Origin of the sequence: Rhodopseudomonas sp. (assembly GCF_013377015.1) — a bacterium.
GTDB lineage: Bacteria > Pseudomonadota > Alphaproteobacteria > Rhizobiales > Xanthobacteraceae > JARJEH01.
The window spans coordinates 113,687-157,499 of sequence record NZ_JACABA010000003.1 but is presented as its reverse complement, the minus strand read 5'-3'; the positions used below and the strand labels follow the sequence as shown (position 1 = coordinate 157,499).

Genomic DNA, 43,813 nt, shown 5'->3' with positions numbered 1-43,813 from the left:
GGGCTTGCCTTGCGGCACCGCTTCGCCGCGCTTGCCCTGGGGGCCGGGCTTGCCGGGGAGGCCCGGCTTGCCCTGCGGACCTTCCGGCCCGGGCCGTCCGGGATGACCCTGCGGGCCGGGAAGGCCAGCCAGACCGGCGGGACCGCGCGGGCCGATCGGGCCCTGCCGGGGAATTGCTTGCTTCGCCACGTCTGCCTCCGAATTGATTCTGCTGTTCGGTTGTAGCAGCAGGTCGGTGACGGCTTCAAATCGGTGCGGCTAAGCCGCGTCCCAGATCACCGGCAGATTGAGCAGCCCGCGAAACGCCCAGCCGCCGATCCGCGCCGGCTCGGTCTCGTCGAGCCGCAAGCCCGGCAGCCGCGCGAACACACTCGGCAGCGCCACCTCGGCGACCATCGCCCGCGACGCGAAGGCGCCGGCGCAATAATGCGGGCCGGCGCCGAAGGCGATGCTTTTCGCGGTGTCGCGGCTGACGTCGAACCGATCCGGATCGCTGAAGAACGCCTCGTCGCGATTGGCCGAGCCGAACATGAAGAACACCCGGTCCTCGGGTTCGAAATCTACCCCGCCATAGGACCACGGCTTCGCGACGCGGCGCGGCGACATTCCGATCGGCGCGATCCAGCGGGCATATTCCTCGAACACCTGCAGCCAGGTCGCGGCGCCGGCCTGCACCTTGGCGAGTTCGGCGGGATGGCCGAGCAGCGCCCATACCGTGCCGGAGATCGCGTCGCGCGGCTCGTTCTGGCCGCCGGAAATTGCCAGCTTGATATTGGCGCGGACGCTCTCGAGCGGCATCCCGGAGGCCAGCAGCACGCTGAGGATCGAATGATCCGGATGCTTGGTCACCACCGGGATCATGTCGTCGATCGCGGCGTCGATCCCCGCGGTCGCTGCGTGGCACTTCGCCTCGACCGCCTTGTCACCGGTGTAGTTGGCGATGCCGTCGATCATCGCCTGCGACCACGCGTCCATGTCCTGATAACGGGCATTGGTGAGGCCGGTGATGTGCTTCAGACATTCCGCCGACATCGGCAGCGCAAACGCCTTGGTGAGATCGGCGCGGCCCTGCGGCGCCAGTCCGTCGAGGATGCGATCGGCATGGGCCTGGAACTGAGTGCGCCAGACCTCCTTGACGGTACGCGGCGACACCGCGGGAAACAGCGCGGTGCGCTCGGCCATGTGCGCGTCGCCGTCCTTGCGCATCATGTTGTGGCCCATCAGCGTGTTCATCAGCCCGGCCGGCTGATGCGACGAGAACACGTCGATGCGCTTTTCCGAGACGAAGATGTCGTCGCGCCGGGTGAACACCGTGGAGCCGAGCTGCGGCACGAAGGCGATCGGCGCCTCGGCGCGCATCTTCGCCAGAGCCGGATAGGGATCGGCCCAGAACGAGGCGACATCGATATCGAAATGCGGGGCATTGGACATGGCGTTTCCGTTGTTCTTGCTGGCCCGCCATCTTGGTGAGCGGTTTCAAACTACCAGTCGGAGCAAGGTGGCGAACCGCGGGTGGTCTGTCAAACGACGATCGCGCGCGGTATTTCATTGCCGTGTCGCTAACGATCCACTTGCGCGCTGCTGGCCGCACGCGTCATGATTGCATCTCCTGGGGAGGGGAAGGCACCATGGTCATCGCGACCAGAATTCTAAGATTGCGCGACGACGAGGCGAGCCAGATTCCAGTGCGGATTTTCGCGCCTGCGGAAAGCGACCATTGCTGGCAATGCTATTTCGAGATCGGCTGGCCACAGGGTCTGCAACGGAAATACGCCGGCGGCGCGGATGCCATCGAAGCGCTGGAACATGCGATGCGACTGATCGGCACATTGCTCTACAGCAGCGACCTGCACGAGACCGGCCGGCTGATGTGGGACCAGCCCGGCCGCGGCTACGGCTTTCCGGTGCCGCGCGGCATCCGCGATCTGCTGATCGGCGACGACGCCCGATTCCTCTAGCGGAGCCAGTTCGGGAGATTTCCCGCTGCCCCAGTGCGGTTACATCGTCCGCTGCGGCGCGGTCTGCAACAGCTCCTGCAATTGCTGTTTGTAGAACCGCGCGTCGCCGGTAGTGAGGTGGCCCTTGGTGGCCTTGCTGGCGGGGATCAGCCACAGCTTGGCGTTCTTGATCCGCTTCAGCGCAGCGTCCATCAGCCCGGTCTCCGGCGGATTGCGTTCGTCATCCGCTGAATTGATCGCCAGCACCGCGGCCTCGATTTTTTCCAGCCCCGCCGATGGATTGTAGTCGTGCGAGGATTCCCACTGATAGATGAAGTCGTTGGTGTCGGTGACGAGCGGCGCTTTCAGCCGGTCGTCGATCATCTTATCCGCGGCAGCGGCGGTCGGGGCCAGTGCCTGGTAGTTCAGCGTGCCGCCGGCGGTCGCGATTCCGAACGTGATGCTGGCGTATTTGATCATCCGCGGCTGCGTGGTGTAGTTGCCGTCCTTGTAGTCCGGATCGTTGCGGATGGTCTCCAGCATCATCCGGCGCAGCATCCAGTTGCGCGAGGCCATTTCCGTGGGTTGCGCCGCCATCGGCACCAGCGCGTCCATGCTTTGCGGGTATTTCTGGCCCCAGATCCAGGTGTGCATGCCCCCCATCGAATTGCCGATCACCAACCGAAGATGCTTGATGCCGAGTCCTTCGGTGAGGAGGCGGTACTGTGCCTGCACCATGTCGTCATAGTCGTATTTCGGAAACGCCGTCTTCATGCCCTCGGACGGTTTTGCGGATTTGCCGTGGCCGATGCCATCGGGAATGATGACATAGTATTTTGAAGCATCCAGCGGCTGGCCTGGGCCGAATAGCTCGCCGGCGAATGTCGGCGTCAGCATGCTGGCGGCGGACCCGCCGGTTCCGTGCAACACCAGCACAGCCTGCCCGGTCGGTTCGCCCAGCGTGGTGTAATGTAGTCGCAGTTCCGGCATGGTCTCGCCGGTGTGGAATTTGAAATCTTTCGCGATCCAGTCGGCCTCTTTCGGTGCCGGGTAATCAGCGGCGACGACAGCATGTGAAATCAGCGCGACGGTCGCCGCGACCATGGCTTGAACAAGAGCTCTGACAGCTGTCATGTCGATGCGTCTCCCCGCATGCAGCCTCGTTGTTTGGGCCGCTCAAAAAATGATACCACGATGTGGCCACGACGCGCCATCGGACGTCGTCGCGTACTGCGCTGCAATGCAGGATGGGCAGGTGAGGGCGCGGAAGGTGCGCTACGCCGCGTCGGTTTTCGGCGCGGCTTGCGCGGCGGAGGTGGAGGCCGGCAGCACCACCAGCGCGTCGTCCTTGCGGCAGATTGCGAAGGTGCCGTTGATGTTGGAGGTCAGCACCAATGCCGGCTCGTTGCATTTTTCGCAGATGAAGCCGCCGGCGCTGTCGAACCGGCCGGCGAGCTTGTCCTGCTTGCTGATCAGCGTGCAGGCGTGGCTGACTGGATCGATGCTGACCTTGGCGCCGCAGGAGAAGCAGAACCGCGCCTCGGAATGCTGCTTGGCCTGATCGATATTCGCCGGGATCTTACTGGCGCAGACCGGGCACGACACCGACACCGCGCGGGTGAATTGCGAGGCGCCCGGCAGCCGCAGGAACACGCTGCCATTGGTGCTGCGATGGGCGTGAAAGCGCTGGCCGCAATGCTCGCAGGTCGGCTTGGCGCTGTCGCCCGGCTGGTTGCCGATCTGGAATTGGACGGTCTTCTTGCAACTCGGGCAGGTGTCGGTCTCGGTCACCAGCTTGCGTTCGTCCGGCTTGCCGTCGGTGAGATGCGCCTCGATCTGCAGCGTGTGCCGCGTCGTCAGCATCTCGATCACGTCGTAGGGCATCGGCCGTCCGGTGATCTCGCCGAGCTCATGGCTGACGCCGATCAGATTGTCGACGCATTGTTCGAGCTGCGCCAGATACACCGCAGGGGGCAGTTGCTCGTCGCGGCCGCTCTTCACCGATTTGTGGATCTGGCTGATCGAGGTTTCGAGCTGGCGCGCCAGCACGTCGAGATTGGCCGCCACCCGGGTTTCGGCGGTGCGTTGCCGCACTGTCCAGACGATCGCCAGCGTCGTCAGGCTGGCGCCGAACACCGCCGAGATCTGGCCCCAGAACCACACCCAGCCGCTCTGGGTACCGAGCGCCACGCCGAGCACGATCATGAATAGACCGGTGCAGGCGGCGATAGTCTCGACCGGATGCGCCGAGAATATTCTCAGAAAGGCTTTGCGCAGCACGACGCACCTGTTGCGAGGATTGACGGTGGAACCTAACGCCAAATCCGCGCAGCTCAAAGCCGAACCTGCGTCATCGGGATAGTTTTACCGGAGAACAATTTGTAGTCTGGCAGGGCGATCGCGACGCGGATTTGACGTCGGTCAAGGACAGCGTCGTGGCCGCCTCCAGTGCGACAGAGGCTACCCCGCCAGCGCGGCCACGGCCTCAATCTCGATCAGCATCTTTGGATCGGGCAGCGCCTGCACCACGCAGGTGGTGCGCGCCGGATAGGGGGCCGGCCCGAACGCCTCGGCATAGAGCTTGTTCATGGCGGCGACGTCGGAAGCCCGCGTCAGCAGCACATTGACCTTGACGAGATGGCGCATCGTCGCGCCGGCCTGTTGCAAAATACGCTGCAGCCCCTTCACCACGAAGCCGAACTGAGCGGCGAAATCGTCCGGCAGCTGGCGGTTGTCGTCGAAGCCGGGCGTGCCGGAAATGAACAGCAGATCGCCGACGCGCGCGGCGGACGACAGCGGCGGCGCGCCGGTGCTGGCGGGGAAATGCTGGATCGGCATCGGGAGTTTCCTCTGTGGGTGCGATATCGTGCGGGGAGGCGGTGTTTGTCTGGGCGCGATCGAGGTCCGGCTGCAACCTGCGACCTTTTCGCCCGGTGTGAACGCGGTTGGGTCGGGACGCTACCAATTCGCTATAACAACTCACTCGGAGGATACGATCGTGGCGATATCCAAGTCCCTGTCCGTTTCGATCTGGACGACCGGCCGTTGCGCCATTGTGGCTGGATTGCTGGCGATGTCCACATTGTCTCTCGCGCCACCGGCCCATGCCGCCTCGCTGGGGCACCACGGCGGAATGTCGAACGGCCCGACCGCCGGCCCGGCGATCCAGCTGCCGACCGGCCGCCTGCACGGCCATGAAGGCCCGACCCAGGCCCCGCCCTACGCCTATGGCGGCGGTCCCGCCGATTATCATCGTCCCCACCACTTCGACCACAACTGGCGACCGGACGGCCCGGTTTCGGCGACCACCGGCCTGAAACCGCGTTGAGCGCCGCCACTCGCCCGCGCCGGCTTGCCTCGCTGGCCATTGCTGGCTAGAGCATCCCGCAACCGGGGCAAACCGAGTGCGGGGAAGCGTCTCATGACCAAAGTGATCATCGCCGGCGGCGGCATCGGCGGGCTCGTGACGGCGCTGACGCTGCATCAGATCGGCGTGCCCTGCGTGGTCTATGAGGCGAGCCGCGAGATGCGCCCGCTCGGCGTCGGCATCAACCTGCAGCCCAATGCGGTGCGCGAACTCGGCGATCTCGGCATCGGCGAGGCCGAACTCGATCGCGTCGGTCTGCCGGCACAGGAATGGGCGCTGGTCGGCCTCAACGGCAATGATATTTATTCGGAGCCGCGTGGAAAAGGCGCCGGCTACCGCTGGCCGCAATATGCGGTGCATCGCGGTCAGTTTCACATGCTGCTGCACGACGCGGTGGTGGCGCGGCTCGGCGCCGATGCGATGCGGCTCGGCTGCCGCGTTACGGGTTACAGCAAGACCGCCGATGGCGTCACAGTGCGGATCGAGCACGCGGACGGCGCCATTTCGGAAGACCACGGCGCGCTGCTGATCGGCGCCGACGGCATCCACTCGGCGATCCGCGCCCAGATGCATCCGGACCAGCCGCCGATCCATTGGGGCGGCGCGCTGATGTGGCGCGGCACCACGCAAGCCAAGCCGATCCGCGGCGGCGCCTCGTTCGTCGGGCTGGGCACCCATCGCCAGCGCGTGGTGTTCTATCCGATCTCGCATCCGGATCCCGCGACCGGGCTGTCGACCATCAACTGGATCGCCGAGGTCACGCTCGACAATGCCGAGGGCTGGAAGCAGCAGGGCTGGTTCCGTCAGGTGCCGGTCAGCGACTTCGCGCATCATTTCGACGGCTGGGTGTGGGACTGGCTCGACGTGCCGGCGCTGATCCGCGGCGCCGACGGCGCGTTCGAGAATCCGATGATCGACCGCGATCCGGTGTCGACCTGGCGCGACGGCCCGGTGCTGCTGCTCGGCGACGCCGCGCATGCGATGTACCCGACCGGCTCCAACGGCGCCAGCCAGGCCATCATCGACGCCCGCGAACTCGGCGCCGCGATGGTCGCGCACGGCGCCAGCGAAGCCGCGCTCGCCGCGTTCGACCAGAAACTCTGCGGCCCGATCTCGCAACTGATCCTGCGCAACCGCGGCGCCGGCCCGTTCGGCCTGTTGAACCTGGTCGACGAGCGCTGCGGCGGCACCTTCGACAATATCGACGACGTGATCCCGCCGGCGGAACGCGCGGCGTTCATGGCCGGCTACAAGGCCGCGGCGGGATTCGCAATCGAGACGCTGAACGCGGCGCCGCCGACGATTGCGCCGGGGGCGAGGGTGAAGGAAGCGGCCGAAGCGTAGGAACGGGTTGGCAATAGGAATAAAGTCCGCTATCCAAAGAGCGTTCTTTGGGAGTATGCCGGATGCAGTCACTACTTGAAGAGAGAAGTCACCTGCTACGCTGGAAGCAGGAACTGGCCGATATCAAGGTCAGTTTGAAATACTCGAAATTGCTGAGAGCTACGATCAAGGCCGGGTACAATCCCGCTCAACTCCGCAATGACCTTGGGAAGTGGACGATCGATGGAGCCTCGCCGCGGAGCAGTCGCTCGTCCGACGTCCTGCTCGCCGCGGCAAAGCCGTCGGCGGCCTATTGTTGGAATCAATTCCAGATAGACACCATGCGTTGCAATGCCGTCATCCCTGCCTCACGTCGCGCAGTCTGTCGCGGCCAGGCCATGGAACGCTATGCCAATTGCATTTCTGGAAAGCCGCTTCCTCCGCTCAGTTTTTGAAAGCTGCGACGATGATCATTGCTACGCGAATCCTGAAGATTGCGTCCGACACCGAAAATATCGACGTTCCAGTCACGATCTTTGCGCCCGAGCGGGCGGATCCCGACTGGATCTGCCGTTTCGAAATTGGTTGGACGTCCGAGCCGCAACAGAAATACGCCGTCGGGATCGATCCCATCCAGGCGTTGTTGTTTGCGATGCAAATGATCGGCGCAGAACTTTATGCCAGCGACCAGCATGAATCTGGCAGATTGATCTGGCTCGAGCGTGGCAAGGGCTACGGATTCCCCGTGCCGGCCAGTATTCGCGATCTCTTGCAAGGAGACGATGCGAGGTTTCTGTAACAAGATGTCCGCGCGCGGATAGCCAGCAAGTAGCCCACATGAGCACAGCGACATGCGGGGTGCCGTCAATCCCGCATATAGCTTCGGTCATGCGGACTACGCTTGCTACGTCTCCGGCAACACGTCCCTGATCGCGTCGTCGAGCGGCTCGTCGGTGTCATCCGGAGCTGGCTGTTTGTGCCGCTTGTCGTCGGGCGTCGATCCCTGACAGGCCGCCAGCACGCCGGCGAGGACGGCGTCCTGGGGGTCCCAGCGGAAATGCGCGTCGTGCAGCTCGAAGGGCATGCGCGACACCCGCACCTCCAGCTTGGTCGCTGTGCGCAGATCGGCGAGGAAGGCCGTGGCGGTGGGCTGATAGTCGATCACCACGATGTTGCGGCGCTGGCCGCGCACCAGCACGCGCCCGGCCTGGTCGACGGCTGAATCGTTGAAATGATACGACACCGAAATCGGCCCGCTGCGCAGCCCGACGTCGTAGGCCAGGCGGATGCGCGGCTTGCCGCCAGAGCAGCTTGCTTCCAGCGCGGCGCGGCGTGGGCCGATGATGGCCGTCGTCTCGGCGCGGCCGAGCAGGATCGCGATCGGGCGGGATTCATGGGCCTTGCGCCACTTGCCGTCGAGCGGCGTCTCGAAAGCGGACTGCCGTTGCGAGAGAATAACCGCCTGTTGCTGCTGCGTGACGCAGCCAGCGAGCAGGCCCAAACTGATCCCCGCGACGACGCGATACGCCACACGCATCCCGAAGCCCCCTTGCACGCAAAGGTAGTAGATCGCGCAGTGGGAGGCAACTGATTGCGTGCCGGTATCGGGACGCCGTGCGGGCATGGATGCCGCCGGCCGCCTTTCGCCATCGGCCAAGCGCCAGTGATACGTAGGGTGTAGCGACGGCGTCGCTGACTTCCGGAGGCGGCCAGTCGTTGGCGCCTTTGGTCAGATGGATGCCCGGGTCGAGCCCGGGCATGACGTTGTGGGAGCGGTGAGGCGCGGCCTCACGACAGCGCCTTGTTGCTCGCCTTCACCTTCTCCGCGTCGAGATACAGCTGCTCGCCCATCGATTGGAACTTCTGGCTCATCTGCGCCATGCCCGCCTTCGCCAAGGCTTCGGCGGACAACCCGTCCTCCAATACGCCGCTGATGCTCATGCCGACGCCGGCGAGTTGGCCGTCGCCGAGATTGAGCGCCGCCTTTTCGTTGTCGCCGAGCGTGGCGGCGTAGTCCCGCACGTCCTGGGTGATCTTCATCGAGCAGAACTTCGGGCCGCACATCGAGCAGAAATGCGCGACCTTGTGGGCGTCCTTCGGCAGCGTCTCGTCGTGATAGGCTTTCGCGGTGTCGGGATCGAGGCCGAGGTTGAACTGGTCGGTCCAGCGGAAGTCGAACCTCGCACGGGAGAGCGCGCCGTCGCGCTGTTGTTGGGTGGGTTGGCTTTCGTCAGATCGATCGCGGAGTTGTAAATCATCGCGCCTTGACAATAGGAATAAAAACCTATACAAGGGCGCGTCGGATAGGAGCTTCTGATGTTGTCACTGCTTGAAGAGAGAAAAGAGCTGCTTCGCTGCAAGCACGAAATTGAGTATCTCAAAGTCACGTTGAAATACGTGAAGTTTCTGCGCGCGGCAATCAAGGCAGGGTTCAATCCCGATCAGCCACGCGATGACATTGGTCGGTGGACAAACGAGGGCGCAACCCAAGCCGTGGGGCCGGAAGGAAATACTGACTTCAGCGCATCGCGTCGCATTGCGGCGGTTGATTATTCCGACGCGATGACTGGAATTTCCACAATCGATGAAACGACGATTGCCCTAAGCGCGACGCTCGGCCGAACAATGGAGACGATGGATTTCATTCCGGAGTGGACCCCGCAGGTGTACGGTACTGCCGTTCACGTCGCGTTCGGAACGGCGGTGAGATTCGAGGGGCTCAGGGGCATTGGCTTCGGTGACGTCGAGCACAGCTTCGTCGATGGTCGTGATGCGGATTACGGGGAGTCCGGCAGCATCCGCACCGATGTCGTTCTGCGGAATGAAGTGGGCGACATCATTGCGATCTACGATGTAAAAACTGGACGGGGAGGTCTGTCGCCGGCCCGTGTGAATCAAATTCGCGAGCAAACCAGAGTGCAGCCAAGCGTTCCAATAGTTGAGTTGCATATCCTGCGCGGCGCAAGGTTGAAGTCGCGGGCACTGCTACGAGATATTTTGGGTGCAGTCATCGCGCGACTGTACGATCCACTACATCATCGAGACAACCGTGGTCTTCGGCAAGCCCGATTCGTGTCCGCTGGCGCTGGATGATGTCCAGAATGGCGGACCGAAACGCTTGGGGGCGGTCCAGTAGCGCAGCAAGCGCAGCGCTGGACTCCTTCAGCCTTTGCTCCCAGTCGTACCCGTAAGTCGGCCACTCGGCGATCCGTTGGAAAAGGGCGCGTGATTGATCGACTTCTCCGGCAAGCCACGATGCGATTGCAGCGTCATAGACCGGCCAGCCGTCACGGAGCGGCGAAGCCAGCATGTCACGCAGGATGTCCGAGGGGGTTCTGAATCGTTCGCGCATCGCGATCACCTCGCGCGCCGCGACCCCCGCCATGGTCTGGATCAACGGATTGAATTGTTCGGCGCTTTGAAACGGGATGAAGTCGACAGGGCGGTGGCTAAATCCAAGTCCCCGACTAGCACCCCAAAAATACCGGGCGCCGACATTGAGATAGCTCCCCTTGCTCCATCCGCTGGGCTGGAATTCGATCCAGATCGCCCAAAACCGCTGGTCCGCATACCAGACCCGAGACCGGCCCTTGCGGACACAGCCGAGCGGCGCCAGCGCTGCCTTCGCCGCAGACGCGATCAGTCGGCTATGCTCATTCTGCATCGTTCAGCGTCATAGGAGCTATCATGAGCCACCCGGCGATTGGCCGGGGCGTATCTCCAAGATCAGCTGAACAATGGCATTTGTCGAGACCTAACGAAGTAGAGGCGGAGCGGCTTCGCCGCCTCCGAGCGGCGGCCGGTCGTTGGCGCCTTTGGTCAGATGGATGCCCGGGTCGAACCCGGGCATGACGTTGTTGGAGCGGAGAGGGCGCGACCTTACGACAGCGCCTTGTTGCTCGCCTTGACCTTCTCCGCATCCAGATATAGCTGCTCGCCCATCGATTTGAATTTCTGGCTCATCTGCGCCATGCCCGCCTTCGCCAAGGCTTCGGCGGACAAGCCGTCCTCCAATACGCCGGAGATGCTCATGCCGACGCCGGCGAGTTGGCCGTTGCCGAGGTTGAGCGCGGCCTTCTCGTTGTCGCCGAGCGTGGCGGCGTAGTCGCGCACATCCTGGGTGATCTTCATCGAGCAGAATTTCGGCCCGCACATCGAGCAGAAATGCGCGACCTTGTGGGCGTCCTTCGGCAGGGTTTCGTCGTGATAGGCCTTGGCGGTGTCGGGATCGAGGCCGAGGTTGAACTGGTCGGTCCAGCGGAAGTCGAACCTGGCACGGGAGAGCGCGTCATCGCGCAGTTGCGCGGCGGGGTGGCCCTTGGCGAGGTCGCTGGCGTGGGCGGCGATCTTGTAGGTGATGACGCCGGTCTTGACGTCGTTGCGGTCGGGCAGGCCGAGATGTTCCTTCGGCGTGACGTAGCACAGCATGGCGCAGCCGAACCAGCCGATCATCGCGGCGCCAATGCCCGAGGTGATGTGGTCGTAGCCAGGCGCGATGTCGGTGGTCAGAGGCCCGAGGGTGTAGAACGGCGCCTCGCCGCATTCCTTCAGCTGCTTGTCCATGTTGATCTTGATCTTGTGCAGCGGCACATGGCCGGGGCCTTCGATCATCACCTGGCAGCCCTTGTCCCAGGCGATCTTGGTGAGTTCGCCCAGCGTCTCCAGCTCGGCGAATTGGGCGCGGTCATTGGCGTCGGCGATCGAGCCCGGGCGCAGGCCGTCGCCGAGCGAGAACGAGACGTCGTATTTGCGCATCAGGTCGCAGATCTCGTCGAAATGCGTGTAGAGGAAGCTCTCCTTGTGATGCGCCAGGCACCACTTCGCCATGATCGAGCCGCCGCGCGAGACGATGCCGGTGACGCGGTTGGCGGTGAGGTGGATATAGGCGAGGCGGACGCCGGCGTGAATCGTGAAGTAATCGACGCCCTGTTCGCATTGCTCGACCAGCGTGTCGCGATACAGCTCCCAGGTCAGCTTCACCGGGTCGCCGTCGCATTTCTCCAGCGCCTGATAGATCGGCACGGTGCCGATCGGGATCGGCGCATTGCGCAGAATCCATTCGCGGGTGGTGTGAATGTTGCGGCCGGTGGAGAGGTCCATCACGGTATCGGCGCCCCAGCGGATCGCCCACACCATCTTGTCGACTTCCTCCTCGACCGAGGAGGTCACGGCGGAGTTCCCGATATTGGCGTTGATCTTGGTGAGAAAATTGCGGCCGATGATCATCGGCTCGAGTTCGCCGTGATTGATGTTGCAGGGAATGATGGCGCGGCCGCGCGCGATCTCGCTGCGGACGAATTCCGGGGTGACGAAGGCCGGCACGCTGGCGCCGAAGGATTCGCCATCGGCAAGAGCGGCCTCGGCGCGTTCCAGTTGCACCTTGCGGCCGAGATTTTCGCGGGTGGCGACGTAGATCATCTCCTTGGTGATGATCCCGGCGCGGGCGAATTCCAGCTGGGTGATCGGCGCGGAGCCTGTGCCGCGCAGCGGCTTGTGATAGGCGGTGAAGGATTTCGCCGCGTGGGCGGCGCCGACATTGCCGTTATCCTCGGGCTTGACGTCGCGGCCCTGATATTCCTCGACGCCGCCGCGCTCCTTGACCCAGGCGATGCGTGGCCGCGCAAGGCCGGCGTTGACGTCGATGGTGACGGCGGGATCGGTATAGGGGCCGGAGGTGTCGTAGACCGGCAGGTCGGGCTCGCCGGCGCCTTCGGAGAGGATGATCTCGCGGACCGGCACGCGCAGATCGGGCGCCTCGTCGGGTGCGACATAAACCTTGCGCGAGGAGGGCAGGCCGCCGGTGGTGACCGCGGGCAGCGTGGTGTCGGGGTTCGACCGGATGTTCATGAGATCCTCCTGTGTTCTGTTGTTATCGATCGCATTCGCTTCGGTGTTCGGGCAGCGCGTTCAATCCGTCATTGCGAGCGAAGCGAAGCAATCCAGGGGCTACGCAGAAAGGCTGGATTGCTTCGTCGCAAGGGCTCCTCGCAATGACGTTGAGAGGCATCGCTTTTCATCTTCAGGCCGCCTCCGCGGCTTGTCCAAGCCAGGCGCGCACCCGCGCGTCGGGATCGTCGTTCTGCGTCACGTCGCTGACCACCGCGATCGAGTCGGCGCCGGCGGCGTAGATTTCCGCCGCCTGTTCCAGCTTGATGCCGCCGATCGCGACCAGCGGAATATTGCCGATCCGCTTTTTCCAGTCGGTGATCTTCGCAATGCCCTGCGGCGCGAAGCGCATCGATTTCAGCGTGGTCGGGAAGATCGGCCCGAGCGCGATGTAGTCCGGATTGGCACGTAGCGCTGTCTCCAGCTCCTCGTCGTCGTGGGTCGACAGTCCCAGCGTCAACCCGGCGCGACGGATTTTGTTCACGTCGGCGTCGGCGAGATCTTCCTGGCCGAGATGCAGATGCTTGGCGCCGGCGACGATCGCGGCGCGCCAGTAATCATTGATCACCAGCTTGACGGTCGTGTTCTTGGTCGCCTCCAGCGCGTCGGTGACCAGCTGCAAGGCTGCGCCGTCGTCGAGCTCCTTGGCGCGCAGCTGAATCGTGCCGACGCCGAGCGCGGCGAGGCGTTGCACCCAACTGATGCTGTCGACCACCGGATAGAAGCGATCAGGATACGGCATGCCAGAACGGTGTCCCGATCACTGGAGTGGAAGGAGAGGCGAAATCGCGCGCGCCCATCAGGCCCGCCTGATAGCCGGTGCGGCCGGCCTCGACTGCGAGCCGGAACGCCCGCGCCATCGCCACCGGGTCTTCGGCCTTGGCGATCGCGGTGTTGAGCAGCACGGCGTCGAAGCCGAGCTCCATCGCCTCGGCGGCGTGGCTCGGCGCGCCGAGCCCGGCGTCGACCACCAGGGTGATATCGGGCAGCCGGTCGCGCAGCAGCTTCAGCGCATCGCGATTGACGATGCCGCGCGCGCTGCCGATCGGCGCCGCCCAGGGCATCACCACCTTGCAGCCGGCATCGACCAGCCGCAGCGCGACGGACAAATCCTCGGTGCAATAGGGGAACACCTCGAAGCCGTCCTTGATCAGGAGCGTGGCGGCTTCGACGAGACCAATGACGTCGGGCTGCAGCGTGTCGTTGTCGGCGATCACTTCGAGCTTGATCCAGCTGGTGCCGAACAATTCGCGCGCCAGTTTGGCGGTGGTCACCGCCTCGCGGACGCTGCGGCAGCCCGCGGTGTTCGGCAGCACGGTGACGTCGAGCTCGCGGATCAGCGACCAGAACACATCGCCGGCCTTGCCGCCGGCGGCCTCGCGGCGCAGCGACACCGTGACGATCTGCGCCGCCGAGGCGCGGATCGCGTCCTGCATGATCGCCGGCGAGGGATATAGCGCGCTGCCGATCAGGAGGCGCGAGGCAAATTGCTTGTCGTAGAAGGTCAGCATGAGCGTGGCTCCCGCAAGGTCGCGCCAGACTCCATCGGTGTCGACCCCGCGAAAGCGGGGATCCAGTATCGCAGAGCGCTCGCGGTCGAACGCTGGCGCTCTGGGATACTGGGTCGCCCGGTCAAGCCGGGCGATGACGGAGGGGAGTGGCGCGAGCGCATCCTCATCCTCCCTGCCGCGGCGTGATGATCTCGATCTCGTCGCCGGCTGCGAGCGGCGTCTCGGCCCAGCGCGCGCGCGGCACGACGTCGAAATTCACCGCCACCGCGACGTGGCCGGCGTAGTCGAGCTCCGCCAGCAGCGCGTCGATGCTGGCGGCGGCGATGTCGTGCGGTTCGCCGTTGACGATCACACGCATCGCATCACCTGATTGTCGATCACGCCGCGCTCGACATAGGCCAGCGTCATTTCCGCCAGCGCCGGGGCCAGCAGGAAGCCGTGGCGGTACAGGCCGTTGACGGCGATCCGTTTGTTGCCGAGCGAGATGCGCGGCAGATGGTCGGGAAATGCCGGGCGCAGGCCGGCGCCGATCTCGACGATCTTGGCTTCGCCGAAAGCCGGATGCACCGCATAGGCGGCGCTGAGCAGTTCCAGCGCCGAGCGCACCGTGACGAATTCGTCCTCGCTCTCGATCGAGGTGGCGCCGAGCATGAAGTGATGGTCCTCGCGCGGGATCACGTAGAGCGGCCAGCGCGGATGCATCAAGCGCACCGGGCGCGACAGCGTCACCTCCTCGGTGCGGATCACCACCATCTCGCCCTTGACGCCTCGCAGCTCCGGCGCGGTGTCGCGCGCGGCGAGGCCGCGGCAATCCACCACCAGGCCGTCGAGCTCGGCGGGGTCCTGTTCGGATTCGAAGATGATGGTGCCGCCGGCCTCGATCAGCCGTTGGTGCAGCTTGGCCAGCACCAGCCGCGGCTCGACATGGCCTTCGTCGGGGAAGAACAGGCCTTCGCGAAAGCGGCCTTGCAGCGCCGGCTCCAGTTCGGCGACGCCGTCGGCGTCGAGCCGCTGGTGCCCCGTGGTCATCTTGGCGAAGCGTTCGAAATCGGCGCGGTCGCGCGGATGCGCCACCACCAGCGAGCCGTTGAACAGCGTCTCGGGGAATTCCTTGCGCCAGATCTCCAGCGAGCGCAGCCCGATCTGGCCGATCATCGGTTCGGCGCCCTCAGCCTCGCAATAGGGCGCCAGCATGCCGCCGGCCCAATGGCTGGTGGCCTGGGTCATGATCGCGTCGCCGCGCTCGTGTAGCGTGACCTTGCGGCCGGCGCGGGCCAGCAGCAGCGCCTGCCACGCTCCGGCGATGCCGGCGCCGATCACCGCGACCGGCGCATCCTTGCGCAGATCGACCGGCGCTGTCCCGCGCTGCGCGATGCTGGATTCATATCGTGGCGATGCGGGCGAATGCCCGCCTGAACGCGTATTCTGGTACATCCCTGTCCCTTCGCCGGCATGACCCGGATCAGGTTCAAAGGGTCACCGCGGTCTCGCCTGCTGAACGACAGAAGGCGCGCTTGCGGTATCTCAGCTCCTCGTCGGAGCTCCCCTCGGAACAGCCTGTAATGTAAGCCGATCAACCGGGGTGTCAACGCGCCTTTCGAACGGCGTCAGGGTTTGGCGTCCACTGGCACTGGCTTCGCCGGCGGTGCAGCCGCCGCCGGTGCCACCGCTGCCGGCGCCTGCGTCGCAGAGGCAGCGCCATCGCCGACCGGTTTCACGCCCGCGACCTTGTCGTGGCGCTCGGCACGCTGCCGCTTGGCGGCAAGGTAATAACCGGCGCTGTAATACGAGATGGTGCGGTTGTGGTCGCCCTTGGCGGCCAGAAATGCGCCGGCCAGGTATTTGACGGCGTAGGTCAGATTGGTGGCGGGATCGCGCAACCCCTCCGCGGTTCCGGTGTAGCCGAGCGACCGCGCGGTGCCGAGCTTGATCTGCATCAGGCCGATGGTTCCGCCGCGGCCGACCAAAGCTGCCCGATAGCCGCTTTCGCGCTTGATCAGCCGATGTACCAGCGATTCCGGAACCCCGTTGGCCTTGGCGTGGGTGGCGACCAGCGCGTTGTATTCGGGATGCTGGGCGAGCGCGGGCCGCGACGCGACGAGCACAACAACGGCGCAAAGCAGCGCGGCCGACAGGAATTTCATGACGTATCCTTCAGTCATTGCACCCGATCGATCGCGACGGCCGTGCCGCTGGCGGCGCCATCCGTCCGAATCGAAATCCGCCGCTTCTGTCCGCCCACAATTGGGCTTTACCAAGAATTATCCGCTTCCGTGGTTCGATCGGGAACCTGCCCTCCGCTCGGATTCCGGTCGATGACGCTCGCCACCTCGCATTTCGCCGACGACAGTGCCGCCTCGCGGCGGTTGCTGCCGCTGTGGATCGGGATCGGGGTCTATGCACTCCTGCTGGTGGCCGGGAACGGGCTGCTGAACGATCCCGATACGCTGTGGCAGGTCACGGTCGGGCAGTGGATTATCGATCACCGCGCGGTGCCGCATACCGACGTCTATTCCTTCACCATGCAGGGCCAGCCCTGGATCTCGACGCAATGGCTGGCGCAGGTGGCCTATGCGATCAGCTATGCGCTCGCCGGCTGGGCCGGGCCGGTGGTGCTGGCCGCCGCGGCGCTGGCCGCGACCTTTGCGTTGTATGCCCGGTTCCTCGGCGCGCGACTGACCGAGAGCGCCACCCTGGTGTTCGCCGCTGCGGCGCTGGCGCTGATGGCGCCGCACATGTTGGCGCGGCCGCATGTGCTGGCGATGCCGGTGATGGTCGCGTGGGTCGGCGGTCTGGTCGCGGCGGCGGATCGACGGCAGGCGCCGTCGTTTTGGCTGCTGCCGCTGATCGCGCTGTGGGCCAATCTGCACGGCGGCTTCGTCCTCGGCGTCGCGCTGGTGGCGCCGCTCGCGCTCGACGCGGTGCTGAACGCGCCGGCGCAGGCGCGGCTGGGGTTGCTGGCGCGCTGGGCGGCGTTCGGCCTCGCGGCGCTGGCGATGGCCTGCATCACGCCCTATGGCTGGGAGTCGCTGCTGGCGTCGCGAAAGATCCTGTCGCTCGGCGCGGCGCTGGCGACGATCACGGAATGGCGGCCGGCGGATTTCTCCAGCATCGGTGCGCTGGAGCTGTGTTTGCTGTTCGGCTTTGGGCTGGTGCTGCTGCGCGGCATCACGTTGCCGCCGATCCGGATCCTGCTGTTGCTCGGCCTCACACACATGGCGCTGAACCATGACCGCAACCTTGAGGTCCTTGCCTTGCTGGCGCCGCTGATCCTGGCAGCGCCGCTGTCGCGCCAGATCGGCGCCGCCGCGCCGGCAGGGCAGGCGAAGCTGTCGGGCACGCTGGTCGCGGGGTTGGCGCTGCTGCTGCTCGCCGGCACCGCCGCGTTCGCCTCGCTGCATCCGCTGCAGCCGCGTGCCGGCATTTCGCCGGAAGCGGCGGTCGCCGAACTGAAGCAACTCGGCCTGCAACGGGTGTTCAACGATTATGATTTCGGCGGCTACCTGATCGCCAACGGCGTCGCGCCGTTCATCGACGGCCGCACCGAACTTTATGGCGAGCAATTCGTGGTCGACCAGAACAACGCGATCCGGCTGAAGCCGCCGGAAAAGATGTTTCAGATGCTCGATGACTACAAGATCGAGGCGACGCTGTTGCGAACCGGGGATGCGGTCACCAAATTGCTCGACCATGTCGACGGCTGGCGCAAGGTCTATGCCGACGACATCGCGGTGATTCATCTCCGCGACCCAGCCGCCGTGCACAGCGCGGCACCCCGGATCGTCCCGCAGGCCCGCTAACCCGCCGCGTTGCGCAATGCGATGCGCGCGATCAGGCCGTGCGGCTGGCGGTCGTTCAAGCTGAGTTCGCCGCCATGGGCCAGCACGATGGCGCGGGCGATCGACAGGCCGAGGCCGAATCCCGACGCCTCGTCCATGTTGCGGGCGTCGTCGCCGCGCACGAAGGGCTGCAGCACGTCGTCCTTGCGGGCGTCGGCGATGCCCGGTCCATCATCCTCGACCTCGATCGTCACCGCCGGCGATGCGACCCGGAGCCGGATCGTGGCGCTGGTGCCGAACCGCACCGCATTCTCGACCAGGTTGGTGACAGCGCGATAGAGGTCGTCGGGCCGCGCAGTCACCATCGCATGGTCGGGTCCGTCATAGCTCACCTGGCACCCGACATCGGCGAACTGATCGGTGACCAGATGCAGCGTGGTCGCCAGATCGATCAGCGTCATCGGTTCGAGCCGGCGGCCGTTGCGCAGGAACGACAGCACCGCCGTCAGCATCGATGCCATCTGATCGAGGTCGCGCAGCATCTGCGCGCGATGATTTTCGTCCTCGATGAATTCGGCGCGCAGCCGCAACCTGGTGATCGGCGTGCGGAGGTCGTGGCTGATTGCGGCCAGCATCTTGGTGCGGTCGTCGATCAGCACGGTGATGCGCTCGCGCATCCGGTTCAGCGCCCGCGCCAGCGCGCGGATTTCCTGCGGTCCGCGCTTCGGCAGCGGCGCGCTGGCGCCGTCGAGGCTGAAATTCTCGGCCGCCTCCGCGAAGGACGACAGCGGCGCGGTGAGGGCGCGGGCCGCCCACAGCCCGAGCAGGATCAGGCTGATCACCACGATGATCAGCGTCGTCATCCAGGGGCCGCCCCAGAACGGCCCGTGGCCACGGTCCGGCGGGGCGCGGGTCGAGATCATCGCGCCATCCGGCAGCCGGATCGCGATGGTTTCATTCGGGCCGCCGCTGCCGGGTACGAAGATGCGATAGTCGTCGCTGAGATGCCGACGCAGTTCGCCGATGCCGTGGCTCGGCGACTCCCGCGCGGCATCGAAGCCGGCCGGAGGCTGGCCCGCCGCCACCATCGCGATGCCGAAGTCCGGAAAGGCGCGGGCGATATCGGCGATCAGCCGCGGGCGGTCGGCGGGCGGCGCAGCGCCCAGCAATTGCACGATGGCGATCAGTTGGGCCGGCCCGCGCACCATCCATGGATCGGGTTGGTCCGGCCGGTTGAGCAGGAACGTCGCGGTGATGATCAAATGGGTGGCTACGATCGAGACCAGCATCAGCAAGGTGATCTGGCCGCGGATGCCCCTGAGGTCGACGATGTCGGGCCACTTCATGGTCGGGCGTCCGCAGGGATATCCATCATCTCGACCGCGGGCGTAAACATGTAGCCGCCGGAGCGCACCGTCTTGATCATGCTGGCCTGCTGCGGATCGGGTTCGATCTTGCGCCGGATCCGGCTGACCAGCACGTCGATGCTGCGTTCGAACGCGCCGGCGTTGCGGCCGTGGGTGAGGTCGAGCAGGCTGTCGCGGGACAGCACGCGGCCGGCGCGCTGGCAGAACGCCTGCAGCAGGTCGAATTCGGCGCTGGTCATCGCCACCAGCGCGCCTTCCGGATTGCGGAGCTCGCGCAGCCTGCAATCCATCCGCCAGCCGAGAAAGCCGAGCGTGGTCGCGTCGGCGTTGGCGCTGGCCGTCATGGTGCCGGCCTGGCGTCGCAACACCGATCTGATCCGCGCCAGCAGTTCGCGCGGATTGAACGGCTTGGCGAGGTAGTCGTCGGCGCCCATTTCGAGACCGAGGATCCGGTCGACGTCCTCACCGCGCGCGGTGAGCATGATGATCGGCAGTTGCGAGGTCGCCCTGATGCGGCGGCACAGGCTGAGCCCATCCTCGCCCGGCAGCATGACGTCGAGGATCAACAGGTCGACCCGGAAGTCGGTGATCCGGCGATCCATCTCGCGGCCGTCCGCGGCGGTGGCCACGTCGCAGCCGTTGCTGCGCAGGTACTTGGCGATCAGCATGCGGGTCTCGCGATCGTCCTCGACGACGAGAATGTGGGGGGGCGGCGGACTCATGGAGACTCTCTTGCGCAGTTTGGTTCTGATTACCAAAGATTTTTGTTTCTGGATATTTCCGTCGGCTGCGCGGCAACATCCCGCAACATCACGGGCGCACGACGCAACATCTCGTTAAGACCATTAACCATAGCGTGGCGGCGTGATCCAAGCACTTCGGAGTCTCCCATGACCGCCATCTCCGCCACATCGAACACCAGCTATCTTTCACCGCTTCAACAACTCCAGAAGGAGCTCGCGGCAGAAGTGTCATCCGGCAAGGTCAGCCAGACCGACGCCACTGCGCTATCGACCGCGCTGACCGACATCGACTCGTCGATCCAGAGCAGCCGCAAAAGCGACACCGGCAGCGCCGGCAGTTCGTCGCCCGGCGACATCAAATCCAAGATCGACGATCTGATCGCCGGCGAAGTCTCGAGCGGCAAACTGACCAGCGATCAGGCCACCGAGCTGAAGGACGTATTCAAGAATGCGTTCGCCGGCGGCGGTTCGGGACGGCCGGGCGGCGCAGGCGGGCCGCCGCCGGGACCCCCGCCGTCCGACAGCGCCGATTCGAGCTCCAGCACCGACAGTTCGTCGGGCTCGAGCATCAGCGACATCCTGAAGCAGTTTCTGAAGACGCTGCAGGACCAGCAATCGTCGTCGACGAGTTCGTATAGCTCCGGCGGCGCCGCCAGCAGCGCCGCGAGTGCGACCGCGTCTTTCTCGGCGCTGCTGATCGACTATCAGACCTGACTGCTTGCGACGCGATCGGGACTGCGAACATCCCTTCCGGGAACGGAAGGGATGTTGTCGTTTCCGACACGCGCACGCTGTTCGGAATCGGTAGGGGCGCGCAAATTTGCGCCATCAGGTTCCGTCGAATGGAACTTCGGTGACAATTTCAACAAAGCGAAATCTTCGTGGAACGCTGGGCGGCGCAAGCCGTTTGAAGTGGACCATTTACTGACGAAGAGGAAATCTCCATGTTCGCAAAAACCATGACCGTCGGCGTTCTCGGTGCCAGCCTGCTCGCGACCGCGGCGTTTGCCGAGACGCCCGCCAACAAGATGACCACCAACACCGTGGCACCGTCCACGATGCAGCATCAGGGTCAGTGGCGCACCTCGAAGCTGGTCGGCCTCAATGTCTACAACCAGGCCAATGAAAAGCTCGGCGACATCAACGAATTGCTGGTCGACAACAGCGGCAGGATCCAGGGCGTGGTGATCGGCGTCGGTGGCTTCCTTGGCGTCGGCGAGCGCGATGTCGCGGTCGCGTTCGACAAGATCCAGTGGGTCAACCAGCCGGTTTCCGCCAACACGGCGATGAACAGGCCGAGCTCGACCACGACGTCGGCGTCCGGCACTACGACGGGTTCCGCCAGCAGCATGACCACGTCGGACGCCGATCGATGGTATCCCGACCACGCGGTCTATAACGCCACCAAGGACGAGCTGAAGTCGGTGCCGGAGTTCAAGTACAGCAACAAGTAAGTACTGAAAGACGGTAGGATCGCCGGGTGGCCTTCGCGCTACCCGGCCGTTTCTATGGTATCTGCAATTCTGCCGGCAGCTTGGTGACGGTCACCTCGAGCATGCCTTCGGCTTGGGTGGTGACCCGCATGATACGAGCGTCGAACGCCAGATCCGCCAGCCGCAGGCCGGAGATCTCCGAGGCGATCCGGATGCCGTCCTCATTCTTCTGGTACTCGGCGATCATCGTTCCGATCCGGCGCTGCGCATTGGTCGCCGCCGGCTTGAGATCGATCACAGCCTTCTCGGCGATCACCTTCATCAGATAGGGCACCGCGGCGCGGGCGGTGTTGCCGAGCAGGCCGAACGCGGCCTCGGATTCGACCGCGAGTTCCAAATTGGTCAGCCGCAGCTTCTGTTGTTCCTGATCGAGCACCGGCTTACCCCAGATGTGCAACGTGGCCTGGCTGGAGAGTCCGAACAGGCTCGCCTTCTCCTTGGCGGCGACCTGCAGCGAAATCAGCAGCCGGTCGCCGCTGGGCGTGACTGCCGTGCTGCCGACGGTGATGCTCACCGCGCCGCTGCCGTCCTCCGGAAAGGTCTTGCCGGCCAGCTGCGATTCCACGATCCGGTCCAGCTCGGCGAACGGAATATCGACCGGCACCGCGATTTTGACGCCGGCAGCTTCCGGCGCAACGATGTCGAGCGTCGCCGGAAACGGGCATTCGGGTTTGGTTTGTGTCGTGGTGATTCGGGTATCCGCCTCGATGCCGAGTGTCAGGATGACGCGACCAGCGTCGATCCGCGGTTGCGCGGCGATCGCCTTGGTCGGCCGCAATTCCAGCCAGAATCCCCGCGTCACCGCGGCGCCCTGCAGCGGGATCGAGCGGCAGATCCGGCTCCATTCGCGGCGCGCATTGCGCTCCAGCGTGGAGTCGTCGCGGATCCGCTGCTGCAGCTTGGCCAGCTGATCGTTGACCGCCTTGTCGATCGCGGGCTTGACCTGCGCCGGGACGTTGAGACGGGCGCCGGCGACCGCGACATTGCTGTCGCCGAGCACGACCTGAGCGGTCAGGTTCGGCTCAACACGCCAGTTCGGCAGCAGCGTCGGCCGCGCCGACAAGGTGATGCTGCCCTTGATGTCGGCGTTGGCATTGAGCGACTTGATGTTGACGCCGACCTGGTTGGCGAGCTTGTCGCCGAGCAGCTTGCCCAGCGCGTTGTCGACCGCGCCCTTGGTCTTGCTGTCGAGCGAGCCCTTGGCGTTGAGCGTGCCGGAGATCGAGGCCGCCATCGTCAACTGGCTCTGCGCGCCGGTCACATTGATCGGGCCGCGCGCCGCGGTCCAGGTGATGTCGGCGTTCTTCAGGATCTGCGACAGCGGATTGTCGGCCTTGCCGTCAAAATTGCGCGGCGCCGTCTTGTCGACAAGGTCGCGGATCGCGGTCAGCGGGATTCCGACCGGCACCACGATGGTTGAGCTGCGCACCGGGGGCAGCGGCGGCAACGCCGCCAGAACCGGTGGGTTGACGACGGCGCGCGGTGCCAGCCAATCCATAAGCTTGAGGCTGACGACAAACGAGGCCGCGAGGACCGCGCCCCCGAGCAATATCAATCTAAGCCGCATCAAAGTCCCAAGCGAAATGAGCCGGGACAATACAGGCAGGCACCCGGCGACGCCAGTGTGCACGGATCGGGAGGTTGACCCTTGTGCTTTCAATTCGCAGCAAGGTTACCTGCCACGGGTGCCGCAGCGACAGCCGCCCGGGCAGGGCGACGGCCCGGGGTCGCTTCCAGACGACGATGGCGCGGGTGACCGCGCCATCGCAATAGCTCTCATTCGTTAACGTTCCCGGCGGTTCTCAGCCGCGTCCGCCGCGGCCATTGTCGGCGCGGCGGTTGTCCGGCAGCACGATCACCTTGGTGCCGACGTTGACCCGGGAATACAGGTCGGCGACGTCTTCATTGGTGAGGCGGATGCAGCCCGACGAGACGTGGGTGCCGATCGTGCCCGGCGCGTTGGTGCCATGAATGCGATACACGGTGCCGCCGAGATACATCGCGCGGGCACCCAGCGGATTGCCCGGACCGCCGGCCATGTGCCGCGGCAGGTAGGGTTGGCGCGCGATCATTTCCGCCGGCGGCGTCCAGTCCGGCCACTCTGCTTTCTTGGTGATCGACTGCACGCCGGACCAGGTGAAGCCGTCGCGGCCGACGCCGATGCCATAGCGCACCGCACGGCCATTGCCGAGCACGTAGTAGAGATAAGTGTTGGGGGTATCGATGACGATGGTGCCGGGGGCCTCGCTGCTGACGTAGCTGACCACCTGACGCTTCAGCCGGGCCGGCAGTTCGGCGACCGCGGCGCTATCCTCGTCCTGCGGCACGGCCTGTAGCTGTGGCGCCGGCTGCAACGGCATGGCCGGCTGCATCGCCACCGGTTCTGGCATCTGAAGGAACGGCAGGAACGGAAACGGCTGGGCGGCGCTGGCAGCGCCCGACACCGCGATGGAGCCGATCAGGACCGCGCTGAAAGCGGCGGCACGGCTGCTGTGGCTGAAATTCCTCATGGTCGGCTCCCTGTCTGAACGCCCTGTTTGATCGCCCTGCTGGCGCCGTTCGGCGCCTTGTTGAGGGCATCTCTACCCCGACAAAGGTTTCAGGACGTCTTCACCGGACCGGCAATTTGGTTTCATCCGGGTGGGGTTTTGTTTCATCGGCACGGCCGGGCGGTTCGGTTTGATCCGGGACAATTGAGATTGCCGGGCCGCTCGATATGTCTGCGCTCCTCAATCCGGGGAGAACCGACATGGTAAGCGTGAAGTTTTACGGCAACGAGGCGGTGCCTCTGGAAATGCACAAGGTGCGGATCGTCCAGAAACTGAACCTGCCGCCGGTCGAACGCCGGCTCGAGAAAATGTCGGCGGCGGGCAACAACACCTTCCTGCTGCAGAACGCCGACGTGTTTCTCGACATGCTGACCGATTCCGGCGTCAACGCCATGAGCGATCAGCAGCAGGCCGCGATGCTGGTGGCCGACGATTCCTACGCCGGCAGCGCCACCTACACGCGGCTGGAAAACAAGCTGCGCGAGATCTTCGGGATGCGCTACTTCCTGCCGACCCATCAGGGCCGCGCCTGCGAGCACATCCTGGCCAAGGTTCTGGTGACGCCGGGTTCGGTGGTGCCGATGAACTATCACTTCACCACCACCAAGGCGCACATCACCCTGATGGGCGGCAGCGTCGAGGAACTGGTGACCGATGCCGGGCTGGAAGTGGTCAGCGCCGAGCCGTTCAAGGGCAATATGGACATCGCCAAGCTGCGGGCGGTGATCCGGCAGCGCGGCGCCGCCAACATCGCCTTCGTGCGGATGGAATCCGGCACCAATCTGATCGGCGGCCAGCCGTTCTCGCTGCAGAACCTCGCCGATGTCAGCGCGGTGTGCCGCGACACAGGCGTGTTGCTGGTGCTCGACGCCAGCCTGCTCGCCGACAATCTGTATTTCAACAAGGTCCGCGAAGACGCCTGCAAGGATCTCAGCATCCGCGAGATCGCCCGCGCCACCGCCGACCTGTGCGACGTGATTTATTTCTCCGCGCGAAAACTCGGCTGCGCCCGCGGCGGCGGCATCTGCATTCGCGACGAGGCGATCTACCACAAGATGCGCCCGCTGGTGCCGCTGTACGAGGGCTTCCTGACCTATGGCGGGATGTCGGTGCGGGAAATGGAAGTGCTGACCGTCGGTCTCGAAGAGACCATGGACGAGGACATGATCAATCAGGGTCCGCAATTCATCGCCTACATGGTCGAACAGCTTTTGGAGCGTGGCGTGCCGGTGATTACTCCGGCCGGCGGGCTCGGCTGCCACATCAATGCGAAAGAGTTCGTCGACCACATTCCGCAGGAGCAATATCCGGCCGGCGCGCTGGCCTCGGCGCTGTATATCGCCAGCGGGATTCGCGGCATGGAGCGCGGCACGCTGTCGGAGCAGCGCGAGCCGGACGGCCGCGAGGTGTTCGCCAACATGGAACTGGTGCGGCTGGCGCTGCCGCGCCGGGTGTTCACGCTGTCGCAGGTGAAATACGCGGTCGACCGCATCGCCTGGCTGTACGACAACCGTAAGCTGATCGGCGGCTTGAAGTTCGTCGAGGAGCCCGAGGTGCTGCGCTTCTTCTACGGCCTGCTGAAGCCGGTGTCGGATTGGCAGGACCGGCTGGTGGCGAAGTTCCGCGCCGATTTCGGCGACAGCCTGTAACGGCTGTCGAGATGGGGCGACGGGACTTCCGCCGCCCGATCAAGCCAGGATGCGCGATCAGCAGCAGCGCGGCGCCGGCTTGGTTGCCCGCACGAAGGCGCCCATGAACTTGCCGTCGATCTGCGGGGCGATCGCATCGACGTCGATGCCCTTGGCTGTGAGGAATTCGCGGGCGTCCTCGACTTGGTAGATCCGGGTCGGCACGATCTCGATGGCGTCGAAGCCGGCCGCGGCGAGCTTGGCGCGGTAGTCGTCTTCATCGAGCGCGCCGGCGATGCAGCCGATCCACAACAGCGCGCTGCCGCGGACGTCCGCGGGAATCTCGCCGCGCGTCACCACATCGGAGACCGCGAAGCGGCCGCCCGGCTTCAGCACGCGGAACGCCTCCTGCAAGGTGCGATCCTTGTCGGCCGACAGATTGATCACGCAATTCGAGATGATGACGTCGACCGAATTGTCGGGCAGCGGAATCGCCTCGATCTGCCCTTTGAGAAATTCGACGTTCTCCGCGCCGGCCTTGCGCTGGTTGTCGCGCGCCAGCGCCAGCATCTCGTCGGTCATGTCGAGGCCGTAGGCCTTGCCGGTCGGGCCGACCCGGCGCGCCGACAGCAGCACGTCGATGCCGCCGCCGGAGCCGAGATCGAGCACGGTCTCGCCGGGCTTGAGTTCGGCCAGCGCGGTCGGGTTGCCGCAGCCCAGCGACGCCAGCACCGCGGTGTCGGGCAGGGCGTCGGTCTGAACCTGGTCGTAAAGGTTCGAGGTGATCGGGCTGACGTTCTCGACGCCGCCGCCGCAGCATGAGCCGCCGGCGCGCAACGCCGCCTGGGCAAATTTCTCGCGGACCACTTCGGTGATGTCGGTTGGCTGCATTGGAGACTCCTGTTGGCTGCTGAGGAAGATTGAATTCGGCGTTTTGAGATTCCATCAATCCAGAATGATCGAATAATAAGGCTCGACGCGAAGCGTCGCCGCAACAATTCAGGCCGCGCTCTTGGTCTCCTGGCATTCGGCGGCGTCGGCGCAGCATTCCGCCACCATGAAGTCGACCAGGCCGCGCATGACGTCGTAATTGGCGTGGCAATGTAGCGTCGTCGCCGCGCGCTGCTGCCGGATCAGCCCGGCCGCCACCAGCGTCTTGAGATGATGCGACAGCGTCGACGGCGCGATCTTGAGTTTGTCCTGCAACCGGCCCACCGGTGTGCCGGCCTCGCCGGCGCGCACCAGCGCCCGATAGATCTTGAGCCGGGTCGGGTTGCCCAGCGCTTCCAGTTTCTTGGCGACGTCGTCGATCTTCATGGTGCCAGCCTGTCACGCCGGCCGCCGATCGTCAAACAGTAATTCTAGCAAGATGGAATTATCGTCGCGCGGCGCGCTTGACGGCGGACAATATATCGGTATATCTAGATATATGGAAAACGAAGACGCCATCCTTGCACTGGCGGCGCTGGCGCAATCGACCCGGCTCGAGGTGTTTCGGCTGCTCGCCAAACACGAGCCGGACGGGCTCGCCGCCGGCGAGATCGCCCGCGTCTTGGCGGTGCCGCAGAACACGATGTCGTCGCATCTGGCGATCCTGACCCGCGCCGGGCTGGTGTCGTCGCGCCGCGCCAGTCGTTCGATCGTCTATCGCGCCGATCTGGCGCGGTTCCAGAACGTGGCGCTGTTCCTGATCAAGGATTGCTGCGGCGGCCGGCCCGAGGTCTGCGCGCCGCTGATTGCGGATCTGGCGCCATGTTGTCCGCCACAGAAAGGAAACGCCCGTGACCGAAAACCCGTCGTCCGCACCCTTGTATAACGTGCTGTTCCTGTGCACCGGCAATTCAGCGCGCTCGATCATCGCCGAATCGATCCTGCGCAAGGAAGGACGCGGCCGATTCCAGGCGTTCTCGGCCGGAAGCCAGCCGAAGGGGCAGGTCAATCCGTTCGCGCTCGAAGTGTTGCAGAGCTTCGACTATCCGATCGAAGGACTGCAGTCGAAGAGCTGGCTGGAGTTCGCGTCGGCCGACGCGCCGGTGATGGATTTCGTGTTCACGGTGTGCGACAGCGCCGCCGGCGAATCCTGCCCGGTCTGGCCGGGGCAGCCGATGACCGCGCATTGGGGCATCGAGGATCCGGCGGACGTGGCTGGCTCGGATTTTGCAAAACAGGCCGCCTTCGTCACCGCGCTGCGCTATCTGAAGAATCGGATTTCGATCTTCACTGCGTTGCCGCTGAGGCAACTCGATCCGCTGACGCTCGGCACCAAATTGCGCGATATCGGCCGCGGCGAGGGCGCCTCGGCCCCGCGCCCGAACGTGGCATGAAGCCCGCCATGGACGTCATCATCTACCACAATCCGGACTGCGGCACCTCGCGCAATACGCTGGCGCTGATCCGCCATGCCGGAATCGAGCCGCATGTGATCGAATATCTCAAGACGCCGCCGTCGCGCGCGCTGTTGCAGCAACTGATCGCGCGGATGGGCATTCCGGTCCGCGCGCTGCTGCGCGAGAAGGGCACGCCCTACGCCGAACTCGGTCTCGGCGCCGCCGAGCTCACCGATGCGCAATTGCTCGACGCGATGCTGGCGCATCCGATCCTGATCAATCGCCCGATCGTGGTGAGTCCGCTCGGCGTCCGGCTGTGCCGGCCGTCCGAAGCCGTGCTGGAGATTCTGCCGCCGTCGCAGCAAGGCGAATTCCGCAAGGAAGACGGCGAGCTTGTGCTCGACGCCAGCGGCCAACGCGCTACGACCGCCTGAGAGGAAATCAAATGTCGACCTTCGAACGTTATCTGACGCTGTGGGTCGCCTTGTGCATCGTCGCCGGGATCGGGCTCGGCCATCTGATGCCGGGCGTGTTCCAGGCGATCGGCGCGGCTGAGGTCGCAAAGGTCAATTTGCCGGTGGCGGCGCTGATCTGGCTGATGATCGTGCCGATGCTGATCAAGATCGACTTCGCCGCGCTCGGCCGCGTCAAGGAACACTGGCGCGGCATCGGCGTGACGCTGTTCATTAACTGGGCGGTGAAGCCGTTCTCGATGGCGGCGCTGGGCTGGCTGTTCATCGGCTATCTGTTTCGCGGCTACCTGCCGGCGGCGCAGATCGACAGCTATATCGCCGGACTGATCATCCTCGCCGCGGCGCCGTGCACGGCGATGGTGTTCGTGTGGTCGAACCTGACCAAGGGCGAGCCGCATTTCACCCTCAGCCAGGTGGCACTGAACGACGCCATCATGGTGTTCGCCTTTGCACCGATCGTCGGCCTGTTGCTCGGGCTGTCGTCGATCATCGTGCCGTGGGACACGCTGGTGCTGTCGGTGGTGCTGTATATCGTGGTGCCGGTGATCGTGGCGCAGCTGCTGCGGCGGCGCGTGCTGGCGACCGGCGGGGAGGCGGCGTTGAACCGGCTGCTCGGCGGGCTGCAGCCGCTATCACTGGTGGCCTTGCTGGCGACGCTGGTGCTGCTGTTCGGCTTCCAGGGCGAACAGATCCTGACCCAGCCGCTGATCATCGGCCTGTTGGCGGTGCCGATCCTGATCCAGGTCTATTTCAACGCCGGGTTGGCCTATCTGCTGAACCGGCTGGTCGGCGAGCAGCATTGCGTGGCCGGTCCGTCGGCGCTGATCGGCGCCTCGAACTTCTTCGAGCTGGCGGTCGCCGCCGCGATCAGCCTGTTCGGCTTCCAGTCCGGCGCGGCGCTCGCCACCGTGGTCGGCGTGCTGATCGAGGTGCCGGTGATGCTGACCGTGGTCTGGATCGTCAACCGCTCCAAGGGCTGGTACGAGCGCGACACGAAAGCGCCGGTCGCGGAGCCGCTGCGCTAATTGCGCAGCGTCAGCCCGGTGGCGGCTTCGAGTTCGGCGATCGCCTGCTGAGCGTTCAGCACCTTGATCGTGGTCATCCCGATCTCGCGTGCGGGTTTCAGGTTGACGCCGAGATCGTCGAGATAGACGCAGTTGCTCGGATCGACGCCGAGTGCCTCGACCATCAGCAGGTAGATCTGCGGGTCGGGCTTGCGCAGCCCGATCTTGGCCGACTCGATGACGTGATCGAACAGCGCCATCACCTCGGCGATATAGAGCGAGCGGCCGGCGGCGCTGCCGATCGCGTTGGCGGGAAGGTTGTTGGTAATGCAACCGGTCTTGCAGCTGGATTTGACGATGCGCAGCGCCTCGACCATTTCCGGCCGCAGTTCGCCCGACAACAGCGGCAGCACGTCGCGGCCGCGGACTTCGGCGCCCAGCGCCGCCGATTCCTCGGCGAACAAGCGGTCGAAGGTGTCGAGATCGATCTCGGCGCGCTCGAATTTCGCCCAGGCGTTCTCGAAATGGTTCTCCGCATTGGTGCGGCGGATGATGTCGGCGGGCAGCCCGCGTGCGGTTTCGTAGCGCGCGAACGCCTCGAACGGCGAGGTCGTCAGCACGCCGCCGAAATCCCAGATCACTGCCTCGAGCATCGTTTCCCGCCCTGTCATTGTTGTTGCAGCGACGGCTAGCACGGGGTGGCGGCCGGCTCAATGCCGGGTCTTGCTGCTCCTCAGGAATGGTCGCCGCGCCGATTCATGTTTCTCGTACAGTTCGAGCCAGCGGCGATCCTCTGGTCGATACCATTCGTCGTTGGAGATCTGCGGCAGCGGTCCGGTCCGGCCGATCAGTTCCTCGAGCTCGAAGAACTCCGCGGTCTCGTTGGCGGACAATCCGATCAACACTCGGTTGCCGAGCGGATCGAGTACGTAGTTGTCGTCATCGTCGATCATGACGCCAATTGACCAGCTTCAGCCGCGTCGTCAACGCCCTCGCGGACTTAACCTAACCGGTCAACCCTAACTGGCCGCACCGACTAGTAACATTACGAGGTCGCAACCGGGTCGGTGCGGCTGATGATTGCCGGCAACGGCATCGCGTGAGAGCGGACGTCGTGCCACGCAAGCCGCTCATGGTTAAGCATCGCTGAAGCCGCGCGATTCAATAGTCCTTAATCAACTTGGCGGATTGTGCGCGGATGACGCGCGGAGTTCGTTTGTATCTCGTCGGCTCCTTCGTCCTTGTATCGTTGGCGGGTTGCGGTCGCGGCATGTTTCAAACCGCCGAACGTGAACCGTGGCGGGCCGAGGCCGAGGTCGCGTGCCTAAAATCCGGCGCGGTCAAGGAGACCGCCGACCTGGTGCGGATCGATCCGATTTCCGGTCCTGGGGCCTGCGGCGCCGAATTTCCACTCAAGGTCGCAGCATTGGGCGAGAGCGGCGCGTTCGGTTTTGCCGACGAACTGCGCCCACCTGGCAGCATCGGCGGCGCCAGTCAGCCGCGCTGGCCGGTTTCTCAGCCACAGATGGTGGCGCCTGTCTCATCCTATCCGAGCACGGCTTCCCGGCAATCCGGCGTCAACGGGCCGATTTTGCTGAACGCTCCCGGCGTGACCCCGGAGCCGGACGATATCGACCTGCCGCCGGAGGGCGCGTCGCCGGCGCTGCCGCGGTCGCGCTATGGCGCGCCGAATGACGCTGCGGTTGCCGACCTGGACGACCGCGATTTCTCTCCGACGTCGCCGCGAGCCGGTGCCGCTCCCTATGCGCCGCCGCGCCTCGGGCCTTCGCCGGGCAACGTCACCGGCTCGGTCGGACCGGTCGCGATCAAGCCGGTCGCCACGCTGGCCTGTCCGATCGTCTCGGCGCTCGATCGGTGGCTCGCCGAAGCCGTGCAGCCGGCGGCGATGCGCTGGTTCGGCGTGCGCGTGGCGGAGATCAAGCAGATCTCGGCTTATTCGTGCCGTGGCATGAACGGCAATTCGCGCGCACATATTTCCGAACACGCCTTCGGCAACGCGCTCGACATCGCCGCGTTCACGCTGGCCGATGGCCGCCGTATCACCGTCAAGGATGGCTGGAAGGGTCTGGCGGAAGAGCAGGGCTTCCTGCGCGACGTGCAGGGTTCGGCTTGCCGGGTGTTCAACACCGTGCTGGCGCCGGGCTCCAACGTCTATCACTACGATCACATTCACGTCGACCTGATGCGCCGCACCAGCCGCCGCATCATCTGCCAGCCGGCCGCTATCCCCGGCGAGGAGATCGCCGCAAGGGTCCAGCAGCGCAGTCCCTATGCCAGCAATTCGCAGGGAATCACCGGGTCTTTGGGCAGCAAACACGCGCCGACCAGCATGAATCAGCTGATCGACGAGTCCGAATATCTCGACGATTAGTTCGGCTCGCCGGCCGGCGCGCGATAGGCCGCCAGGAACATCCAGCTGGCGCTGTCGACGACGTATTCGATGCGCTCGGCCGACGGCGGCTCGGTGGCCTGGAAGATGAACGGCAGGAACAGCGTCGCCTGGCACATCTGCATGAACTGCGAGGCGGCGAGTTCGCAATCGTCGATCCTCAGCGTGCCGGATGTGACGTGGGCCTCGAGGTAGCGCGCGAACCGGCCGACGGTGTTGGCGATCACGCGCTCGTAGTAGCGCCGACCGATGTCGGGCATCCGCTCGGCGATTGCCATCACGGTGCGGATCGCGGAAGCGCCGCGCGGGGTGCACAGCAGCTGGATATAGGCCAGGCCGAACCCCCGCAGCGTGGTCTCGACGTCGCGCTCCGGTGCGAAGTCGAATGACAGCATGCCCTGCGCGATGCTCTCCTGTTCGACAATCGCGGTGAACAGCGAAGCCTTGTCGGCGAAGTAGACATACAGCGTCCCTTTCGAGACGCCGGCGGCGCGCGCGATCTCGCCCATGCTGGCGCCGTCGAAGCCGAGTTCGAGAAACACCGCGCGGGCGCCCTCCAGAATCTGGCGACGCTTCGCGCTGTCGTCGTCAGGGGCGGGTGAGAGCAGGGCGGACGAATTCGCAACCATTGGTTCAGCTTGTCCCTTGAAAGATCGGCGGTGCAACGCCTCGGAAAGAGGCGACTCGGTATGCTTCTGCACATAGAAGTATCTTGACCGAACCGTTCGGTCAATGGTATTTGAGGACCAATGGGAAGGTCGCGGTGCGCCGCAGCAGTCTCACCATCGACCAATTCAGGAGGCCTTCATGGCCGGACGCGACCAAACCGCCCGCATCCTTCGTCCCGAGCCGGATGTCGACGACAGCGTTCTGGCTGAGGCCGACTCGTTGGCCCATGCCGAATTGCTGCGCGAGCTGCCGCACGATGAGCCGGCTGCGCCGCGGGTGCCGAATACGCCGGCCATCGCGCAACCCGCGCCGGACGTTGCGTCTCCCGCCGCGGCAGGCGCGCCGAAATCCGGCAAGCGCAAATGGATATTGCTTGGCGTGGGCGCGGTGGCTGCGCTCGCCGCGATCGCCTATGGCGTGGATTATATGCTGGTCGGCCGCTTCGTGGTCAGCACCGACGACGCCTATGTGCGCGCCAATAACACCACGCTCGGTGCTCGCGTATCCGGCCATATCGCCGCGATCGTTCCGGGCGACAATGTCCTGGTGCATGCCGGCGACGTGGTGTTCCGGATCGACGACGGCGACTATCGTATTGCGGTCGACGCGGCCCGCGCCAAGATCGCCACCCAGCAGGCGACGATCGAGAGGATCGGCCGTCAGGTCACCGCGCAGCAAAGCGCGGTCGAGCAAGCCAAGGCGCAACTGACATCGGCCGACGCCGCCTCCAAACGCGCCGGGCTCGATTTCGATCGCCAGCAGGCACTCAGCACCAAGGGCTTTGCTTCGCGCGCGATTTTCGAAGTGTCGCAGGCCGGCCGCGATCAGAGCGCCGCGGCGGTGCTGGCGGCGCAGGCGGCATTCGATGCCGCGCGCGACAACGTCGAAGTCACCAAGGCGCAGCAGGGCGAAGCCCGCGCGCAACTGCTCGAGCTGCAGAGTTCGCTGGCGAAGGCCGAGCGCGATCTGGAGTTCACCAACGTCCGCGCTCCGGTCGACGGCATCTTTTCCAATCGCCTGGTCAACACCGGCGACTTCATCCAGGCCGGACAGCGGCTCGGCAATGTGGTGCCGCTCGATGAGGTCTATATCGACGCCAACTTCAAGGAGACGCAGCTGCGTCGCCTGAAGCCGGGCCAGAAGGTCGACATCTCGGTCGACGCCTTCTCGAGCCGCGCCATCGAAGGCACCGTGGAAAGCCTGTCGCCGGCGGCCGGCGCGGTGTTCACGCTGCTGCCGCCCGACAACGCCACCGGCAACTTCACCAAGATCGTGCAGCGGGTGCCCGTGCGGATCCGGGTCCCGGCCGAGGTCGCCAAGGAAAACATGCTGCGTGCCGGCATGTCGGTCTACGTCCACGTCAACACCAAACCCTGATGGCGACCGCGACCACAGCAACGCCAGGCGCGCGCGCACTGATCCCCGGCGCGCCGGTGATGGCGGTGCCGGCCGAACACGTCGCGCCGAAGCGGCTGTTCGCGTTTCTGATCATGGTGTTCGGGATGTTCATGTCGATCCTGGACATCCAGATCGTCTCGGCATCGCTGGCGGAAATCCAGGCCGGACTGTCGGCCAGCGCCAGCGAAGTGTCGTGGGTGCAGACCGCCTATCTGATCGCCGAAGTGATCGCGATCCCGCTGTCCGGCTTCCTGTCGCGCGCGCTCGGCACCCGAATGCTGTTCGCGATCTCGGCGGCCGGCTTCACCTTCGCCAGCCTGATGTGCGGCTTCACCTCGTCGATCGAGCAGATGATCCTGTGGCGCGCGATCCAGGGGTTCTTGGGTGCCGGCATGATCCCGACGGTGTTCGCGTCGGCCTATACGGTGTTTCCGCGCAGCAAATTCCACATCGTAGGCCCGATCATCGGCCTCGTCGCCACGCTGGCGCCGACCGTCGGCCCCACCGTCGGCGGCTACATCACCGACCTGATGTCGTGGCACTGGCTGTTCTTCATCAACGTGGTGCCCGGCATCGGCATCACCATCGGGGTGCTGGCGCTGGTCGATTTCGACGAGCCGCATCTCGAACTGCTCAACCATTTCGACTGGTGGGGCCTCGGCTTCATGGCCGGCTTCCTCGGCTCGCTCGAATACGTGCTCGAGGAAGGGCCGCGCAACGACTGGTTCAGCGATGCGTCGATCTTCATCTTCGCCATTGTCTGCGCGGTCTCGGCGGTGCTGTTCTTCTGGCGGGTGCTGACGGCGCGCGAGCCGATCGTCGATATCCGCGCCTTCACCAACCGCAATTTCGCGCTCGGCTGCATGTTCTCGTTCTGCGTCGGCATCGGGCTGTACGGCCTGACTTATCTGTATCCGCGTTACCTCGCCGAAGTACGCGGCTACAGCGCGCTGATGATCGGCGAGACCATGTTCATCTCCGGCGTGGCGATGTTCTGTTCCGCGCCGCTGGTGGGCCGGCTGATGCAGAAGGTCGACATGCGGCTGCTGATCGCGTTCGGCCTGATCCTGTTCGCGACCGGCACGTGGCAGATGACCTGGATGACCCGGGACTATGACTTCTACGAACTGCTTTGGCCGCAGATCTTCCGCGGCGTCGGCATGATGATGGCGATGGTGCCGGTCAATAACATCGCGCTCGGTACACTGCCGCCGCAGCGGGTCAAGAACGCCTCGGGACTGTTCAATCTGACCCGCAATCTCGGCGGCGCGCTCGGGCTGGCCTTGCTGAACACCGCGCTCGACGCCCGCACCGATTTCCACATCTCGCGGCTGCACGACAAGGTGACCTGGGCCAACGCCAAGGCGGTCGAGACGCTGAACCTGTTCACCCAGAAATTCCAGGGACTCGGCGACGCCCCTACCATGGCGATGAAGCAGCTCAACCAGATCGTGCATCGTCAGGCGGTGGTGATGAGCTTCGGCGATTCGTTCTTCATGCTGACGTTCTTCTACCTCGGCCTCGCCACGCTGGTGGTGCTGCTGGCCAAGCCGGCCAACCCGATGGCGGCGCCGGGCGGAGGTGGGGGGCACTAGGCTGGCGCCCGCCGCGTTCGGGTGCCGATCGCCACCGTCAGAACCACTGCGGTGGCGAACAGCACGATCTGCAGCGTGATGGCTTCGCCGTTGAACATTGACGCCAGCGCGAAGGTGATGAACGGCTGCAGCAATTGCACCTGCGAGACCCGCGCGATGCCGCCCAGCGCCATGCCGGCGTTCCAGGCGAAGAATCCGACCCATTGCGAAAACACCGCGACGTAGAGCAGCGCCAGCCAGGGCGCGAGCGGGATCGCCGACAGGTTCGCCGGCAGCCTCAGCGCCACCGCGGGCAGCGACACCGGCAAGGCCAGCACCAGCGCCCAGCTGATCACTTCCCAGCCCGGCATCGATGCGGTGAGCCGCCCGGAAAAGCCGTAGCCGATCGCCGAGGTGACCACGGCGCCGAACAGCAGCAGGTCGCCGAGCGCCAGCGTGCCGCCGCCTTGTCGTACGGCGAATGCGACCACCAGCGCCGCGCCGGCAATCGACGCGATCCAGAACAGCGGTCGCGGACGCTCGTGGGTAATCAGAACAGCGACCAGCGCGGTGGCGATCGGCAAGATCCCGAGCACCACGCCGCCATGCGAGGCGTCGACGGTGAGCAACGCCAGCGCCATCAGCAATGGAAACAGCACGCTGACGCACAGCGTCACGATCGCCAGTTGCGGCCACAGCGCCTTCGGCGGTGGCGTCCGTCGCAGCGCGATCAGCAGCGCCAGCGCGCACAATCCCGCGATCGCGGTGCGCATCGCGGTGAGGGCGAGCGGATCGATCGCCGCGACGGCGATCCGGGTGGCCGGCAGGGTTCCGCCGAACACGGCGACGCCGACGAATCCGAGCAGCAATCCGAGATGGTCGCGCGAGAGCAGCTTCGATGGCATCAGACGCGGCCCCCCGGTTTTGCGGCAGGCGTAGCGAACGACGCGGCGATCAACCAGACCGGGCCGCGCATGGCTGGCATATGCGCTTCCCGAACGGGCGAGGGGTCCGGCGTGGTGCGCCGAACCCCTCGTTGGAAAACGCTTGCGCGTATTAGTTATCAGCCGGCCTGTAAGCCGGGTTCTGGAGGGCACCGCCTGCTTGCGCAGACGATACGCGACGGCCATTCCTCTGGGACCATGTTTGCACATGGCCTCGAGCAACCTACCCGGACGATCGAGCCTGACATAGCCCTGCGGTGTTATCGCTTGCGCGAACAATCCCGCGTTGCCGTCCCTATTCGGTTTTGCTCCCGGTGGGGTTTACCATGCCGTCTCCGTTGCCGGCGACGCGGTGCGCTCTTACCGCACCTTTTCACCCTTACCCGGCTTCGCCTTGCGGCTTCGCCGGGCGGTTCGTTCTCTGTGGCACTTTCCCTGGGGTCGCCCCCGCCGGACGTTATCCGGCACCGTATGTCGATGGAGCCCGGACTTTCCTCCCCCGCAGCCTTTCGGCCATAGCGGGAGCGGCCGTCCGGCCGACTGACGCGCATGGCATGGGGGTTGCGCGCCGCGGCGTCAAGTCGCGCGCGAAACCGCCGCCCGATCAGGATGCGGCAGGCAACGGCTTGGTCGCGGTCGGAAACGTCGCGAGCAGCGTTTGCAAGGTCGTCAGCGTCGACACATCGGCAACGCCGTCGACCCTGGCCGGCCGGAAATGACGCTGGAACGCGGTGACGACCTCCGCCGTGGTCGCATCGAACTTGCCGTTCGGCGTGATGCCGTAGCCGTAATCTGCCAGCGATTGCTGCAGGACGCGAACCTCGTCGCCGGCGGCGCCGAGCCTCAGCGTATCGCCGCTTACGATCGGGGCGGGGTGGACCCAATGGCCGACGCCGGAATTGGCCAGCGCCTCCCAGGGGAATTTCTCGCCAGGATCCTTCTTGCGCGCCGGCGCCACATCGGAGTGGCCGAGCACGCGATGGCTCGGCACGTCGCGCCGCAGCATGATGCCGCGGCACAAAGCGATCACCGCCGCGATCTGGCGGAGCGGATAATCCGGATAGCCCCAGTCATGGCCGCGGTTGATGATCTCGATCCCGATCGAGCAGGAATTGATGTCCTGCTCGCCGGCCCAGGACGCCGCCCCGGCATGCCAGGCGCGCCTGGATTCCGGCACGCATTGCAGGATCCGGCCGTCTTCCAGCACGACGTAATGGGCCGAGACCTCGGTCCCGGCCTTGCACAGCCGCGCCAGCGCACCCTCGACATCTGGCATGCCTGTGTAGTGCAGCACGATCATGTCCGGCAGCCGGCCCTTGTTGCGCTCGCCATGGTTCGGCGACGGAATCACGTCGGAGACCACCGAGGAGTCAGGGGTAAATGTCTTCATGTCGGCAATGCCCTTGGGTAGGGGGAGGGCACGTCGACGCTTCGACTCCAAACCAGCAGACGCGAACGAACCTGACAGCATCGGACAACTCAAACCCGGCAGGAGAACGGCAACGGCGCCCATGCGCCAAGCGTCTGCGCTGCCTCACTATCCGGGGGCGTCCCCTGCCGTGCAACGATTGCATGACATGGTTTCGCCATTTTCTGTGGACTGTGGGAAACGAGCACCACCGCGTTACCGCACGGCTGGCGCGAACTGCCCGGCCGTTGCGGACTCATCCTGCGCGCACCGTCAACGCTTTCTTAAGGCTGAGTGCCGTTAATGAGTGGTGAAGAGCCGAACCGAAAGGGGCGGCCAAGGTTCCATTTGACGCTCAAAACCGATGGCAGCCCATCAGAACCCAAGCGGAAAGCCGGGTTTGCCAGCTTTTGGTGCGGGCGCGTCGGCGGTTGCCGCGAACTGGACCACCCATCCCGCTTTGCGGCGGCTGTTCGCCGGGAAGGCCCGGGCGATACGCGGAGATCTGAGGCGACATGCGCCTATTCGCGTCCACACCGATCCTGCATCGCGCCGCCAAGGGCGGCCGCTGGCGCTGGGCTGGAAGTCGTGCATCGGGAGTGCATGCGTGATGTCGTCAGCGCCCCGCCATATTCCCGTTCTTGGCCGCGAAGCGGTCGGCTTGCTGGCGCCATGCGACGGCGGCGTCTATGTCGACGCCACTTTCGGGGCCGGCGGCTATTCCCGGATGATCCTGGAGGCAGCCGATACGCGGGTGATCGGGATCGATCGCGACCGTAGCGCGATCGCCGGCGGGTTCGATCTGGTCGATCAGGCCGATGGCCGGCTGACGCTGGTCGAAGACCGGTTTTCCAATCTGGCCGAGGTCTGCGCCGCGCAGGGAATCGCGCTGGTCGACGGCGTGGTGATGGATGTCGGCATTTCGTCGATGCAGGTCGACGAGGCCGGGCGCGGCTTCTCGTTTCGTCTCGACGGCCCGCTCGACATGCGGATGGGCCAGCACGGTCCGACCGCCGCCGATGTGGTGGCGAAGGCCTCGGAGGCCGATCTCGCCAACATCATCTACATCTTCGGCGAGGAGCGCTATTCGCGGCAGATCGCCAAGGCGATCGTCGCGGCGCGCAGCGAAGCGCCGATCACGACGACAAGAGCGCTGGCCGAGATCGTCGGCAAAGTCGTCTGGGCCAAGCCCGGCGAGATTCACCCGTCCACCCGCACCTTTCAAGCGCTGCGGATCTTCGTCAATGAAGAGCTCGACGAACTGCACCTGGCGCTGTCCGCGGCCGAGCGGATGCTGAAGCCGGGCGGCCGGCTCGCGGTGGTGTCGTTCCACTCGCTGGAAGACCGCATCGTCAAGAATTTCCTGGTCACACGCGGCAAGACCGGCGGCGGTTCGCGGCATCTGCCGGAACTGGCGCAGGCGGCGCCGAGTTTCAGCATCCTGACCAAGCGGCCGGTGACTGCCGGCTCTGAGGAGATCGCCGCCAATCCACGCGCGCGTTCGGCCAAGCTGCGCGCCGCCGAACGCACCGAAGCGCCGGCGCACGACGCCGACGCTCTGCCGGCCTGGCCAACGCTGGCAACTGTGATGAGGGGAGGCTGATCATGCGGATCGTGCATTTCCTGGTCATCGGCATGCTGGTGTTCGCCGCCGCCTATGTCTACCGGATCAAGATGGAGTCGACCTTCCGCACCGAGCGCGTGCTGCGGCTGCACGCCGAGGTCCGCCAGCAGCGCGAAGCGATCGCCGCATTGCGCTCAGAATGGGCCAAGCTCGACGCGCCGATGCGGCTGCAAGGCCTGGCCGAGCGGCATCTGAAGTTGAAGCCGATCGACGCCAGGCAATACGATTCCTTGAAGAACCTGCCGGAGCGGCCGCCGAGCTTCGCCAACCCCGGCGATCCCGATCCGATTGCCGCGATGATCGAGACCATCGACCCGGACATCATCACCGGCTCGCTGCCGGCGCCGGAGGCTCCGCGTTGACCGATCAAATCGTTCCCCTTGCTGGTCATCATGTGCCGTGGCGGCAACGCCTGATCCGCAGCCTGTTGTACGGCAAGGATGTCGATCGCAACGTCAAGGCGCGCGCCCGCGTCGGCTTCGCGATGGTCGCGTTCGCGGCGATCTACGGGGTGATCGCGTTCCGGCTGGTGACGCTGGCGGTGGTAGGCGACAGTCACGGCACACGGCGGACCGCGTCGCAGGACTACGTCGCCACCGCCCGCCCGGATATCGTCGATCGCAATGGCGAAATTCTCGCCACCGACGTCAAGGTGCCGTCGCTGTTCAGTGAGCCGCGCCGCATCATCGACAAGGACGAGGCGATCGAACTGCTGACCGCGACGCTGCCCGATCTCGACACGCCGGAAGTCCGCGAGCGGCTGTCGTCGAAGAAGGGCTTCGCCTGGCTGAAGCGCGAAATCTCGCCGCAGCAGCAGCAGGACATCCACAAGCTCGGCATTCCGGGGATCGGCTTTCTGCGCGAAAACAAGCGGGTCTATCCGGCGGGCCCCGCGGTGTCGCATCTGATCGGCCTCGTCAACATCGACAATCAGGGCATCGCCGGCCTCGAGAAATGGCTTGATACCAACGGTCTCGCCGATCTGCATCGGGCCGGCTTCGCCTCGGACCGGCTGCAGAAGCCGGTCGAGCTGGCGGTCGATCTGCGCGTCGAGCACGCGCTGCGCGACGAACTGATCAAGGCCAAGGACAAGTACAAGGCCAAGGCCGCCTCCGGTCTCGTCTCCAACGTCAACACCGGCGAGATCGTCGCGATGGTGTCGCTGCCGGACTTCGACCCGAACAATCCGCGCGAGGTCAACGATCCCGACCGCATCAACCGGTTGACCACCGGCGTCTACGAGATGGGCTCGACTTTCAAGACCCTGACGCTGGCGATGGCGCTGGACTCCGGCAAGGCCAATCTCAACACGCTGTACGACGCGCGCGGCGCGCTGCATTACGGCAAGTTCGCGATCCACGACACGCACCCGCTCGGCCGCTCGATCACACTGTCCGAAGTTTTCACCTTTTCGTCGAACGTCGGTGCGGCGCGCGTGGCGCTGGCGCAGGGCGTCGAAGCCCACAAGGCGTTTCTGAAGAAGGTCGGCCAGCTCGACCGGCTGCGCACCGAATTGCCGGAGAGCGCCTCGCCGATCGTGCCGAAGCGTTGGGTCGATCTCAACACCATCACCATCGCGTTCGGCCACGGCATCGCGGTGGCGCCGCTGCAGGCGGTGATGGGCATCAACGCCATGATCAATGGCGGTTATCTGATTCCTCCGACCTTTCTGAAACGCAGCCAGGAGGAGGCGCGCGAGGCCGGCAAGCGCGTGGTCAAGAAGGAGACCAGCGACAAGATCCGCTATCTGATGCGGTTGAACGCCGAAGTCGGCACCGCCAAGCAGGCCGACCTGCTGTCCAAGGGTTACTATATCGGCGGCAAGACCGGCACCTCGGAAAAGGTCGTGGGTGGCCGCTATTCGAAGAAGCAGGTGCTGAACTCGTTCACCGCAATCTTGCCGGCCGACAATCCGCAATTCCAGGTGCTGGTAATGCTGGACGAGCCGAAGGCGTTGCCGGAGACCCACGGTTTTATCACCTCGGGCTGGAACGCGGTGCCGGCCGGTGGCAAGGTGATCGCGCGCATCGCGCCGCTGTTGGGAATCGAGCCGCGGTTCGATCTGCCGCCGTCCGACCGCCTTATTCTTGCGGCATCGAAGGGCTCCCAATAGCGTCTGCCGCCCCGATTGCCGCGGCGCCGTGCAAGCTTGTTGCGTCGAAATTGGATTGCGCTAAAAGCCCCCGGAACTGCTGCAAATGGGCCTAGTTCGACAGGCTGGACGAACGACGATGAAGCTCAGCGATCTTCTCAGCGACGATGCCGGGATCGGCGCGCAAGCCACCGAGCTTGCCGCCGCGGATATTGTCGTGAGCGGGCTTGCCGTCGACAGCCGCGCGGTGCGCCCCGGCGAGGTGTTTTTCGCGCTGGCCGGCGCCAAGACCGACGGCGCGCATTTCATCGGCCAGGCGATCGCGGCCGGCGCGGCGGCGGTGGTCGGCGAACATCGCCCGGACGGCGATCTCGCGGTGCCGTTCGTGACCGTGCGCAATCCGCGCCGCGCGCTGGCGCTGGCGGCGGCGAGATTCTATCCGCGACAACCCGCAACCATCGCCGCGGTCACCGGCACTAGCGGCAAGACCTCGGTCGCGGCCTTCACCCGGCAGATTTGGCAACGGCTCGGCCACGCCTCGGCCAGCATCGGCACCATCGGCCTGGTGATTCCGAAGCGCACGGTGTACGGATCGCTGACCACGCCCGACCCGATCGCGCTGCATCGCTCGCTCGACGAAATCGCCGGCGAGGGCGTCACCCATCTGGCGCTGGAAGCGTCGTCGCACGGCCTCGATCAGTTCAGGCTCGACGGCGTCCGCGTCGCTGCCGGCGGCTTCACCAATCTGTCGCGCGATCACATGGACTATCATCCCGATGTCGCGCACTACCTCGCCGCCAAGCTGCGGCTGTTCAAGGATCTGGTCATTGACGGCGGCGCCGCGGTGATCTCGGCGGATCACGACTGTTCGCAGCAGGTGATCGATGCGGCGCGCGCCCGACAATTGCGACTGATCACGGTCGGTCGCAATGGCGACGCCAGCAATGGCGGCATTCGTTTGGTTGACGCGACGATCGACGGATTCGCGCAGCGCCTGACGCTTGAATATGACGGGCGCGCGCGCAGTCTCATGTTGCCGCTGGTCGGCGAATTCCAGATCGAGAATGCGCTGGTCGCGGCCGGGCTGGCGATCGGCACCGACAGCGATGCCGGGCAGGTGTTCGCCGCGCTCGAATATCTCGAAGGCGCCAAGGGCCGGCTCGAGCAGGTCGGCAGCCGCAACGGCGCGCCGGTGTTCGTCGACTACGCACACAAGCCGGACGCGCTGGCGAAGGCGCTGCAGGCGTTGCGACCTTACGCCAAGCGCAGGCTGGTCGTGGTGTTCGGCGCCGGCGGCGATCGCGATGCCGGCAAGCGGCCGCTGATGGGCGCGATCGCGGCCGAGAATGCCGACAGCGTGATCGTCACCGACGACAATCCGCGCTCCGAGAATCCCGCCGACATCCGCGCCGCGATCCTGGCGGCTGCGTCCGGCGCGCGCGAGATCGGCGATCGCGCCGAAGCGATCCGGGTGGCGATCGCGAGCCTGCAACCCGGCGATGCGCTGCTGATCGCCGGCAAGGGGCACGAGACCGGCCAGATCGTGCACGACCGCGTGTTGCCGTTCAGCGATCACGAGGCCGCGGCGGCCGCACTTTCCGCGAGCGCCGCATGAGCACGCAGCCGCTGTGGACGTCGAATGCAATGGCCGAGGCGATGGGCGCCGCGCGCAACGGCGCTTTGCCGCGCGACATCTTCGGTATTTCGATCGACAGCCGCACCATCGCACCGGGCGACGCTTACTTCGCCATCAAGGGCGACGTCCATGACGGCCACGACTTCGTCGCTGCCGCGTTGCAGGCCGGTGCGGCGCTCGCCGTCGTCGCCGCCGCGCAGCGCGACAAATTCGCCGCGGATGCGCCACTGCTGATCGTCGATGACGTGCTCGCGGGTCTGGTCGCGCTGGCGCGCGCGTCGCGGGCGCGGCTGAATGCCCAGGTGATTGCGGTGACCGGATCGGTCGGTAAGACCTCGACCAAGGAAGCGTTGCGCGGCGTGTTCGGCGCGCAGGGCGAGACCCACGCCTCTGTGGCGTCGTTCAACAATCATTGGGGCGTGCCGCTGTCGCTGGCGCGCTGCCCGGCCACCGCCAAGTTCGCAGTGTTCGAAATCGGCATGAACCATGCCGGCGAGATCGAGCCGCTGGTGAAGCTGGTGCGGCCGCACGTTGCGATCGTCACTACGGTCGAGCCGGTGCATCTGGAGTTCTTTTCGGGCGTCGAGGCGATCGCCGATGCCAAGGCCGAAATCTTCAAGGGGCTCGAGCCCGGCGGCGTCGCGGTGTTGAATCGCGACAACGCGCTGTTC

47 protein-coding genes, 1 other RNA gene and 1 riboswitch (1 of these 49 only partly in view) are annotated in these 43,813 nt (G+C 65.3%); of the genes, 22 read left to right on the top strand and 26 right to left on the bottom strand.

What is annotated here, in order from left to right; genetic code table 11:
• Together HXX15_RS15870 and HXX15_RS15865 are read right to left on the bottom strand one after the other, a co-directional pair.
• Nucleotides 1-189 (bottom strand): collagen-like protein (locus tag HXX15_RS15870; RefSeq protein WP_296517234.1); only part of this gene is annotated, 189 nt, incomplete at its 3' end.
• A gap of 69 nt (nt 190-258) precedes the next feature.
• Nucleotides 259-1,431 (bottom strand): cytochrome P450, encoded by a 1,173-nt coding sequence (locus HXX15_RS15865; RefSeq protein ID WP_296517232.1) that lies wholly within the window; start codon nt 1,429-1,431, stop codon nt 259-261.
• 197 nt (nt 1,432-1,628) lie between these two features.
• Here HXX15_RS15865 and HXX15_RS15860 point away from each other — a divergent pair, with 197 nt between their 5' ends.
• On the top strand, nt 1,629-1,958 hold the full coding sequence (locus tag HXX15_RS15860; protein WP_296517229.1) for a hypothetical protein: 330 nt from the start codon (nt 1,629-1,631) through the stop codon (nt 1,956-1,958).
• A gap of 39 nt (nt 1,959-1,997) precedes the next feature.
• On the opposite strand, the gene HXX15_RS15855 is transcribed toward HXX15_RS15860, so the two are convergent.
• The 3 genes from HXX15_RS15855 to HXX15_RS15845 all read right to left on the bottom strand — a co-directional run bounded on the left by HXX15_RS15855 (nt 1,998) and on the right by HXX15_RS15845 (nt 4,775).
• Nucleotides 1,998-3,071, bottom strand: a complete 1,074-nt coding sequence (locus HXX15_RS15855; protein ID WP_296517228.1) for an alpha/beta fold hydrolase — start codon at nt 3,069-3,071, stop codon at nt 1,998-2,000.
• Between the two features lie 141 nt (nt 3,072-3,212).
• Complete coding sequence (locus HXX15_RS15850; RefSeq protein ID WP_296517225.1) at nt 3,213-4,217, bottom strand: hypothetical protein; 1,005 nt, start codon at nt 4,215-4,217, stop codon at nt 3,213-3,215.
• A 180-nt stretch (nt 4,218-4,397) separates the two neighbouring features.
• On the bottom strand, nt 4,398-4,775 hold the full coding sequence (locus HXX15_RS15845; RefSeq protein WP_296517223.1) for a RidA family protein: 378 nt from the start codon (nt 4,773-4,775) through the stop codon (nt 4,398-4,400).
• Nucleotides 4,776-5,010: 235 nt separating this feature from the next.
• Here HXX15_RS15845 and HXX15_RS15840 point away from each other — a divergent pair, with 235 nt between their 5' ends.
• From HXX15_RS15840 to HXX15_RS15825, 4 genes are all read left to right on the top strand, one after another.
• On the top strand, nt 5,011-5,265 hold the full coding sequence (locus HXX15_RS15840) for a hypothetical protein (RefSeq protein ID WP_296517222.1): 255 nt from the start codon (nt 5,011-5,013) through the stop codon (nt 5,263-5,265).
• Nucleotides 5,266-5,358: 93 nt separating this feature from the next.
• Entirely contained in the window at nt 5,359-6,648 is a 1,290-nt protein-coding gene (locus tag HXX15_RS15835) for a flavin-dependent oxidoreductase (protein ID WP_296517221.1), read from the top strand.
• Between the two features lie 62 nt (nt 6,649-6,710).
• Nucleotides 6,711-7,082 (top strand): hypothetical protein, encoded by a 372-nt coding sequence (locus HXX15_RS15830; protein ID WP_296517218.1) that lies wholly within the window; start codon nt 6,711-6,713, stop codon nt 7,080-7,082.
• Between the two features lie 11 nt (nt 7,083-7,093).
• Nucleotides 7,094-7,426: a hypothetical protein gene (locus HXX15_RS15825; RefSeq protein WP_296517217.1), complete on the top strand. Its 333-nt coding sequence runs from the start codon at nt 7,094-7,096 to the stop codon at nt 7,424-7,426.
• A gap of 105 nt (nt 7,427-7,531) precedes the next feature.
• Here the strand turns inward: HXX15_RS15825 and HXX15_RS15820 are convergent, their stop codons facing one another.
• Both HXX15_RS15820 and HXX15_RS15815 read right to left on the bottom strand, forming a co-directional pair.
• Complete coding sequence (locus HXX15_RS15820; protein WP_296517216.1) at nt 7,532-8,251, bottom strand: hypothetical protein; 720 nt, start codon at nt 8,249-8,251, stop codon at nt 7,532-7,534.
• Between the two features lie 164 nt (nt 8,252-8,415).
• On the bottom strand, nt 8,416-8,898 hold the full coding sequence (locus HXX15_RS15815; RefSeq protein ID WP_296517214.1) for a phosphomethylpyrimidine synthase ThiC: 483 nt from the start codon (nt 8,896-8,898) through the stop codon (nt 8,416-8,418).
• A 45-nt stretch (nt 8,899-8,943) separates the two neighbouring features.
• Between HXX15_RS15815 and HXX15_RS15810 the strand changes: the two genes are divergently transcribed.
• Nucleotides 8,944-9,720 carry a hypothetical protein gene (locus HXX15_RS15810; RefSeq protein WP_296517212.1) on the top strand — a complete coding sequence of 259 codons (777 nt, stop codon included), beginning with the start codon at nt 8,944-8,946 and terminating at the stop codon, nt 9,718-9,720.
• Here HXX15_RS15810 and HXX15_RS15805 read toward each other — a convergent pair.
• From HXX15_RS15805 to HXX15_RS15775, 7 genes are all read right to left on the bottom strand, one after another.
• Nucleotides 9,635-10,291, bottom strand: coding sequence for a hypothetical protein (locus HXX15_RS15805; RefSeq protein ID WP_296517210.1), 657 nt, complete (start codon nt 10,289-10,291; stop codon nt 9,635-9,637). The two genes, HXX15_RS15810 and HXX15_RS15805, sit on opposite strands and share 86 nt — an antisense overlap.
• A 215-nt stretch (nt 10,292-10,506) precedes the next feature.
• The gene (gene thiC, locus HXX15_RS15800; RefSeq protein ID WP_296517209.1) at nt 10,507-12,474 is read right to left on the bottom strand and encodes a phosphomethylpyrimidine synthase ThiC; all 1,968 of its coding nucleotides are present in this window, start codon (nt 12,472-12,474) and stop codon (nt 10,507-10,509) included.
• Between the two features lie 172 nt (nt 12,475-12,646).
• Nucleotides 12,647-13,255 (bottom strand): thiamine phosphate synthase, encoded by a 609-nt coding sequence (locus HXX15_RS15795; RefSeq protein ID WP_296517208.1) that lies wholly within the window; start codon nt 13,253-13,255, stop codon nt 12,647-12,649.
• Entirely contained in the window at nt 13,242-14,024 is a 783-nt protein-coding gene (locus tag HXX15_RS15790; RefSeq protein WP_296517206.1) for a thiazole synthase, read from the bottom strand. The genes HXX15_RS15795 and HXX15_RS15790 overlap by 14 nt, the downstream gene beginning before the upstream one ends.
• Before the next feature lie 163 nt (nt 14,025-14,187).
• Nucleotides 14,188-14,382, bottom strand: a complete 195-nt coding sequence (thiS, locus tag HXX15_RS15785) for a sulfur carrier protein ThiS (protein ID WP_296517204.1) — start codon at nt 14,380-14,382, stop codon at nt 14,188-14,190.
• On the bottom strand, nt 14,373-15,458 hold the full coding sequence (locus HXX15_RS15780; RefSeq protein ID WP_296517202.1) for an FAD-dependent oxidoreductase: 1,086 nt from the start codon (nt 15,456-15,458) through the stop codon (nt 14,373-14,375). The genes thiS and HXX15_RS15780 overlap by 10 nt, the downstream gene beginning before the upstream one ends.
• Nucleotides 15,446-15,582, bottom strand: a riboswitch (TPP riboswitch). It overlaps the preceding gene by 13 nt.
• 49 nt (nt 15,583-15,631) lie before the next feature.
• Complete coding sequence (locus tag HXX15_RS15775; RefSeq protein ID WP_296517201.1) at nt 15,632-16,168, bottom strand: lytic transglycosylase domain-containing protein; 537 nt, start codon at nt 16,166-16,168, stop codon at nt 15,632-15,634.
• Between the two features lie 171 nt (nt 16,169-16,339).
• Between HXX15_RS15775 and HXX15_RS15770 the strand changes: the two genes are divergently transcribed.
• Complete coding sequence (locus HXX15_RS15770) at nt 16,340-17,824, top strand: hypothetical protein (RefSeq protein WP_296517200.1); 1,485 nt, start codon at nt 16,340-16,342, stop codon at nt 17,822-17,824.
• On the opposite strand, the gene HXX15_RS15765 is transcribed toward HXX15_RS15770, so the two are convergent.
• Together HXX15_RS15765 and HXX15_RS15760 are read right to left on the bottom strand one after the other, a co-directional pair.
• Nucleotides 17,821-19,149, bottom strand: coding sequence for an ATP-binding protein (locus tag HXX15_RS15765; protein WP_296517197.1), 1,329 nt, complete (start codon nt 19,147-19,149; stop codon nt 17,821-17,823). The two genes, HXX15_RS15770 and HXX15_RS15765, sit on opposite strands and share 4 nt — an antisense overlap.
• On the bottom strand, nt 19,146-19,892 hold the full coding sequence (locus HXX15_RS15760) for a response regulator (RefSeq protein WP_296517195.1): 747 nt from the start codon (nt 19,890-19,892) through the stop codon (nt 19,146-19,148). The genes HXX15_RS15765 and HXX15_RS15760 overlap by 4 nt, the downstream gene beginning before the upstream one ends.
• 168 nt (nt 19,893-20,060) lie before the next feature.
• Between HXX15_RS15760 and HXX15_RS15755 the strand changes: the two genes are divergently transcribed.
• Nucleotides 20,061-20,627 carry a hypothetical protein gene (locus tag HXX15_RS15755; RefSeq protein ID WP_296517194.1) on the top strand — a complete coding sequence of 189 codons (567 nt, stop codon included), beginning with the start codon at nt 20,061-20,063 and terminating at the stop codon, nt 20,625-20,627.
• A gap of 230 nt (nt 20,628-20,857) precedes the next feature.
• Nucleotides 20,858-21,367 (top strand): PRC-barrel domain-containing protein, encoded by a 510-nt coding sequence (locus HXX15_RS15750; protein ID WP_296517192.1) that lies wholly within the window; start codon nt 20,858-20,860, stop codon nt 21,365-21,367.
• Nucleotides 21,368-21,419: 52 nt separating this feature from the next.
• On the opposite strand, the gene HXX15_RS15745 is transcribed toward HXX15_RS15750, so the two are convergent.
• Nucleotides 21,420-22,973 carry a DUF4403 family protein gene (locus HXX15_RS15745; RefSeq protein WP_296517189.1) on the bottom strand — a complete coding sequence of 518 codons (1,554 nt, stop codon included), beginning with the start codon at nt 22,971-22,973 and terminating at the stop codon, nt 21,420-21,422.
• 235 nt (nt 22,974-23,208) lie between these two features.
• The gene (locus HXX15_RS15740; RefSeq protein WP_296517187.1) at nt 23,209-23,916 is read right to left on the bottom strand and encodes a L,D-transpeptidase; all 708 of its coding nucleotides are present in this window, start codon (nt 23,914-23,916) and stop codon (nt 23,209-23,211) included.
• Nucleotides 23,917-24,155: 239 nt separating this feature from the next.
• Here HXX15_RS15740 and HXX15_RS15735 point away from each other — a divergent pair, with 239 nt between their 5' ends.
• Nucleotides 24,156-25,604, top strand: a complete 1,449-nt coding sequence (locus HXX15_RS15735) for a tryptophanase (protein WP_296517186.1) — start codon at nt 24,156-24,158, stop codon at nt 25,602-25,604.
• Nucleotides 25,605-25,661: 57 nt separating this feature from the next.
• Here the strand turns inward: HXX15_RS15735 and HXX15_RS15730 are convergent, their stop codons facing one another.
• The gene (locus HXX15_RS15730; RefSeq protein ID WP_296517185.1) at nt 25,662-26,474 is read right to left on the bottom strand and encodes an arsenite methyltransferase; all 813 of its coding nucleotides are present in this window, start codon (nt 26,472-26,474) and stop codon (nt 25,662-25,664) included.
• 108 nt (nt 26,475-26,582) lie between these two features.
• The gene (locus tag HXX15_RS15725; RefSeq protein WP_296517183.1) at nt 26,583-26,900 is read right to left on the bottom strand and encodes a metalloregulator ArsR/SmtB family transcription factor; all 318 of its coding nucleotides are present in this window, start codon (nt 26,898-26,900) and stop codon (nt 26,583-26,585) included.
• 112 nt (nt 26,901-27,012) lie between these two features.
• Here HXX15_RS15725 and HXX15_RS15720 point away from each other — a divergent pair, with 112 nt between their 5' ends.
• Genes HXX15_RS15720 through arsB form a run of 4 tightly spaced genes read left to right on the top strand, consistent with a single transcriptional unit; the run spans nt 27,013 to nt 29,408 of the window.
• Nucleotides 27,013-27,399, top strand: a complete 387-nt coding sequence (locus tag HXX15_RS15720) for a metalloregulator ArsR/SmtB family transcription factor (protein WP_296517182.1) — start codon at nt 27,013-27,015, stop codon at nt 27,397-27,399.
• The gene (locus tag HXX15_RS15715; RefSeq protein WP_296517180.1) at nt 27,365-27,907 is read left to right on the top strand and encodes an arsenate reductase ArsC; all 543 of its coding nucleotides are present in this window, start codon (nt 27,365-27,367) and stop codon (nt 27,905-27,907) included. Before HXX15_RS15720 ends, HXX15_RS15715 begins: the two co-directional genes overlap by 35 nt.
• A gap of 8 nt (nt 27,908-27,915) precedes the next feature.
• Nucleotides 27,916-28,344: an arsenate reductase (glutaredoxin) gene (gene arsC, locus HXX15_RS15710; RefSeq protein WP_296517598.1), complete on the top strand. Its 429-nt coding sequence runs from the start codon at nt 27,916-27,918 to the stop codon at nt 28,342-28,344.
• A gap of 11 nt (nt 28,345-28,355) precedes the next feature.
• Entirely contained in the window at nt 28,356-29,408 is a 1,053-nt protein-coding gene (gene arsB / locus HXX15_RS15705; protein WP_296517179.1) for an ACR3 family arsenite efflux transporter, read from the top strand.
• Here the strand turns inward: arsB and HXX15_RS15700 are convergent.
• Nucleotides 29,405-30,040: an HAD-IA family hydrolase gene (locus tag HXX15_RS15700; RefSeq protein WP_296517178.1), complete on the bottom strand. Its 636-nt coding sequence runs from the start codon at nt 30,038-30,040 to the stop codon at nt 29,405-29,407. The genes arsB and HXX15_RS15700 overlap by 4 nt on opposite strands.
• Nucleotides 30,041-30,097: 57 nt before the next feature.
• Complete coding sequence (locus HXX15_RS15695) at nt 30,098-30,340, bottom strand: hypothetical protein (protein ID WP_296517177.1); 243 nt, start codon at nt 30,338-30,340, stop codon at nt 30,098-30,100.
• Nucleotides 30,341-30,585: 245 nt separating this feature from the next.
• Between HXX15_RS15695 and HXX15_RS15690 the strand changes: the two genes are divergently transcribed.
• Nucleotides 30,586-31,779, top strand: a complete 1,194-nt coding sequence (locus HXX15_RS15690) for an extensin family protein (RefSeq protein ID WP_296517176.1) — start codon at nt 30,586-30,588, stop codon at nt 31,777-31,779.
• Here the strand turns inward: HXX15_RS15690 and HXX15_RS15685 are convergent.
• A complete protein-coding gene (locus tag HXX15_RS15685; protein WP_296517175.1) occupies nt 31,776-32,426 on the bottom strand; it encodes a TetR/AcrR family transcriptional regulator in 651 nt (216 codons plus the stop codon). The genes HXX15_RS15690 and HXX15_RS15685 overlap by 4 nt on opposite strands.
• A 178-nt stretch (nt 32,427-32,604) precedes the next feature.
• On the opposite strand from HXX15_RS15685, the gene HXX15_RS15680 reads away from it, so the two are divergent.
• A complete protein-coding gene (locus HXX15_RS15680; protein ID WP_296517174.1) occupies nt 32,605-33,843 on the top strand; it encodes an HlyD family secretion protein in 1,239 nt (412 codons plus the stop codon).
• Nucleotides 33,843-35,459 carry a DHA2 family efflux MFS transporter permease subunit gene (locus HXX15_RS15675; protein WP_296517173.1) on the top strand — a complete coding sequence of 539 codons (1,617 nt, stop codon included), beginning with the start codon at nt 33,843-33,845 and terminating at the stop codon, nt 35,457-35,459. The genes HXX15_RS15680 and HXX15_RS15675 overlap by 1 nt, the downstream gene beginning before the upstream one ends.
• Here the strand turns inward: HXX15_RS15675 and HXX15_RS15670 are convergent.
• The 3 genes from HXX15_RS15670 to HXX15_RS15660 form a co-directional block, all read right to left on the bottom strand.
• Nucleotides 35,456-36,343: a DMT family transporter gene (locus HXX15_RS15670; RefSeq protein ID WP_296517171.1), complete on the bottom strand. Its 888-nt coding sequence runs from the start codon at nt 36,341-36,343 to the stop codon at nt 35,456-35,458. The genes HXX15_RS15675 and HXX15_RS15670 overlap by 4 nt on opposite strands.
• Before the next feature lie 154 nt (nt 36,344-36,497).
• Nucleotides 36,498-36,926, bottom strand: an RNA gene (rnpB, locus tag HXX15_RS15665) — RNase P RNA component class A.
• Nucleotides 36,927-36,986: 60 nt separating this feature from the next.
• Nucleotides 36,987-37,853, bottom strand: coding sequence for an N-acetylmuramoyl-L-alanine amidase (locus HXX15_RS15660; RefSeq protein WP_296517170.1), 867 nt, complete (start codon nt 37,851-37,853; stop codon nt 36,987-36,989).
• A 547-nt stretch (nt 37,854-38,400) separates the two neighbouring features.
• On the opposite strand from HXX15_RS15660, the gene rsmH reads away from it, so the two are divergent.
• The 5 genes from rsmH to HXX15_RS15635 form a co-directional block, all read left to right on the top strand.
• Nucleotides 38,401-39,393, top strand: coding sequence for a 16S rRNA (cytosine(1402)-N(4))-methyltransferase RsmH (rsmH, locus tag HXX15_RS15655; protein WP_296517168.1), 993 nt, complete (start codon nt 38,401-38,403; stop codon nt 39,391-39,393).
• Between the two features lie 2 nt (nt 39,394-39,395).
• Nucleotides 39,396-39,776 carry a hypothetical protein gene (locus HXX15_RS15650; protein ID WP_296517167.1) on the top strand — a complete coding sequence of 127 codons (381 nt, stop codon included), beginning with the start codon at nt 39,396-39,398 and terminating at the stop codon, nt 39,774-39,776.
• Nucleotides 39,773-41,527: a penicillin-binding protein 2 gene (locus HXX15_RS15645; protein ID WP_296517165.1), complete on the top strand. Its 1,755-nt coding sequence runs from the start codon at nt 39,773-39,775 to the stop codon at nt 41,525-41,527. The genes HXX15_RS15650 and HXX15_RS15645 overlap by 4 nt, the downstream gene beginning before the upstream one ends.
• Nucleotides 41,528-41,645: 118 nt before the next feature.
• Complete coding sequence (locus HXX15_RS15640) at nt 41,646-43,121, top strand: UDP-N-acetylmuramoyl-L-alanyl-D-glutamate--2,6-diaminopimelate ligase (protein WP_296517162.1); 1,476 nt, start codon at nt 41,646-41,648, stop codon at nt 43,119-43,121.
• Nucleotides 43,118-43,813, top strand: the 5' portion of a protein-coding gene (locus tag HXX15_RS15635) for a UDP-N-acetylmuramoylalanyl-D-glutamyl-2,6-diaminopimelate--D-alanyl-D-alanine ligase (RefSeq protein ID WP_296517160.1). Its footprint extends 744 nt past the window's final position; only the first 696 of its 1,440 coding nucleotides appear in the window; the start codon lies at nt 43,118-43,120; its stop codon lies off the right edge, out of view. The genes HXX15_RS15640 and HXX15_RS15635 overlap by 4 nt, the downstream gene beginning before the upstream one ends.

Coding starts and splice junctions, on each gene's coding strand:
- HXX15_RS15770 (WP_296517200.1), top strand. CDS start 16,340: ATGACGCTCGCCACCTCGCATTTCGCCGACGACAGTGCCGCCTCGCGG.
- HXX15_RS15730 (WP_296517185.1), bottom strand. CDS start 26,474: ATGCAGCCAACCGACATCACCGAAGTGGTCCGCGAGAAATTTGCCCAG.
- HXX15_RS15700 (WP_296517178.1), bottom strand. CDS start 30,040: ATGCTCGAGGCAGTGATCTGGGATTTCGGCGGCGTGCTGACGACCTCG.
- HXX15_RS15865 (WP_296517232.1), bottom strand. CDS start 1,431: ATGTCCAATGCCCCGCATTTCGATATCGATGTCGCCTCGTTCTGGGCC.
- arsC (WP_296517598.1), top strand. CDS start 27,916: ATGGACGTCATCATCTACCACAATCCGGACTGCGGCACCTCGCGCAAT.
- HXX15_RS15670 (WP_296517171.1), bottom strand. CDS start 36,343: ATGCCATCGAAGCTGCTCTCGCGCGACCATCTCGGATTGCTGCTCGGA.
- HXX15_RS15830 (WP_296517218.1), top strand. CDS start 6,711: ATGCAGTCACTACTTGAAGAGAGAAGTCACCTGCTACGCTGGAAGCAG.
- HXX15_RS15695 (WP_296517177.1), bottom strand. CDS start 30,340: ATGATCGACGATGACGACAACTACGTACTCGATCCGCTCGGCAACCGA.
- HXX15_RS15780 (WP_296517202.1), bottom strand. CDS start 15,458: ATGTACCAGAATACGCGTTCAGGCGGGCATTCGCCCGCATCGCCACGA.
- HXX15_RS15660 (WP_296517170.1), bottom strand. CDS start 37,853: ATGCTGTCAGGTTCGTTCGCGTCTGCTGGTTTGGAGTCGAAGCGTCGA.
- HXX15_RS15650 (WP_296517167.1), top strand. CDS start 39,396: ATGCGGATCGTGCATTTCCTGGTCATCGGCATGCTGGTGTTCGCCGCC.
- HXX15_RS15790 (WP_296517206.1), bottom strand. CDS start 14,024: ATGCTGACCTTCTACGACAAGCAATTTGCCTCGCGCCTCCTGATCGGC.
- arsB (WP_296517179.1), top strand. CDS start 28,356: ATGTCGACCTTCGAACGTTATCTGACGCTGTGGGTCGCCTTGTGCATC.
- HXX15_RS15755 (WP_296517194.1), top strand. CDS start 20,061: ATGACCGCCATCTCCGCCACATCGAACACCAGCTATCTTTCACCGCTT.
- HXX15_RS15690 (WP_296517176.1), top strand. CDS start 30,586: ATGACGCGCGGAGTTCGTTTGTATCTCGTCGGCTCCTTCGTCCTTGTA.
- HXX15_RS15795 (WP_296517208.1), bottom strand. CDS start 13,255: ATGCCGTATCCTGATCGCTTCTATCCGGTGGTCGACAGCATCAGTTGG.
- HXX15_RS15745 (WP_296517189.1), bottom strand. CDS start 22,973: ATGCGGCTTAGATTGATATTGCTCGGGGGCGCGGTCCTCGCGGCCTCG.
- rsmH (WP_296517168.1), top strand. CDS start 38,401: ATGTCGTCAGCGCCCCGCCATATTCCCGTTCTTGGCCGCGAAGCGGTC.
- HXX15_RS15840 (WP_296517222.1), top strand. CDS start 5,011: ATGTCCACATTGTCTCTCGCGCCACCGGCCCATGCCGCCTCGCTGGGG.
- HXX15_RS15820 (WP_296517216.1), bottom strand. CDS start 8,251: ATGCCCGCACGGCGTCCCGATACCGGCACGCAATCAGTTGCCTCCCAC.
- HXX15_RS15765 (WP_296517197.1), bottom strand. CDS start 19,149: ATGAAGTGGCCCGACATCGTCGACCTCAGGGGCATCCGCGGCCAGATC.
- HXX15_RS15640 (WP_296517162.1), top strand. CDS start 41,646: ATGAAGCTCAGCGATCTTCTCAGCGACGATGCCGGGATCGGCGCGCAA.
- HXX15_RS15750 (WP_296517192.1), top strand. CDS start 20,858: ATGTTCGCAAAAACCATGACCGTCGGCGTTCTCGGTGCCAGCCTGCTC.
- HXX15_RS15810 (WP_296517212.1), top strand. CDS start 8,944: ATGTTGTCACTGCTTGAAGAGAGAAAAGAGCTGCTTCGCTGCAAGCAC.
- HXX15_RS15835 (WP_296517221.1), top strand. CDS start 5,359: ATGACCAAAGTGATCATCGCCGGCGGCGGCATCGGCGGGCTCGTGACG.
- HXX15_RS15675 (WP_296517173.1), top strand. CDS start 33,843: ATGGCGACCGCGACCACAGCAACGCCAGGCGCGCGCGCACTGATCCCC.
- HXX15_RS15845 (WP_296517223.1), bottom strand. CDS start 4,775: ATGCCGATCCAGCATTTCCCCGCCAGCACCGGCGCGCCGCCGCTGTCG.
- HXX15_RS15760 (WP_296517195.1), bottom strand. CDS start 19,892: ATGAGTCCGCCGCCCCCCCACATTCTCGTCGTCGAGGACGATCGCGAG.
- HXX15_RS15860 (WP_296517229.1), top strand. CDS start 1,629: ATGGTCATCGCGACCAGAATTCTAAGATTGCGCGACGACGAGGCGAGC.
- HXX15_RS15725 (WP_296517183.1), bottom strand. CDS start 26,900: ATGAAGATCGACGACGTCGCCAAGAAACTGGAAGCGCTGGGCAACCCG.
- thiC (WP_296517209.1), bottom strand. CDS start 12,474: ATGAACATCCGGTCGAACCCCGACACCACGCTGCCCGCGGTCACCACC.
- HXX15_RS15720 (WP_296517182.1), top strand. CDS start 27,013: ATGGAAAACGAAGACGCCATCCTTGCACTGGCGGCGCTGGCGCAATCG.
- HXX15_RS15825 (WP_296517217.1), top strand. CDS start 7,094: ATGATCATTGCTACGCGAATCCTGAAGATTGCGTCCGACACCGAAAAT.
- HXX15_RS15740 (WP_296517187.1), bottom strand. CDS start 23,916: ATGAGGAATTTCAGCCACAGCAGCCGTGCCGCCGCTTTCAGCGCGGTC.
- HXX15_RS15685 (WP_296517175.1), bottom strand. CDS start 32,426: ATGGTTGCGAATTCGTCCGCCCTGCTCTCACCCGCCCCTGACGACGAC.
- HXX15_RS15805 (WP_296517210.1), bottom strand. CDS start 10,291: ATGCAGAATGAGCATAGCCGACTGATCGCGTCTGCGGCGAAGGCAGCG.
- HXX15_RS15855 (WP_296517228.1), bottom strand. CDS start 3,071: ATGACAGCTGTCAGAGCTCTTGTTCAAGCCATGGTCGCGGCGACCGTC.
- HXX15_RS15680 (WP_296517174.1), top strand. CDS start 32,605: ATGGCCGGACGCGACCAAACCGCCCGCATCCTTCGTCCCGAGCCGGAT.
- thiS (WP_296517204.1), bottom strand. CDS start 14,382: ATGCGTGTGATCGTCAACGGCGAACCGCACGACATCGCCGCCGCCAGC.
- HXX15_RS15735 (WP_296517186.1), top strand. CDS start 24,156: ATGGTAAGCGTGAAGTTTTACGGCAACGAGGCGGTGCCTCTGGAAATG.
- HXX15_RS15775 (WP_296517201.1), bottom strand. CDS start 16,168: ATGAAATTCCTGTCGGCCGCGCTGCTTTGCGCCGTTGTTGTGCTCGTC.